The sequence below is a fragment of the Candidatus Accumulibacter sp. ACC012 genome (assembly GCF_907163155.1).
Taxonomy (GTDB): Bacteria; Pseudomonadota; Gammaproteobacteria; order Burkholderiales; family Rhodocyclaceae; genus Accumulibacter; species Accumulibacter delftensis.
The window spans coordinates 343,783-401,453 of sequence record NZ_CAJQUC010000003.1; the positions used below are offsets into that span (position 1 = coordinate 343,783).

At 62.5% G+C, this 57,671-nt stretch carries 48 protein-coding genes and 2 pseudogenes (2 of these 50 only partly in view); 19 read left to right on the forward strand and 31 right to left on the reverse strand.

Annotated features, from left to right (window positions below):
- Together QZ648_RS05000 and QZ648_RS05005 are read right to left on the reverse strand one after the other, a co-directional pair.
- Nucleotides 1–1,535, reverse strand: the 5' portion of a protein-coding gene (locus tag QZ648_RS05000) for a site-specific DNA-methyltransferase (protein WP_291996291.1). The gene continues 1,318 nt to the left of window position 1, outside the view; only the first 1,535 of its 2,853 coding nucleotides appear in the window; the start codon lies at nucleotides 1,533–1,535; the stop codon falls past the left edge of the window.
- Between the two features lie 2 nt (nucleotides 1,536–1,537).
- Nucleotides 1,538–4,615, reverse strand: coding sequence for a BPTD_3080 family restriction endonuclease (locus tag QZ648_RS05005; protein ID WP_291996292.1), 3,078 nt, complete (start codon nucleotides 4,613–4,615; stop codon nucleotides 1,538–1,540).
- Between the two features lie 976 nt (nucleotides 4,616–5,591).
- Here QZ648_RS05005 and QZ648_RS05010 point away from each other — a divergent pair.
- Complete coding sequence (locus QZ648_RS05010; RefSeq protein ID WP_169068002.1) at nucleotides 5,592–6,059, forward strand: hypothetical protein; 468 nt, start codon at nucleotides 5,592–5,594, stop codon at nucleotides 6,057–6,059.
- A 222-nt stretch (nucleotides 6,060–6,281) separates the two neighbouring features.
- Here the strand turns inward: QZ648_RS05010 and QZ648_RS05015 are convergent, their stop codons facing one another.
- Nucleotides 6,282–6,428, reverse strand: a complete 147-nt coding sequence (locus tag QZ648_RS05015) for a hypothetical protein (RefSeq protein ID WP_291996293.1) — start codon at nucleotides 6,426–6,428, stop codon at nucleotides 6,282–6,284.
- 147 nt (nucleotides 6,429–6,575) lie between these two features.
- Here QZ648_RS05015 and QZ648_RS05020 point away from each other — a divergent pair, with 147 nt between their 5' ends.
- Entirely contained in the window at nucleotides 6,576–6,824 is a 249-nt protein-coding gene (locus tag QZ648_RS05020; RefSeq protein WP_291996294.1) for a hypothetical protein, read from the forward strand.
- Between the two features lie 990 nt (nucleotides 6,825–7,814).
- Here the strand turns inward: QZ648_RS05020 and QZ648_RS05025 are convergent.
- The 3 genes from QZ648_RS05025 to QZ648_RS05035 form a co-directional block, all read right to left on the reverse strand.
- Nucleotides 7,815–10,214, reverse strand: coding sequence for a serine protease (locus tag QZ648_RS05025; protein WP_169068004.1), 2,400 nt, complete (start codon nucleotides 10,212–10,214; stop codon nucleotides 7,815–7,817).
- Nucleotides 10,211–12,034 carry a serine protease gene (locus tag QZ648_RS05030; RefSeq protein WP_169068005.1) on the reverse strand — a complete coding sequence of 608 codons (1,824 nt, stop codon included), beginning with the start codon at nucleotides 12,032–12,034 and terminating at the stop codon, nucleotides 10,211–10,213. Before QZ648_RS05030 ends, QZ648_RS05025 begins: the two co-directional genes overlap by 4 nt.
- A gap of 241 nt (nucleotides 12,035–12,275) precedes the next feature.
- A complete protein-coding gene (locus tag QZ648_RS05035; RefSeq protein ID WP_291996295.1) occupies nucleotides 12,276–13,571 on the reverse strand; it encodes an ISL3 family transposase in 1,296 nt (431 codons plus the stop codon).
- A gap of 252 nt (nucleotides 13,572–13,823) precedes the next feature.
- On the opposite strand from QZ648_RS05035, the gene QZ648_RS05040 reads away from it, so the two are divergent.
- Nucleotides 13,824–14,477 (forward strand): PEP-CTERM sorting domain-containing protein, encoded by a 654-nt coding sequence (locus tag QZ648_RS05040; RefSeq protein WP_291996296.1) that lies wholly within the window; start codon nucleotides 13,824–13,826, stop codon nucleotides 14,475–14,477.
- Between the two features lie 536 nt (nucleotides 14,478–15,013).
- Here QZ648_RS05040 and QZ648_RS05045 read toward each other — a convergent pair.
- From QZ648_RS05045 to QZ648_RS05055, 3 genes are read right to left on the reverse strand one after another with little or no spacing between them, the layout of a single operon-like run.
- Entirely contained in the window at nucleotides 15,014–15,214 is a 201-nt protein-coding gene (locus QZ648_RS05045) for a hypothetical protein (protein ID WP_291996561.1), read from the reverse strand.
- A 33-nt stretch (nucleotides 15,215–15,247) separates the two neighbouring features.
- Nucleotides 15,248–15,424 carry a hypothetical protein gene (locus tag QZ648_RS05050; protein ID WP_291996297.1) on the reverse strand — a complete coding sequence of 59 codons (177 nt, stop codon included), beginning with the start codon at nucleotides 15,422–15,424 and terminating at the stop codon, nucleotides 15,248–15,250.
- Nucleotides 15,425–15,455: 31 nt separating this feature from the next.
- Nucleotides 15,456–16,505, reverse strand: a complete 1,050-nt coding sequence (locus QZ648_RS05055; protein ID WP_291996298.1) for a Fic family protein — start codon at nucleotides 16,503–16,505, stop codon at nucleotides 15,456–15,458.
- A 340-nt stretch (nucleotides 16,506–16,845) separates the two neighbouring features.
- Between QZ648_RS05055 and QZ648_RS05060 the strand changes: the two are divergent.
- Nucleotides 16,846–17,103, forward strand: a pseudogene (locus QZ648_RS05060) (ArsA-related P-loop ATPase); the annotation flags it as partial.
- 312 nt (nucleotides 17,104–17,415) lie between these two features.
- Complete coding sequence (locus QZ648_RS05065) at nucleotides 17,416–17,775, forward strand: hypothetical protein (protein ID WP_291996299.1); 360 nt, start codon at nucleotides 17,416–17,418, stop codon at nucleotides 17,773–17,775.
- Between the two features lie 126 nt (nucleotides 17,776–17,901).
- Here the strand turns inward: QZ648_RS05065 and QZ648_RS05070 are convergent, their stop codons facing one another.
- From QZ648_RS05070 to QZ648_RS05110, 9 genes are all read right to left on the reverse strand, one after another.
- The gene (locus QZ648_RS05070) at nucleotides 17,902–18,483 is read right to left on the reverse strand and encodes a TerD family protein (RefSeq protein ID WP_291996300.1); all 582 of its coding nucleotides are present in this window, start codon (nucleotides 18,481–18,483) and stop codon (nucleotides 17,902–17,904) included.
- 26 nt (nucleotides 18,484–18,509) lie between these two features.
- Nucleotides 18,510–18,959, reverse strand: a complete 450-nt coding sequence (locus QZ648_RS05075; RefSeq protein ID WP_291996301.1) for a TerB family tellurite resistance protein — start codon at nucleotides 18,957–18,959, stop codon at nucleotides 18,510–18,512.
- Nucleotides 18,960–19,051: 92 nt separating this feature from the next.
- Nucleotides 19,052–19,627 (reverse strand): TerD family protein, encoded by a 576-nt coding sequence (locus QZ648_RS05080; RefSeq protein ID WP_291996302.1) that lies wholly within the window; start codon nucleotides 19,625–19,627, stop codon nucleotides 19,052–19,054.
- Nucleotides 19,628–19,801: 174 nt separating this feature from the next.
- Nucleotides 19,802–19,990, reverse strand: a complete 189-nt coding sequence (locus QZ648_RS05085; protein ID WP_291996303.1) for a hypothetical protein — start codon at nucleotides 19,988–19,990, stop codon at nucleotides 19,802–19,804.
- Nucleotides 19,991–20,375: 385 nt separating this feature from the next.
- On the reverse strand, nucleotides 20,376–20,885 hold the full coding sequence (locus QZ648_RS05090) for a transposase family protein (RefSeq protein ID WP_291996304.1): 510 nt from the start codon (nucleotides 20,883–20,885) through the stop codon (nucleotides 20,376–20,378).
- On the reverse strand, nucleotides 20,882–21,550 hold the full coding sequence (locus QZ648_RS24810) for a hypothetical protein (protein WP_366144058.1): 669 nt from the start codon (nucleotides 21,548–21,550) through the stop codon (nucleotides 20,882–20,884). Before QZ648_RS24810 ends, QZ648_RS05090 begins: the two co-directional genes overlap by 4 nt.
- 259 nt (nucleotides 21,551–21,809) lie before the next feature.
- Nucleotides 21,810–23,321 (reverse strand): tripartite tricarboxylate transporter permease, encoded by a 1,512-nt coding sequence (locus QZ648_RS05100; RefSeq protein WP_291996306.1) that lies wholly within the window; start codon nucleotides 23,319–23,321, stop codon nucleotides 21,810–21,812.
- A 21-nt stretch (nucleotides 23,322–23,342) separates the two neighbouring features.
- Complete coding sequence (locus QZ648_RS05105) at nucleotides 23,343–23,810, reverse strand: tripartite tricarboxylate transporter TctB family protein (protein WP_169067745.1); 468 nt, start codon at nucleotides 23,808–23,810, stop codon at nucleotides 23,343–23,345.
- A 55-nt stretch (nucleotides 23,811–23,865) separates the two neighbouring features.
- Nucleotides 23,866–24,792, reverse strand: a complete 927-nt coding sequence (locus QZ648_RS05110) for a LysR family transcriptional regulator (RefSeq protein ID WP_169067746.1) — start codon at nucleotides 24,790–24,792, stop codon at nucleotides 23,866–23,868.
- A gap of 123 nt (nucleotides 24,793–24,915) precedes the next feature.
- Between QZ648_RS05110 and QZ648_RS05115 the strand changes: the two genes are divergently transcribed.
- Entirely contained in the window at nucleotides 24,916–25,875 is a 960-nt protein-coding gene (locus QZ648_RS05115) for a tripartite tricarboxylate transporter substrate binding protein (RefSeq protein WP_248595535.1), read from the forward strand.
- Nucleotides 25,876–26,241: 366 nt separating this feature from the next.
- Entirely contained in the window at nucleotides 26,242–26,994 is a 753-nt protein-coding gene (locus QZ648_RS05120; RefSeq protein WP_291996307.1) for a class I SAM-dependent methyltransferase, read from the forward strand.
- 473 nt (nucleotides 26,995–27,467) lie between these two features.
- On the opposite strand, the gene kdpE is transcribed toward QZ648_RS05120, so the two are convergent.
- From kdpE to QZ648_RS05165, 9 genes and pseudogenes are all read right to left on the reverse strand, one after another.
- A complete protein-coding gene (kdpE, locus tag QZ648_RS05125; protein ID WP_169067748.1) occupies nucleotides 27,468–28,163 on the reverse strand; it encodes a two-component system response regulator KdpE in 696 nt (231 codons plus the stop codon).
- On the reverse strand, nucleotides 28,160–30,883 hold the full coding sequence (gene kdpD / locus QZ648_RS05130; protein ID WP_291996308.1) for a two-component system sensor histidine kinase KdpD: 2,724 nt from the start codon (nucleotides 30,881–30,883) through the stop codon (nucleotides 28,160–28,162). Before kdpD ends, kdpE begins: the two co-directional genes overlap by 4 nt.
- Nucleotides 30,880–31,458 (reverse strand): potassium-transporting ATPase subunit KdpC, encoded by a 579-nt coding sequence (gene kdpC, locus QZ648_RS05135; RefSeq protein WP_291996309.1) that lies wholly within the window; start codon nucleotides 31,456–31,458, stop codon nucleotides 30,880–30,882. Before kdpC ends, kdpD begins: the two co-directional genes overlap by 4 nt.
- 14 nt (nucleotides 31,459–31,472) lie before the next feature.
- The gene (gene kdpB / locus QZ648_RS05140) at nucleotides 31,473–33,539 is read right to left on the reverse strand and encodes a potassium-transporting ATPase subunit KdpB (RefSeq protein WP_169067751.1); all 2,067 of its coding nucleotides are present in this window, start codon (nucleotides 33,537–33,539) and stop codon (nucleotides 31,473–31,475) included.
- Nucleotides 33,540–33,555: 16 nt separating this feature from the next.
- Nucleotides 33,556–35,343 (reverse strand): potassium-transporting ATPase subunit KdpA, encoded by a 1,788-nt coding sequence (kdpA, locus tag QZ648_RS05145; protein WP_169067752.1) that lies wholly within the window; start codon nucleotides 35,341–35,343, stop codon nucleotides 33,556–33,558.
- The gene (gene kdpF / locus QZ648_RS05150; protein ID WP_169067753.1) at nucleotides 35,340–35,432 is read right to left on the reverse strand and encodes a K(+)-transporting ATPase subunit F; all 93 of its coding nucleotides are present in this window, start codon (nucleotides 35,430–35,432) and stop codon (nucleotides 35,340–35,342) included. Before kdpF ends, kdpA begins: the two co-directional genes overlap by 4 nt.
- 1,112 nt (nucleotides 35,433–36,544) lie before the next feature.
- Complete coding sequence (locus QZ648_RS05155; protein WP_291996310.1) at nucleotides 36,545–37,390, reverse strand: ATP-binding protein; 846 nt, start codon at nucleotides 37,388–37,390, stop codon at nucleotides 36,545–36,547.
- Nucleotides 37,387–38,827 (reverse strand): annotated as a pseudogene (locus QZ648_RS05160) (DDE-type integrase/transposase/recombinase). The gene QZ648_RS05155 and the pseudogene QZ648_RS05160 overlap by 4 nt, the downstream one beginning before the upstream one ends.
- A 97-nt stretch (nucleotides 38,828–38,924) precedes the next feature.
- Nucleotides 38,925–39,491 (reverse strand): hypothetical protein, encoded by a 567-nt coding sequence (locus QZ648_RS05165; RefSeq protein WP_291996311.1) that lies wholly within the window; start codon nucleotides 39,489–39,491, stop codon nucleotides 38,925–38,927.
- Nucleotides 39,492–39,858: 367 nt separating this feature from the next.
- Here QZ648_RS05165 and QZ648_RS05170 point away from each other — a divergent pair, with 367 nt between their 5' ends.
- A complete protein-coding gene (locus QZ648_RS05170; RefSeq protein WP_291996546.1) occupies nucleotides 39,859–40,029 on the forward strand; it encodes a hypothetical protein in 171 nt (56 codons plus the stop codon).
- A gap of 212 nt (nucleotides 40,030–40,241) precedes the next feature.
- Here QZ648_RS05170 and QZ648_RS05175 read toward each other — a convergent pair whose 3' ends face one another.
- Nucleotides 40,242–40,958: a haloacid dehalogenase type II gene (locus QZ648_RS05175; protein WP_291996312.1), complete on the reverse strand. Its 717-nt coding sequence runs from the start codon at nucleotides 40,956–40,958 to the stop codon at nucleotides 40,242–40,244.
- 571 nt (nucleotides 40,959–41,529) lie between these two features.
- On the opposite strand from QZ648_RS05175, the gene QZ648_RS05180 reads away from it, so the two are divergent.
- Together QZ648_RS05180 and QZ648_RS05185 are read left to right on the forward strand one after the other, a co-directional pair.
- Nucleotides 41,530–41,895 carry a DUF4258 domain-containing protein gene (locus QZ648_RS05180; RefSeq protein ID WP_169067755.1) on the forward strand — a complete coding sequence of 122 codons (366 nt, stop codon included), beginning with the start codon at nucleotides 41,530–41,532 and terminating at the stop codon, nucleotides 41,893–41,895.
- Between the two features lies 1 nt (nucleotide 41,896).
- A complete protein-coding gene (locus tag QZ648_RS05185) occupies nucleotides 41,897–42,349 on the forward strand; it encodes a transcriptional regulator (RefSeq protein ID WP_291996313.1) in 453 nt (150 codons plus the stop codon).
- A 235-nt stretch (nucleotides 42,350–42,584) separates the two neighbouring features.
- On the opposite strand, the gene QZ648_RS05190 is transcribed toward QZ648_RS05185, so the two are convergent.
- Nucleotides 42,585–43,577 (reverse strand): DUF808 domain-containing protein, encoded by a 993-nt coding sequence (locus tag QZ648_RS05190; protein WP_169067757.1) that lies wholly within the window; start codon nucleotides 43,575–43,577, stop codon nucleotides 42,585–42,587.
- A gap of 382 nt (nucleotides 43,578–43,959) precedes the next feature.
- On the opposite strand from QZ648_RS05190, the gene QZ648_RS05195 reads away from it, so the two are divergent.
- From QZ648_RS05195 to QZ648_RS05235, 9 genes are all read left to right on the forward strand, one after another.
- Nucleotides 43,960–45,090 carry an aminotransferase class V-fold PLP-dependent enzyme gene (locus QZ648_RS05195; RefSeq protein WP_169067758.1) on the forward strand — a complete coding sequence of 377 codons (1,131 nt, stop codon included), beginning with the start codon at nucleotides 43,960–43,962 and terminating at the stop codon, nucleotides 45,088–45,090.
- A gap of 116 nt (nucleotides 45,091–45,206) precedes the next feature.
- Entirely contained in the window at nucleotides 45,207–46,088 is an 882-nt protein-coding gene (locus QZ648_RS05200) for a mechanosensitive ion channel domain-containing protein (RefSeq protein ID WP_248595530.1), read from the forward strand.
- A 114-nt stretch (nucleotides 46,089–46,202) separates the two neighbouring features.
- Nucleotides 46,203–47,357, forward strand: coding sequence for a hypothetical protein (locus tag QZ648_RS05205; RefSeq protein ID WP_169067759.1), 1,155 nt, complete (start codon nucleotides 46,203–46,205; stop codon nucleotides 47,355–47,357).
- 175 nt (nucleotides 47,358–47,532) lie between these two features.
- A complete protein-coding gene (locus QZ648_RS05210; protein ID WP_291996314.1) occupies nucleotides 47,533–47,790 on the forward strand; it encodes an antitoxin in 258 nt (85 codons plus the stop codon).
- A complete protein-coding gene (locus QZ648_RS05215; RefSeq protein WP_169067761.1) occupies nucleotides 47,787–48,113 on the forward strand; it encodes a type II toxin-antitoxin system PemK/MazF family toxin in 327 nt (108 codons plus the stop codon). Before QZ648_RS05210 ends, QZ648_RS05215 begins: the two co-directional genes overlap by 4 nt.
- 130 nt (nucleotides 48,114–48,243) lie before the next feature.
- A complete protein-coding gene (locus tag QZ648_RS05220; protein WP_291996315.1) occupies nucleotides 48,244–49,833 on the forward strand; it encodes an AarF/UbiB family protein in 1,590 nt (529 codons plus the stop codon).
- Nucleotide 49,834: 1 nt separating this feature from the next.
- A complete protein-coding gene (locus QZ648_RS05225) occupies nucleotides 49,835–51,058 on the forward strand; it encodes a capsular biosynthesis protein (RefSeq protein ID WP_291996316.1) in 1,224 nt (407 codons plus the stop codon).
- The gene (locus QZ648_RS05230) at nucleotides 51,055–51,831 is read left to right on the forward strand and encodes an SDR family NAD(P)-dependent oxidoreductase (RefSeq protein WP_169067764.1); all 777 of its coding nucleotides are present in this window, start codon (nucleotides 51,055–51,057) and stop codon (nucleotides 51,829–51,831) included. The genes QZ648_RS05225 and QZ648_RS05230 overlap by 4 nt, the downstream gene beginning before the upstream one ends.
- 82 nt (nucleotides 51,832–51,913) lie before the next feature.
- On the forward strand, nucleotides 51,914–53,419 hold the full coding sequence (locus QZ648_RS05235; protein ID WP_291996317.1) for an LTA synthase family protein: 1,506 nt from the start codon (nucleotides 51,914–51,916) through the stop codon (nucleotides 53,417–53,419).
- On the opposite strand, the gene QZ648_RS05240 is transcribed toward QZ648_RS05235, so the two are convergent.
- Nucleotides 53,374–54,723 carry an aminotransferase class I/II-fold pyridoxal phosphate-dependent enzyme gene (locus QZ648_RS05240; RefSeq protein ID WP_169067766.1) on the reverse strand — a complete coding sequence of 450 codons (1,350 nt, stop codon included), beginning with the start codon at nucleotides 54,721–54,723 and terminating at the stop codon, nucleotides 53,374–53,376. The genes QZ648_RS05235 and QZ648_RS05240 overlap by 46 nt on opposite strands.
- A gap of 1 nt (nucleotide 54,724) precedes the next feature.
- Nucleotides 54,725–57,671: the 3' end of a type I polyketide synthase gene (locus QZ648_RS05245; RefSeq protein ID WP_291996318.1), read on the reverse strand. The gene runs 4,772 nt beyond the window's last position; 2,947 of the gene's 7,719 nt are visible here — the last part of the coding sequence; its start codon lies beyond the right edge, outside the window — the gene reads right to left on this strand; it ends in the stop codon at nucleotides 54,725–54,727.

Consider the following 57,671-nt stretch of genomic DNA (forward strand, 5'->3'; position numbering starts at 1 on the left):
TAGAACGGATAGCGCGCGCCCATGATGCGGGCGCGGGCCAGAGCCAGCGCGACGCGCGAGGTGTCGATGGTGATCCAGCGGCGGCCCCATTGTTCGGCGACGGTGGCAGTGGTGCCGGAACCGCAGGTTGGGTCGAGAACGAGGTCGCCGGGGTCGGTGGCCATGAGGAGGCAGCGTTCGACCACTTTCGCGTTTGTTTGGACTACATAAAGCTTGTCCGACGCGAACCCGGCAGTGACGGTGTCATCCCATGAATTGTTCAGTGGATAGACTGGAAAATCTTCAATGTAGCGAATGTAGCTAAGCGTGTTTCCTGCCAGTCCAAGGCGCCGCGCGATATGGAGCCGTTGCATACCAGTAGAGGTTGTCTTCCAACCGCTCTTTCCAACGGGAATCGTTCGGCCCTCGAACCGGACCTCGAAGTACTGCGGGCCTCCTGAGCTTTGGCTTGTTAGGTTGTCGAAGCGGAAGAGTCGCGCGCCGTCAGGAGTATTCACTCTCTCGTGATCGTTGGCTCTCCGCCTGTCGGTGCGATCGCCGAAGTCGAGTTTGTTGTAAGCCGCTGCACCACCGGAGAGATCGCCTTTTGACCTATACGCCTGCCGATACTTAATCAAGGTCCCGTTTTTCCCAAACCAAAGTATGAAGTTGTTCACGGAAGCAAGGGTGTCGGTGCCGCCTGAAGGCGAACCTGCCCCGCCGGTCGTCTTGAAGTTGATTTGGCTTATGAAGTTCTGATCACCAAAGACCTCATCCATCACCGCCCGAACCCGGTGCACATTTTCGTCGCCAATCTGCACATAGATCGACCCCGATTCGGTCAGCAGATCTCGCGCAACAGTCAGCCGATCCCGCAGATAGGTCAGGTAGCTGTGTATCCCATCCCGCCACGTATCCCGAAACGCCTTGACCTGCTCCGGCTCACGCGTGATGTGGTCGGCCTTGCCGTCCTTGACGTCGCGGCTGGTGGTGCTCCACTGGAAGTTGCTGTTGAACTTGATGCCGTAGGGCGGATCGAGGTAGATGCACTGCACCTTGCCGCGTAGACCCTCGCGCTCGGCCAGGCTGGCCATGACCTGCAGCGAGTCGCCGAGGATCATGCGGTTGGTCCAGTTCTGGTCGTGCTGGTAGAACTCGGTCTTGTCGGTTCCAGTCGGGATGCCGTTGAAGTCGGCGAAGAGATCAGGCGTCGTCTGCCCGGCCTCGTGTGCTCGCTCCCTGGTGCTGCGCAGCAGATCGTCGATCAGCACCTTGGGCTGCACCTTCTCCTGGATGTACAGCGGCGGGGCGTGGACGACGAGGTCGCTCCAGTCCTGCTGGTCCTTGCCACGCCAGACGAACTGCGGATCGAGGTCGCGATTTCGGTTGGATTTTTCGTCGCTGTCGCCAGCGACGGTGCGCGGGTAGCGCACCTGCTTCGGCTGCTGCTGTTCCGCGTCGAGCACGGACTGGTATTCCGCCGTCGGGATGTTCTTGCGCTTCGCCTCGTCGTGCTTGAGCGCTTCGACGGTTTTGGTGCTTGAGTTCGTGGCCATGTCTATTGCTTCCCTGTCGCCGCTTGCGCTGCGGCGGACTCGATCATCTTGTTGAACGCGCCTTCTACCTTGGCGGCAAAGTCGGCCTCGATCTGGTACACCTCGGTGAACTCGGCAAAGGCCCAGCGTCCGTAGCTGCCGAGGTGGTTCACGCCGGGGACCCAGTAGCTGTCCATGGTCGATTTCTTCTCGACCGCGTCCTCGCGACGGTAGCCCTTGATCTCGACGACGAGATGCAGCAGGTCGTCGTCACCATGGCCGTCGTCGACCAGTACGATGAAGTCGGGCAGATACTTGCGCATCGCCGACCCGAAACGATACGGCACTTCGAGGCCGAGATTATGGTTCTTGACGTAGGCGCGAACCTTGGCGTGCGCTTCCGCTACGCGGCAGAATTCCCCTTCCCAGTCGCTGTCGAGAACGACCCAGTTGATGTGGCAAGACCGTGAGCTGCTTTCCCAGCGGTCGGTCTTCGAGGTGTTGAAGCGGACGTGCATGGTCGAGCCGGTCGGGTTGTAGGCATCGAGCAGGGCCTTGATCGGGCGCTGGCCGATGAACTGGCGGGTAATCGCGGCGGTGATCTTGTTGCACGCCATGTCGGCGAGTTCCTGGTACATCAGCAGGGCGGGATAGGTGCCGCCCTTGCAGACCAGGTAGCTGTCCAGCCACTGTCGGGTGATCCGTTTGAGCTGGCCGAACAGATGCAGTTTCGGCTCCTCGCCGGGGTCGCGCCACTTGCTGTAGAGAAGCCGCCTGGTCAGCTCGAAGATCAGCGTCGACGTGCGCACATCGCCAAGATGCTGGAGGCTCATGTCGACGCCTTCGCCGATGATGCCGGAGTTGCGGGTGATCGACGGGCCGACGAGGTCGGGGCTCAGCGTCAGGAAGGACTCGTCGTTGAACGCGGCGCTCAGTCGTTCCTGCGGCAACTCGACGCGATAGCCATCGACGCGGGGAAAACGGATTTCGAGGGCGTCGCGCTCGGGGCGCATCGCCTTGACCTGTACGGTTTGCCGCGGCGGCTGTGGTGGCGCGATGACCGGCTTGGCGGTGAAGTCGAAGGGGATGCCGAAAACATCGGCGTACTCGACGTTGAACAGCCCTTCCTCGTTGAGCTCGTAGGATTGTCGGCGCAGCGCGCGACCGATCACCTGCTCGCAGAGAAGCTGTGTGCCAAAGGCACGTATGCCGAGGACGTGGGTGACGGTGTTGGCGTCCCAGCCCTCGGTGAGCATGGACACCGAGACCACGCAGCGGATTGCGCCGCCAAGTTGTCCCGGCTTGCCGACGGTGTTCATCACCTCGCGCAGCAGTTCCTGGTCGCTGATGTTGTCGCCGGCACGGGCGTCGCCCGAGCGCTCGACGATCTCACGGCGAAAACGCTCGATCTCGTCGGCGGCCATGCCGCGGAAACTGGCGTCGAGTGCGTCGCCCGCTTCGAGCTGCTCGCTGTCGATGAGCAGGGTATTCGGGCGTGCGAGAGGATTGCCGGTGCTGTCGTCGAAATTGCGGAACAGGGGCAGGCGGCCGTTCTCGAGAGCGCTGCTGCCGTCCTCGCGCTGGCGGTGGAAACCGGAGACGTAATCGTAGACCAGCTTGGAAATCGCCGTGTTCTGGCAGACGATGATGAAGCAGGGAGGAACCTTGATGCCATGCTCGTCCCAAAGCCCGAAGGTTTTTTCGTAATGACCGTAGAGCGCTTGCAAGGCGGTCTGCAGGCGCGTCGGCAGCTTCAGTGGGTCGAGCTGCCCACCCTGGCCGCGGCCTTTCTTCGGCATTTCCTTGCCGATGTTCTCCCAGAGGTTGCGGAAGACCGGCATTTCGTCGCCGGGGATGTTCTCGGCGACCGGCACGCGTGGCAGTTTGACGATGCCGCATTCGATGGCGTCCATCAGCGAGAAGTCGCTCATCGTCCATGGGAACAGCGTGCCTTCGACGTAACCCGAGCCGCGCAGGAAGAACGGCGTCGCCGAGAGGTCGATGACCCGTGCTGCACCAAGCTTGCGCTTGACCGCCTCGATACCGGAAATCCACAGGCGGGCGGCTTCGTTGTTCTTCTCGGCTTCCTTGCGCTCGTCGCCCTTCAGTTCTTCATCATCAGCGTCTTTCGGTTTCTCGCGGTAGCAGTGGTGCGCTTCGTCGTTGATCACCAGAATGTTCTTCATGCCCATCAACTCGGGCATCACCCGTTGCAGCATCTGGCCTTCGCTTTCGAGCGTCTGCAGTTCTTCGCCGCCGCGGCCCTGCAGCAGCTGCCGTCCGCCCTTGGCCAGCTGGACGCGCTCGCGCAGCTTGAAAGCGTGATAGTTGGTGATGACGATCCTGGCACGGCCCATGTCGTCGAGCATGTCGCCTGGCAACAGTTCGCGGTCCTTGTAGTAACTGTCGGGGTCGTTGGGCTGCAGAACGCGCAGACGGTCCTTGATGGTCAGGCCGGGCGCGCAAATCAGAAAGCCGCGCGTGAAGTTCCTGCTGGCGGGGCGGCGCACCGCGTTGATCGTCTGCCAGGCGAGGAGCATGGCCATCACCGTCGTCTTGCCGGCGCCGGTGGCGAGCTTCAGCGCCAAGCGCAGCAACTCCGGATTGGCGTCCTGGTTGGCCGCCGCGAGATGTTCGAGGATGCCCTTGCCTTGCTTGCTCAGCGGCGCAACTTCGCTGAGCCAGATCGCCGTCTCCGCGGCCTCGACCTGGCAGAAGAATGGCCGAATGCTACTGAAAGTGTGGTGACGCCAATGCTGCAGCAGGCGCGCGGTCTCCGGCGTCACCTGCCACTGGCCGGGATTGGGCAAGGCGCGCCAGGAATCGACATGCCCGCGCACCTGATTGATGATCGAAGTGGGGTCGTACTGTTGCTGCTTGGTTGACAGTCCCTGGCTGTCTTCGAAGACAAACGCTTCCTGCTTTCCCTTGGCGGCGCTCTTGCGCTTCCTGGGCTGGGGAATCGGCGTAATGAACTGCGCCCGCCTGCGTGTTTCGAGAACCTGCTCGGTCGGTTGCCCGTCTTCGTTCAGTTCCCAATGTCTTGCGGGGCACGCGTAGGGCGAGTTGAGAATCGGGTGGTCGAAGAAGGGGTTGGACATGGTCGCTATCGGTTGTCCTGGCCACTGGCCAGACGGTTTTGTTCTGCCGCATCAATGATCTGTGGGCGCGCGTCAAAAAAGTCCCGATAGGCGCAGCCCTCACTGCAGGTAATGCAGGAAAATCTCCCGGCCGGAGGTGGCTGACCATGGCGATGGAGCACCTTCTCACCTGGCTGCGCTACGTCCTCGACCGTAGGCGAATGTACAGTAACATCCGGCATAATCCAAAAGCAAAAGAAAGCCAAACTCGTCTCGGATGAAGGTTCTCGGCGCCACTAACGATCATGACAGTCGAGATACCCCGGATGATGATAGTCATGCCCGTCCGCCGCTCACTTGCAGTGCGCATTCCGGCTTGCACGCCGGAATCGTTCGCCGGGCAGCGAGCATGCTCCCTGAATTCCCCGCTTCACCCCCGGCCCTTCTCCCGCAGGGGGGGAAGGGAGGTTCGTGAGTCGCATACGCGACTTTCACATCAAGAACTGGCTCGATCAGGGGCTGAATTCAGGCTATCTGTGCGGCCCGAGCGCCCAGGCTTTTCACCCCCCGTGACGGTGAACCTGGGTCGATGCTGCTCGTTTGGGGATCTCTTGCAGGGCGGGCGACTGCCCGGCGGCGGCGTGGCGTGAACTTGGGCGGGGGGGCGACCTCCGTGGGGCTCGCGTTGGCGCCGACTGATCCTCGCTGTAGGAGTCACGCTGACCGGGAAATCCAAGACCAGAAGGCCAATCTTTGGCTGTGACCGCGAGCACAGGCGCGCGGCGTCCCGCCGAGCACGAACAAATGGCGCGGCGCGACTCGCGGCAGCGGCGACAACGCGTAGGCCGACACTCGCCTGCGCCGGTGCGCCGATTATCCTTCGCTGCGTGGCGTCGGAACCTTGTGCGCAGAGGGTCTTGACGACGCTCGGTGAACCGGCCTTTAATTCCATTGCCTGCAAAATGTCTTTGCACGCACGACCATTAAGGAGACGGCCATGGGCAGCAATCGCATCGACGCCAGCTTCACTTCCGAGCAACGCGAAAAGGCCAAAGCCGCGCTGGCCAGCCTTGCCGAATCCTTGCCTTTCCTGATTGACCTCGGTACTGACGAGCGGATGACGATGCTCAAGTTCGGCGAGAAGAATCGCTCCTTCGTGGTCAAGGCCCTGGCCATTGCCGAAGCGCAACCGGAAATACTCCCGAGCAGCTTCCCGCTCGGGGAATTTCGCAGCGATGTCGCGCTGGTCGAGAGCCTTTATCCGCTTCGCCACGCCATCGAAACCCTGTCGCGCCAAGTGGACGACACCTATTTCGCTGCCGGGAGCGAGGCCTACGCCGCCGCCCTGCGGGTTTATCAATACGCCAAGGTGCACAACCTTGTTTCCGGTGCGCTGGAGGAAGCGATTGGCGACCTCGGCCAGCGTTTTGCCCGCAAAGCCCGCCCTGGCACGCCGGACGCCTGAGTCGGCGATTCCAACGATTCCGGCGATTCCAACGATTAACGATTCCAACGATTCCAACGATTCCAACGATTCCAACGATTCCGCGCACCGCCAGGCGGCCGCTCGGCCGCTCGGCCTGCGGTCGCCGCTCGCCGGGGGGCGGGTGCCGCGGCGAAGGGTCTCCCGCTGAGCGGGGAATGTCGCCTGCTCGAACTCCTTCCATGGACGATCGCCGCGCGAGAATCAGCCTTCGATCTTGAAATGTCGTGCTTGAATCCTGGCGATAGAAGCCTGGGTGAAAAAGATCCACGCGTCGGTAAAAATAATCCAGGTTTTCATGGTCGCCATCGGCGCATCGATGGCGACGATAGAACGATCGATGATGCGCATCGATCCCTATCGATGCCGCGCACTGGCCGTTCGCTGCCGGCGATGCAAGGATGGTTGCGGAAAGATGAGTCTTGGAGCAAAAAGTATCCGCCCTGGGTCGCCACGGATGAAGCATGGATCAAAAAGATCGAAGCGTGATCCGCGCTCATGCAACTGTCGATCAATCCGCTACAAACTTCGCCGGCGACGCCCGGCGCTTCTATCAAAAAGACGCAGCAATCGCTGTTGCGCAGCGAATGTTTCATCACGGCGATGAAACGATCGGCGCCGACGCTGAACGGCTCGATTGACGGCGCCCAGCCGTCGGTCAACAGCATTCAAATGAACACCGCCCGGCCCGGCGGCAGGCAGTCCCGCCGGGTCGATCGAAAGCCGCCGCTTGGACGCGCCGTTTGAACGCCGAACGAGGTATTCCAACAGTGTGCTCGCCCCTGCGGCTGCCGAGCAGCAGCAGGATCGCAGATGCGTGCGCACGGCAGCTTGAGGCTTCGCCAAGCGACCGTAGCCGTAGCAGACGTCCTCAGGCGGGCATGGGTCGCTTGCTGCCTTAGCTTCACATGAAGAGCAGGGCAGAGAAACCACTGCCAGTGGTCAACAGGCGCAGGGCGACGTCGGTCGGCAGTCGGCTACCAACGGACGTTGCGCCTGAAAAAACAGCCGGCGCGAACGCCAGGTAACTGATCTCGAACCAGCCATCCGGTTGCCTTCGGACTCGGGCAGATCCTCGCCCAGAGCGGTCATTGACGGCACACTATGCGGCCGGCCGGTATGGATCCTTTACCGGCCATCCGGTGGCCAAGCACGCCGAACGGCGGCTTCGATCGTTTCGCTACGCCCGGTTCCGACCCATTGCCGCCGCTCGCCACGGCACAGACTCAACGGCAGGTTTAAGAGCTGACCTGCCGCTCGTCAACCAACTTTGTGCTGCTGTTGGTCGGTTTGCGGAACGAACGCGTTGCGGGACCCAGAAAAATACATGGTACCCAGTTCGGGATTTTCAGTACTAGACCGCAAGTTTTTTTTGTTGTCACGCAGTTAGACTTAAGAGCGTATGACGATGAGCGCGATAGTTAAAACTCAAATCAGACGACCGCAGGAATTTTGTCGAGCTTCTCGGTTGCTTCACCCGCTGCAAAAACCCCAATGGCAGGACTTCCTGGAGATTCGTCTTCATCTACACCACATAATCGAGCGTTCCGCGTAATCGGCGATTGCAGACGTCCGACAGCTGGGCCAAGAGATAGTACAAAGGGCGCGCAACCGTGTCCCCGAATACCCGAAGTTTGGCCTGTTAGTTGATCACTGTTGCTGACCAGCGCTTGCGCGCACCCTTATCCGCCGTATTGTGGCCGGCGGGCCAGCCCGCAGCTTGCCCCCCCCCGTAACTCAATCCGTCAGCTGCGTAGCAGCGCTCAAGCCGGCGCGCTGCGCTTGTGCCTTCATCGCCAGTGCTGCAGTGGGATTGCTCGCCTTGAGACGCGCGTAAGAGCCTGCAGCAGCGGCGGCGTTGCCTTCCAGCAGGTAGCTCATGGTCAGAATGCTCAGGCCGCCCGGCTGATCGGGCAGGCGAGCGAGTACGACGCTCGCCTGCTCACGCGCTTTCGCCGACAGGCGCGCACCGAGGTAGCTCTGGGCGAGATAGAGTCGCCCATCGAGGGCGTCGGGCTTGAGGGCGATGGCTTTTTCCAGCGCTTCGATGGCGCGCGCGAGATTGCCGCTGCGCAGTTGCACCTGGCCAAGATTGATCCAGCCGTTGACCAGCTCGGGCGCGAGGCGCACCGTCGTCTCCAGCGCGTCCCTTGCTTCGGGCAGTCGCCCCAGGCGCATCAGGGCATAGCCCTTGCTACTCCAGGCCTCGGGGCTGCTCGGCTGGGCAGCGATGGCGAGCTCGATGTAAGGCAGCGCCGCGGTGACGTCGCCCGATTCGCCGAGCACCTTAGCCATCGACAGCGGCAGTCGTGGCGGCTGCGGCTTCGCCGCCTCGGCACGGCGCAGCACGCTCAGGCCATCGGCCAGCCGGCCGACCGCGGCCAGGCTTTCACCGAGCGAAACGAGATCGTCGGGGGTCGCTTGCTGCAGCGCGTCCAACTGGCTGAAAGCCGCCACCGCATCCGGGTAGTTCTTTGCGTTCAGGCTGATCGCGCCGAAGATGCGCCAGACGTTGGCGTTCAGCGGCGCTTCGCTGGTTGCTTGCCGAATGTCTTCGAGTGCCGCCGCCTGCTGGCCAAGTGTGCTACGTACGCTGGCCCGATTGGCGCGCGCCTCTGCGTTTTTCGGTGCCCGGCGCAGTGCCTCATCGTAGGCCTGCTCGGCTTCGGCCAGGCGGTTGAGGTGGGTCAGGGCCGTGCCCAGCCCATTCCAGGCGCCCGGGGCGTCCGGCGCTTCCGGCGCCAGCTGTAGCGCCTTGCGGAAAGCGTCCTGTGCCGGCCCGTAGCGCTTGCGCTCAAGCTCGCTGAAGCCGATCGTCCGCCAGGTTGCCGCCTCGGAGTTGGCGTTGGCAGGGGCGTCGCCAGCGTCGGCAGCGCCTGTTCGCGGTGCCGAAACGCCCCGCCTGGCGTCTTCGCTCTTACCTTGTTTGGCCAGCGCCTGCGCTAGCTGCTGGCGGATTTCGTCATTCTGCTGGTCGAGACGCAGCGCGATGCGGTAGGCATGCGCGGCGTCGGCATGTTGACCGAGCGCGTCTTCGATCGCGCCGAGCCGGCTCCAGGCACTTGGCTCGCCGGCCGCGAAGCGGGTCGCCGCCTGTGCTTCAACACGCGCTTCGCCGAAGCGCCTGGCAGCGAACAGCCAGTCCGCACGGATACGCCGCGGCGTCGCATTGCTCGGCCGCAGCTCAATGGCACGGACAAGAGCCGCTTCGGCAGCGTCGTGATCGCCACGCGCCTTGGCCAGCACGGCTTTCTGCGTCCAGCCGGTGGAGGAGTACGGGTCGAGGCGGAGCGACTCTTCGGCGGCTGCTGCGGCTTCCTGGTGGCGGCCGGATTGGTCCAGTGCCTGGGCGAGATAGATATAGGCGAGGGCAGAAGTCGGTTGCGCTTGCAGCCAACGGCGGGCGTGCGCGGCCAACGCCGGCCAGTCGGATTTGCTGACCAGGGCCGTGGCTTCGTCGCGCCAACGTGGCTCGGGCGATGGGATCGCTGGCGCCGCCGGTGGCGGCTGGCCCTGCGCCGACAAGCGATCGACACCATCGGCCGAGAGCACCAGATTGAGGTTCTGGCCGGTGCCGAGGATGGCGGTGGTGAAGCCGATCAACCGACCCTGGCCGTCGAAGAGGCCGCCGCCACTCGAACCGGGCGAGATCGCTGCGCTGGTGAGCAGAGTCTTGTCGCCGTCGTGCTTGCCGACCAGCAAGCCGCTGCTCGCCGCGAGACCGAAACCAAGCGGATTGCCGACTGCCAGCACGCGCTCGCCGACCTGCAGCGAGTCGCTGCTGCGCAGAGCGACGGGCTTGGCCTTAAGCCCGTCGACGGTGAGCAGGCAGACGTCGCGCTGGCCGTCGACCCGTGTCCAACGGCCGACCAGTGCCTGCGTGCCGGCTTCGATGCGAATTTGCATCGCGTCGCGGACGACGTGGCAATTGGTCGCCACCTGTTCCGGGCCGACGACGACGCCGCTGCCTTGAGCCAATTCGCCGCCCTGATCGTCGACGGCGCGCACGCTGACCACAGCCGGCGAGACCATGGCGAAGAGTTGCTCCGGCGACAGATCCGCAGCCGTGGCGGTACTGAACAGGCTGGCGCAGGCGGTAGCGATTAGCGCCGCCGAGGATACTCTTCCCGGAATCATTGCGCCCCCTCCTCATAGGTGACGATCAGCGTGCGATAGGTATCGCGGGCGTATTCGGGGTCGACCGCGCGCAACTGTTCGTAGGCACGGCGGGCGGCGCTTTGCTGCCCGTCGGCGTGGCAGACTTCGGCCAGCGCCGCCCACACCTTGGCCTGTTTTGGATCGAGTTCCAGCGACTTCTCAAGCGCCGTAATGGCTGCTTTGCGCTGGTCCAGAACCGCCAGCGCGAAGCCCTGTTGCCGCCAGGCGGCGGGGTCGGCAGGATGCGCCGCAGTCAGCTCGCGAGCGATCGCCAGCGCCTCGTTCGCCCGGCCACCATCCTTCAGCTCGACCGCCAGCCAGAACTTGGCGGCGTCGCTCTCTGGTGCGACTTTCAAGGCCTGGCGAGAGGCCTCTATGGCCTCAGGGTGGCGGTCCAGTTCGGCCAGAGCGATGGCCAGCGCGATCCACGCTTGCGCCTCGCCCGGCGGCGCTTTGGCGATGCTTCGGCGCAAGGCGGCAACGCCGTCCACCGGCCGGCCCAGTTGGCGTAGCGTCAGTCCTTGCAGGTAGTTGGCGGTGGCAGTGTCGACTTCGCTTGCCGGCAAGCCGGCGAGGCTGATGAAGGCCCGCTCGGGCTTGTTGGCCTGCAAGTACAGGCCGATCAGTTGGTAACGGAAATCGGTGTTGGCAGGGTCGAGACCTGAGAGCCGGCTCCATATCGCCGCCGCCGTCGCGTGATCACCGCGCTGCTGGGCGAGTTCGGCCAGATTGACGTAGGCGCGGATCAACCACGGGTCGAGCTGGGTGGCTTGGCGATACGCCGCTTCCGCATCGCCGGCACGCCGTGCGGCCTGCAGAATACGGCCGTAGAGGAACCAGATCGACGCATCCTGGCGGTCGCGCGCCAGTAGTTTCTCGACCTCGGCCAGGGCGTCGTCGAAACGACCCTCTTTGAGCAGCGCTGCGCCAAGGCCGATGCCACCCTGATTCGAGCCGCGATCGAGCCCCTGCAACCTGCGCCAGGCGCGCTCTTCCTGCGCCACGTCACCAACTTCTCCGGCGGCTAGCGCTGCATAGCGCCAGGCCTGCGGCGACGCCGGCGCCTGACTGGCCCAGCGTCTGGCCAACTTGTCGAGCTCCGCCCAGCGCCGCTCGCTGACCAGCTTGCTGGCCTCGGCGTCGAAGCGATTCGCGTCGCCCTGGGTCGCGGCGCGAGTCTCGATTTCGGCGATCCATGCCGCCGGCGCAGCGAAGTTGACGTTCTGACCGCTGCGCTGCCGGTAGTCGACAATCCCCAGCAGTTTCCCCTCGCTGTCGAGCAAGGCGCCGCCCTGCGCACCGGGCGAGATGGGTGCCGAAAACTGGATGTAGTCGCCGCTGGGGAAGGCCCGCAAGCCGCTGACCAGGCCATCGGAGATGCCGACACCGTAGCCGAGTGCATTGGCCACGGCAAAGACGCGCAGGCCCGGCTGCGCAGCCGTCTGGCGAAGCGCCAGGGCCGGCAGCGCGTGACTGGCAACCGGCGTCGACAGAATGCACAGATTGCGCTCCGCGTCCTGTGCCTCCAGGCGCGCCGCAAAGCGCCCCGACGGCAGGCTGATCTGCAACGATCCGGCTTCCGCGAGTCCATCGCAAACACTGACGAAGCGATCAGGCACCACCAGCAACGCGCTGCGCAGATCGCTCTGGCTACCGTCCGCGCTACGTAGCTCCAGCGTGCCGATCGCCGGTGCAGCGAGCGCATAGACCTCGGCGGGCGACAGCTCCGCCGCCACAGTCGGCGGGCTGGCGAGAGCGATGCAGCCGCAGCCGGAGAGCACGGCAAAGAGAATTTTCATTGGCGACCTCGGGGTTGGGCGGCTGAGAAGCTGTCGGCGAAAGGGCAAGCAGAGCGGGCAAGCGCCCTATCGGCATGCTCGGAGTCGGGCGTGGTTTTTTTTTGGTGAACTTCGGGGACGCAAGGATTGTACACACGCTTTACTTGCCGACGATCAAGAACTCGAAAACGGGCAAACCAGCGACAAAAGTTTATTTTCCAGCTATCGCTGCAAGTGACTCGCCTACCAATATAATCGGGGTTTAGGTCGTTTCCTGTGGAACGGGCAAGAACGGGGCGAAGGGCGAGGTGGGCAAATGAGTGAGCTTCCCAGCGATAAGGTAGGCCATGGCGATGAAGTTTTCGACGCGGCGATAGCCGCGCGCCCGTGCGCGCGCCTCCTGGAGCGATCGATTCATCGCTTCGACGCGGCCGTTGTGTTTGCCGGCGTTAAAACCGTTGAGTACGCCAGGAAGATGCTTGCTGATCGTCCTGCCGAGGCGCTTGAATGGTTCGAGTCGGCAGCGGCTGGCCCAGCTGAGCCAGCGCTTGAGCAGGGGCGTGGCCTCGTCAGGTGTCGTGGCGGTGGCGTAGATGGAGCGCAGCGCCTGCTTGATCCGCCAGGCCCGTGCGGTCTTGAGGTTCGAGCGCTGCAACCAGTGCATGGTCTCGGTTTGTTTGACGGTCCAGTCGGCGGGCTTCTTGTGCAGGCCCCAGCGGGTGCCCTTCAGTTCGGGTTCGCTCTTGACCTCTGCTCGTCGCACCTCGTCCAGCGCCGTGCTGCTCAGAGCAACGACGTGAAAGCGGTCAAAGCAGACCTCGGCTGCTGGAAAGTGCTCGGCGGCGCCGGCCTGGAACGAGCCGCTCATGTCCATGCTGACATGGGTGATCGCGGTCGGCTGACCACCATGCTCGGTAAGGTCGCTGGCGAACTTCCCGAGCGTGGCCTTGTCCCGTCCCGGCGTCGCAAACAGCAAGCGCTGTGCATCAAGATCATAAAAAACAGAGATGTACGTCTGGCCGCGCTTACTGGCGGTCTCATCGACGCCAATCACGCGAACCTCGGCATGACTTTCCTGCGCACGCGCTTGGCCCACATGATGATTGATCACGCGCCACAGTCTGCGACTGCGCACACGCAGCAGTCGGCCGGCCGCCAGGACCGACATGGTCGGCGCCAGCATCAGCGTCAAAGCCTCGAACAGCAGGGTGAAGCGACTGCCTTCTCGCGCCCAAGGCACGGCGATCTGCGTGACCTTGCCGCAACCGGCACAGGCCACTCGCGGCACCTCGGCATGCAGGTGGGCTTCGTACTGAAAGAAATCCATATGGCGCCAGGAACGCGCCAAGCGGTCATGCAGCGGCTGCGCTGCCGCACCGCAAGCCGGGCAAGCATGATTGGCCGCGCCAAATCGGACCTGGAAATCGATCCGTCCCGACTCTGGCTTGAAGATGACTTCAGCTACCTGCCAAGGAGCAACGAGGCCCAGAGCCTGGGTGAACAGCGTTTCAATCATGAGGAAGAGGCCGCGAGAGGAAAGGCCGCTATTGTCCTCCATGCCGAGGGCGGCAGACTGCCTTCCTCGGCCCGGAGGAAGCGTAAGCGAGCGGGCAGCGATGTAAAGGGTTCGGCTGCGCCCGGACTGCGTCCGCCCTTGACATCGCCGCCCCCTCAAACCGCCAAAACCAGCGCCCGTTCCACACGAAACGACATAGAGCCTATAATCGCCTCGCACAGCGACCGACTACGGTCCCATGAATGCATGCAACGCTGACGACAGCTTTACCATCCAAACACGGGAGCAATCATCTTGAACGCGAATAAATTCTTTAAATCCTGGTGTGCGGTTGTGTCTCGGCTCGCGCAAGGCTTGCTGCTGAGTTTGATTGCCAGCAATGCGCATGCGCTGGTCGTAACGATCGATGCCAACCAGAGTATGGTTACTTTTTCCGGGAGCCAACAAATTATCTGCGACGTATCCGGAAACTGCGGCCAGCCGCCACCGCAGACCTTTGCTCTCTCGGGCAGTTTCGATGTCGTTTTTGAATCGCAATCTTTTCCCGTTTCCTTCTTTCCGCTGCAGTTAATCGACGTGGACCTCGTTCGTTTTGACTCCCCGGTCGTTGACGCCGGTGGAGGGGCGGCGCTGGGGTTTTCTTTACCGCGCCATTTCGGCATCGTCAGCGGCCAGAGCTTCGCCTCAAACGGCAATCCCTGCGAATTGCATTTTGCGGGCGGTTGTAGCGCATTTGGCAGCAACGGTGAATTTTCCGGCGAGTTTGACGGCGTCACACTTCTGGTTAGCGGCCACGGGCCAAGCAGCTTTGGCAGTGTCCAATCCTACCGTTACGACATCGTTGCGCATGCAGCAGCGCCGACATCGGTGTCCGAGCCTGGCGTTCTGGCCTGTCTCGCCCTTGGAGTGATTGGCTTGGCAGCTATTCGGCGGCAGCGACTGGCCTGAAAGCCATCCGCCGTATTGTGCGCCGCCTGTGCATCTCATTTTTTTGGCGTGCAGGGTCTCCGCTTTCGGCAATTACGCCACTTAGACAAGCCATCGCGTTTGGTCGCAGGCCCTGCAGCGCGTTCGACGGTGTTGCAGTCCGACCGGTAACTGATCGGCCTTATGTGGAGCTCCACATAAGGCCGGGTTGCACCCACAGGTCTTCCGGCAGCTATCAGAGTAGAGCGGAAGTCTGAATGGCTGCTCTGTCGAAAATGCGAATGGCTGTTCGTGGCCGATACCGCCCAGTGGCCAAGCCAAGTTTACCGCCGTAAAGCAGTCGCTCGGGGTTGGCTCGTCCGGCCTCCGTTGCGCCTCCCAGTCTCGCCGACGCCTATAACGCACGTCGTCAAAAGCAGGGGACCATCGCTCGACGCCAAGGGGCGTGCCCTCCTCGAGGAAGATCTGCGTTCGCCCTGCACCGAGGAAATTACAGACCTCCCGGAATCCCCGGCGAACGTGGTCGAATTTTGGACAGTAGGTCGGCGAAGGCCGTCTCATAGCGGAGACTGGCCGACCTCGATGCGCAGCCATTTTCCGCCGGGAATCCTGGCGCCGAGGCCAGTGAGCTTACGGCACAGCTGTTCTTGGGCATAACGGCGGGCGGGTTGCTGTAGCGGCTCCAGGCGCACGACCACCCAGTGCTCGTCACTGCGTACCCAGCCATGGCAGTTGAAGATCGCATAGAGCAGGTCCACCCGATCGCTCTCCTTGGCATAGCTGTCGTCAAGTCAATCGAGAAGCTGGCGGCGCACGTTCCATACGGAACTCGTAACGAAGTCAAAGAGATTCTTGCCCTCGTTATCGATGGCGTTGAAGGAGCGGTAATCGGACAGCCCCGCGACATTGATGCGCTCGGGCAAGCGAGCCTTGTCGGCCTGGAGTTGTTTGAGTTGCGTTTCGCTCACGGCGATGGCCGCAGCAAGCCGACGATGCCACTTATCGCAACTCGTACCAGACGCCTCTGCCGGCGCCGTGTTGACCAAGGTGGCCTTGCTCCACGAGCGCCCGGAAATGTTGCTTGAGCGTGTTGCGATTGCCTTTGGTCAGCCGAATCGCATCGCCCATGGTGATACGTCCATGCTCGCGTGCGAACTCGACGATTTGTAGCGAAAGCTCCGGTAGCGAGGCCAACACTAGCTTCTCGCGTTCGACCTTGCGATTGAGGCGGCGGACCTGCTCCGCAAGCGCGCGCAGGAAGAACGTCAGCCACGGTTGCCAATTCGGCTCGTTCGTGCGGATCGAGCCTTGCGTTTGCCGCAACGCGAGGTAGTACGCTTCCTTGCTCTGCTCAATCACGCTTTCCAACGAACTATAAGGTACGTAGGCGTACCCCGCCTGCAACAACAATAAGGTAGTGAGAACCCGGCTAAGTCGGCCGTTACCGTCCTGGAATGGGTGAATCTCGAGGAAGACCACGATCCAGATGCCGATCAACAGCAAGGGGTGAAGCCGTGCCGTTTCGCGTTCCGCATTGAACCAGCTGATCAGTTCAGTCATCAGGGATGGCGTATCGAATGGTGTCGCGGTTGCGAAGACAACGCCCAGTTGCTTCCCGTCCTCGTCAACAGCGACCACGCTATTCGTCGAAGTCTTGTAATTGCCCCGATGCCAGGCGTCCTTCTCGCTGTAGGTCAGGAGGTCGCGGTGCAGTTGTTTGAGGTGGTTCTCGGTCAGTTCGATGTCCTGCCAGGACGAAAACACCAGTTCCATAACCTCGGAGTAACCGGCAACCTCCTGTTCGTCCCGGGTTGCAAAAGACTTGATCTGCAGATTGGAGAGCAGGCGCTCGACCTCGCGATCGGACAAGCTGCTGCCCTCAATACGGGTAGATGAACCGATGCTCTCGATGGTGGCAACCCGACGCAGAGCGGATAGCCGATCAGGCGCTAGCGTACCGAGCGCACGCCATGCACCCTTGAACTCATCGATTCCAGCGATGAGAGTCAGGATTTCTGGGGTTATCTGAACGGCATTCGAGGGGATCATGGGCGCCAATACTACATCCATTTGCACCCATTTAAACAGGGAGATTTATCAAATACGGAGCGCGTAACGTTTCGCCATGTAGCGGGTAATCGGTGCATAGCGGACGCAGTTGGCGAAGATCGTCACCGACAGCTTTGGCCGAGTTGGGTGAATTGCCCTTCCGGCAGGTTCGGGGGTGGAGCAGTCGCTCGGATGGCTGCTTACCGGGATCATTGAACGGCGGCACCTGGCCGATACCGCCCAGTGGCCAAGCCAAGTTTGCCGCCGTAAAGCAGTCGCTTGGGGTTGGCTCGTCCGGCCTCCGTTGCGCCTCCCAGTCTCGCCGACGCCGATAACGCACGTCGTCGAAAGCAGGGGAGCATCGCTCGACGCCTAGGGGCGTGCCCCCCTCGAGGAAGATCTGCGTTCGCCCTGCACCGAGGAAATTACCGTCTTTCAGGCGTTTTCCCGGGTCATCCGCGAGGCCGGCAAGAGGTTCGTGGTGATGGATACCGCGCCGACCGGCCATCCGCTGCTGCTCCTCGACGCAAGCGGGGCCTATCACCGCGAGATCGCCCGCCAGATGAGCGGCAAGGACCTGCATTTCACGACGCCGATGATCCTGGATGCCTCTGTTGAACATCGGGCGAAACTGCTGAAAGCTAGTATTGGCAAGCCTTTGCGGGCGATTATTGCTAGCGCGCCACAGTTCCTTTTGGATGCCGGCGAAGGGGGCAAGAACACGTTTATCGACAGCAAGTTAGTCGGCTGCGCCACCCAATGCTCCCAACTTGGCGCACCATTTTTCTAACGTCTTTTTTCTCACGCTTTTTTCGTCAAGTCGCGTCTGACAGAAAAAGCGTTCTCACGAACAGGTGTCCTCAGTTTCCCCCGCCTGATCGCCTGCCTGCTCGGCGGATACACCTCCAAAGTGCAGTCTGAACTGGACGCGTTCTTTGCCAGCCTGGCCAACCGCGCCGATCTGCTGCGAGAAGTCTCGGCGCAGGCCTTTGCCAAAGCCCGAATGCAGGTGTCGGTCGCAGCCTTTGAGGTCCTCAACGATCATTTCCTGGCCCTGGTCGATGCGCAGTTCGGCTTTCCCCTCTGGTACGGCCTGCGCGTCGTCGCCGGTGATGCCACAGTCCTGCGCTTGACCCTCTTCGGGAAGACCCGTGACGGCAAGCGATTCGTCCGCCACATAGTCGACGCCATTGGCTTCGCGCTCTATCTGCCCGGTATCGGCTGGCGCTGGCGCTCCTTGGCTGCTTACCGGGAGAGGGGGCGGAACTGAAGGTCGATGGACAAGAGTCTTGTCAGTTACGCGTGCTCAAGGTCCAGCGGCCAGTGGGATAGGCGGGAATAGGCCGGGACAGGGCGGGGTCCTTGCGAACCCGGGACACGCAGCCCTTCCCTTCGCTCAGAGGTGCGGCGTGATTTGCGGCATCAGGTCGGCGAAGGTTCTCCCGACGCCGTTTTCGCCGATCGCATGCATCTTCCATTCGCTGTTGTGGCGATACACCTTGGTCATGATCTGGGCCGAGTGGTTACCCTGCACGCTCAGGTCGTAGCGGGCAATCTCCTGACCGTTGGTCTTGTCGATCATCCGGCAAAAAGCGTTCTTGACCTGCGAAAAACCCTGCCCGGTAAAGGAGTTGACGGTGAAGACCAGGGACTTCACGTTGGCCGGAACCGCACCCAGGTTGACGATGATCTGCTCGTCATCGCCTCCGCCCTCGCCGGTGCGGTTGTCACCGCTATGCTGGATGCTGCCATCGCGGCTGCGCAACTGGCGAAACCAGACCGTATCGAGAAGGGCGCCGCGCTCATCGAAGAGCAGACAGGAGGCGTCGAGATCAATCTCCTGTTTGCCGCCGCCGAAGCCCAGGAAACCTTTTTTCTCCATCACGTCCCAGCCCAGCCCCATTACCACGGTCGTGAGTGCACCACCGCCTTCCTTGGCAAGACTGATCTTCTGCCCCTTCTGCAAACTGATTGACATATCGACTCCCTGGCTGTGAAAACAAATTAGAGAAAGGTTTTGATGTCGTGGTCGAGCGCCCGGCAAATCTGCTCCAGCGTCTGCTGCTCGGTGCTGGCGAGGTTGCCATCCGCGTTGGCGATGGCCAGGCACACGCTTACGATCAGAGGGGCCTCGGGTTTGCCCTTGAAGACGGCAATCTTCTGCAGCGCCTCGCCACTGGCAATGGTGGCGTCGAACTCGAAGCGCGACAGGTTCTGATTGAAGGCCTCGATCACCTTGTCCGACTCGAACACGCTCAGTTGCTCGGAATTGCGCACATAGCCCATGAGCTTCTGTTTTTCGGCGGAAGACACTTGCCCGTCACTGTAGGCGATCATCGTGGAGCCCGCGACAATGGCCTGGAGCAGCTCCTTCGAGCGAAACTTCTTCATCTCGGAATTGAGCGACTGGGTGACCTCGCGTACGGATTGTTTGAGGGAATCGAGGAAAGACATGGCCGGGTTACCTTTGCATGACGGGATTGAGGGAGAGAAAGGCACGACGCCCGGCGTCGTGCCAGGAAGACAATCAGACCGATTCAGACCGATCAGACGCTGACGCCAAAGTTCTTGGCCAGTGGGCCGAGTCCCCCCTGGAAGCCCTGGCCGATGGCCTTGAACTTCCAGTCACCGGCGTGGCGATAGATTTCGCCAAAGATCATCGCGGTTTCCACCGAAGCGTCTTCCGACAGGTCGTACTTGGCGACTTCGCTGTTGGTTTCGGCATTGACGCAACGAATGTAGGCGGCGGCTACCATGCCGAAATTATGGCGCCGTGCTTCGGCCTCATGGATCGTGACGCACACCGAGATCTTCTCGATGTCCGCCGGTACACGGGAAAGGTCAACCAGGATGGCTTCGTCGTCACCGCTACCGGCGCCTGTCCGGTTGTCTCCGGTATGCTCGACCGAGCCATCGGCTGACTTGGCCTGATTGTAAAAAATGAAATCCGCATCACCGCGCACCTTTCCCGCAATGGTGAGCAGGAAAGCACTCGAATCGAGGTCGAAGGCCTCGCCATCGGTGGCTCGCACATCCCAGCCCAGCCCGACGAGCATTTTTTTCATGCCTGGAGCTTCCTTGCTCAGATTGACGTTGCCGCCTTTTTGCAGACTGATTGCCATGGTATGTAGTTCTCCATCTTGAAGGTGAATGAAAAGCTGATGCGTCGATGTTCATGCCGGGCTGCTGCAGCATGCACAGTGAGTATAATCCGGGTTTAGCGAAGAGGGGAGTATTCGCGGGCAGAGAGATAGCGCAAATCCGCCTGGCGAAGCCTTCGCGCCCGGCCGTCCGCTTCAGGGCGGCCCCTTTTCGCCGGCCTCGCCGAGGGCGCGAAACGCTTCGGCGGGGCTCAGAAATACCTGTCCGCTCAGTTGCCCACAAAGCAGTTCGCTGCGCTGCAGGCGATCCATCACCGGTCCCTTGACCTCGCTCAGGTGACGCCTGACCTGCCGGGCCTGCAGCGGGCGATTGATCTCCTGCAAGGCGTAGAGGCCGGAAGTCGGACCCGTTAATGTGAAAGTCGCGCAAGCGACTCACGAAACTCCCTTCTCCCCTTGCGGGAGAAGGGGCAGGGGAAGAGGGAAACGGTCATGACTTTCATGATTTGGGGTGTCTCCACGTGTCATGACCGTTAATGTGAAAGTCGCGTATGCGACTCACGAACCTCCCTTCTCCCCCTGCGCGAGAAGGGCCGGGGGTGAGACGGGGAATTCGGGGAGCATGCTCCCTGCCCGGCGAACGATTCCGGCGTGTAAGCCGGAATGCGCACTGCAAGTGAGAGGCGGGCGGTCATGGCTTTCATCATCAGGGGTGTCTCGACATGTCATGACCGTTAGCCGGAAGCCCGCGCTTTCGCCGCTGGGGCGGTCAGATCGCGGTGTGCTGGCGGCAAGTGAGCGCTGGCTGCGTGGGTGGTGTAGGGTCCGTGAAGAGGGTGTCGGCGTGTGACAGGGTCTCGATCTCCGGGAACAACAGTTGCAGGTTGGCCAGTAACTGGGGACGGGTCATTTCGCGGTTGGCCTCGCGCCGGGAGGCGAACTGAAAGGCGAACATCAGCAGACCCCAGAGCAGGAGCACGGTCAGCTTGTGCCGGCGCTTCCCGGGGTCTCTCGGGTCGGGAATTTCCGTCAGCTGTGCGAGCAAGGCCGGCAGCTCTTTGCGCAAGAGGCGGACCTGTTTGCTCACAGCGTCCTCGCGGGCCGCTTGTTCCTCGGCGATGGTCGCGAAAGGCGAGCAACTGTTGGGCAGGGGCGCGGGCGAGGTGGGGACGAATCCCAGCGCACGCCGCTTCGCGTTCAGCGCCTTCTCCTGCCGTCTCTTGTGGCTGCGTTGCTCCCGGATGCCGGCACGCGTCGGACGACGGCAGGCTTTGCTCATGGCCGGGAGATCCCGGTCACGGCGCACAGCCGGTCGCGACCATCGCCGCCGAGCGGCTTGACCCACACCTGGCGGGGCGTGCTGTGATAGGACCGGCCAGGACCGGCCAGGGCGGGCCAGGGCGGGCCAGCGCGCGTCCGCTGGTCTCTCCGAGCAACTGCCAACCGGCAGCACGGTAGCAGGTGCCGGCATGGTGTCGCGGGTCGACAAAGCTTTCCAGCAGCAGCGGCTGGTACCCCCAATGTTCGAGCCAGTCCCTGCGGATGCCAGGGCGCCACCAGCGCATCCCAATGCGCCACCACAGCCGGGTCGCGAACGACTTCCAGAGACACCGGTCCGAGTGCCGACAGCGTGCCGTGCACCGGGGGCTCGGCGACTGGCTCGACCGGTGCGGCGACGGCCGCGCCACGACCTGCCGGCGACGGCCGCACCGCCGGCAGTGCCAGCAGTCCGGCGGCCTGCAGACGCTCCAGGAACTCCAGGCAGGCACTGAGCTTCGCCGTCCCCGTCCGCGTGGTCCAGCCTAAATGCTCGCAGACCGTCGCTGCCAACTCCTTGCGCGCCAATCCCGGCAGCCACGCCACCGTCGCGCAGAGGTCGGCAATCTCCGTGGCGCGGAACACGCGACCGCAGTGCACCCAATTTCCGGCACTCGTTGCAACCACCGTCACTCCTCCGGCCAAGACGTGGATCCATGACGCTCCACTTCTCCTGCCAGAAGTCCTCGCGCTCGGCGGTGGTTGATTCTCATTGTGTCGGCGTGCCACGGACCCACCATGGCCATGATATCTCTGCGATACCGGGAGTGAAGTGCTGGGCGAGGAAGGCGCGACGACCGCTTCCGCAGCACCGCGCACGCAGATCAAGAAACACACCGCCCCGCTTGGCCGGGCTTCGTGCTTTCTGGAGCTTGGCCTCGTCGGCTCAGTCCGCTTCCTGGAACGTCTCCTGGCGTTTGGACTTGATCGCCGGAAACGTCGCGATGCCCAATAATGCCAGGGCCGCAAGCAGCAGGCCGAGCGAGAGCGGGCTTGTGACGAACGTGGTCGGGTCACCGCGCGACAGCAGCATCGCCCGCCGCAAGTTCTCCTCCATCATCGGGCCGAGGATGAAGCCCAGGATCAGCGGTGCGGGCTCGCAGTGCAGCTTGTAGAACAGATAACCCAACGCGCCGAAGAAGACGGTCACTAACACGTCGAAGGTCGTGTTATTGATCGAGTACACGCCGATACAGCAGAACGCCAGGATTGCCGGATACAGCATCCGGTACGGCACCTTGAGCAACTGGATCCACAGCCCGATCAGCGGTAGGTTCAGGATCACCAGCATCAGGTTGCCGATCCACATCGATGCGATCAGGCCCCAGAAGAGCGTCGGATTGCTCGTCATCACCTGTGGGCCGGGCTGGATGTTGTGGATCGTCATCGCGCCGATCATCAACGCCATCACTGCGTTGGACGGTATGCCGAGCGTCAGCATCGGGATGAACGAGGTCTGCGCGCCCGCGTTATTGGCCGACTCCGGGCCGGCGACGCCGCGGATGTTGCCCTTGCCGAATGGCGGATCGGCATTCGGACCCGCGAGTTTCTTTTCGACCGCGTACGCCGCAAAGGCCGCGAGCAGCGCGCCGCCGCCAGGCAGTATGCCGAGAATCGAACCGAGGAGCGTGCCGCGCGCGACCGCCGGCGCCGCCTCCTTCATCTCCTTGACGTTCGGCATGACCGAGCCGACGTTGCTGGTCAACACCTCGCGCTGGCCTTTCTTCTCCACATTGGCGATGATCTCGGCAAACCCGAACACGCCCATCGCCACCGCGACGAAGCCGATTCCGTCGGTCAGCTCTGGAATGCCGAAGCTGAAGCGTGACACGCCCGAGTTCACGTCGGTGCCGACCAATCCGAGCAGCAGCCCGAGCACGATCATCCCGACCGCCTTGATCAGTGAACCCGACGCGAGTACGACGGCGCCGATCAGGCCCAGCAGCATCAGCGAGACGTATTCGGCAGGACCGAACTTGAACGCGAGTTCGGTCAGCGGCGGCGCAAACGCCGCGACCAGAACCGTTGCGAAGGTTCCGGCAATGAATGAGCCGATTGCCGCTGTACCGAGCGCCGCCCCCGCGCGACCCTGGCGCGCCATCTGGTAGCCGTCGAGACAGGTCACGACGGAAGACGATTCACCGGGCAGATTGACCAGAATCGCCGTCGTCGAGCCGCCGTACTGCGCGCCGTAGTAGATCCCGGCCAGCATGATCAGTGCCGAGGTCGGTTCCAGCGCGTAGGTGGTCGGCAGCAGCATCGCCAGGGTGGCGACCGGTCCGACGCCGGGCAGCACGCCGATCAGCGTGCCGATCAGGCAGCCGGCAAACGCATAAAAAAGGTTCTGCAGCGTCAGCGCAGTGTCGAAGCCGATCGCGAGGTTGTCCAACAGTTCCAAAGCCGTCTCCGCTGAGTCCGTCTAGTTCCTGAGGAACGCCGGCAGGACCGGGATCGTGAGCTTTAGGCCCATGATGAAGACGAGGTACGTGATCACGGCCATAACGATCGACAGGATGATCGCTTCCTTCCAGCGGAACTCGTGGCTCGCGAAGCTGGAGATCACGATCAGTGCGAGCATGGACACCAGCAGGCCCGCCCAGCGCAGTATCGCTGCATATATGAGCACCGCACCGAGCACCCATGCCAGCTCGGCGAAATGGAACCTCTCGAGCTTGCCGCCTTCTCCCTCACGCCCCAGTCCGGCCAAGGCCACCAGCACGCCGACAAGCGCGAGCAGCCCGCCCAGCACGGTCGGGAAATACGCCGGCCCCATGACCTGTGCGGTACCAAAGTCATAGCGGGTCGCGAACGCCGCGAAAAACAGCCCGAACGCGATGAACATCACGCCCGACCAGAAGTCGGTTTCGTTTCTGATTCTCAGTTTCATCTCCTCGCGGTTGCTGCGCGTTTGGCAAGGCTGTTGGGACGACTTCGTGGTCAGTCTATGGTTCGGACGGTCGGGAAATTGGGAACACTTCGCGTACGTACTCCGCCAGCATATCGCAAAAGGCCGTTGCGTAGGACGGCAGGGAGCGCCGCTTGTCCCAGAAGACGGCCAGGTGCTCGCGCAACGGTTTGCCCCCGTCGGTGATCCGAACGATGTGCAGCGGATACCGATCGATACGTACTGCAGAGGGAACGATGGCTACACCGTGCCCACTCTCAGCCATTGCCAGCAGCGTATGCGGTGTCCGGCTCTCAAAAACGATATTGGCCTCGATGCCTGCCAGGCGGCAGGTGGCGTCGAAGGTGCGGCGGGATAAAAAGCTGGTATCCAGCACAAGGAGCGGCTGGCTGGCGAGGTGCGCGATCTCGATCGCTCCGCTCTTTCCAAGCATCAACGGCGCATGCGAAGCGGCAAGCAGGTCTACCGCCTCCAGCGGGTGGCTCGCAAAGTGCGGATCGTCGGGCTGAACCACACGAAGCAGATTCTGACCAAGGTGAATCTCGCCACGCTCGAGCATTCCGAGGGTGTCGGACCACGCAATTGCCTCGATCACCTTGACCTGCACGTTGGGGTAACGCTGCGTGAATCGGTCCAGGAACCCGGAAAGGGTGCCTTCGATGAACTGAGGGGAGGCCGCTACCTTCAGTATGCCCCCGTCGCCGCGCCGAAGCTGTTGCGCGCGCTCGCCGATCGAGCTGGCGCAGTTCAACAAACTACGGCAGTCGCCAAGCAACTGCTCGCCCTCGCCAGTCAGCACGAGACGGCGTCCTACACGATCGAAGAGTTTAAGACCGAGCTCCTGCTCAAGATCGCGGATCTGCCGGGACAGGGCAGGCTGAGCAATGTGCAGACGTGCCGCTGCCTTGGAGACGGTGCCCAGGTCTGCAACGGTGACGAAGGTTCGCGCGTGTCGAAGGTCCATACCAGCAGTTATGCCTGATCGGCATAAGTAACGAGAGGAATTCTATATTGGATTGCTAAACTGCATTGCGCCATAGTTGATGTGCAAATTGCGTTCCTCTAAAAGGAGAAAGCCGTGAAATCGATGCTCTTGATGCGCGTCCTTGCGCTCGGCCTGACCGTCACGACATTCGCCGCCGAAGCACAGACCTGGCCGTCGAAACCGCTGAGGGCGATCGTGCCGATCGCGCCCGGCAGCATGGCCGATATTGCCGCGCGTGTCGTCTTCGAACAGGTGTCGACGCAACTCGGGCAGCCCGTCATCGTCGAGAACCGTCCCGGCGCAGGGCAAACGATCGGTGCAAGCGTCGTTGCCAAGTCGGAACCCGATGGCTACACCCTGCTGGTCAACTCGTCCGCACACGCCATAGCGCCGTCGCTTCATCTGAACCTGAACTACCACCCGGCGCGGGACTTCGCTGCAGTCATCCCGCTCGGCATCCTGCCCAATGTCCTGGTCGTCCCGCCAGCCAAAGGGTGGACGACAGTGGGCGAACTCGTTGCCGCAGCCAAGGCGACGCCTGGCGCGATGAATTACGCGTCAGCCGGTGTCGGGACTGCGACTCATCTCAGCGCGGAACGTTTTCGGTCGAGCGCGGGAATCGAGGCCGTGCATGTTCCACTCAAGGGCGGGTCGGAAGTTCTCACCGAGGTGATGACCGGACGGGTCGATTTCTTCTTCGGGCCCGTTGGCGTCGTGGCGCCTCGGGTTCGGGAGGGCAAGCTCACTGCGCTCTTGGTGAATGGCGCCCAACGTTCTTCCTTGCTGCCGGACGTGCCGACTACACTGGAGGCCGGCTTCGCCAATGCCGAGTATCCGCTCTGGTTGGGCGTGTTTCTGCCGGCGAAGACGCCGCGCGGTATCGTCGAGAAGCTTCACCACGAGACGCTCAAAGCGCTGCAAGAGCCCAAGGTGAAGAACAAGCTGGCGACACTGGGCATCGATCCGATGGTCATGACCCCGACCGAGTTCGACGCGCATGTCGAGAAGGAGATTGCCGTCAACGCAGCGCTTGTCAATGCGATTGGCTTGAAGCCGCAGTGACAGTCGACCAAGCCTGAGGCCGAGCGCTCGGTTAATGTGAAAGTCGCGTATGCGACTCACGAACCTCCCTTCTCCCCTTGCGGGAGAAGGGGCAGGGGAAGAGGGAAACGGTCATGACTTTCATGATTTGGGGTGTCTCCACGTGTCATGACCGTTAATGTGAAAGTCGCGTATGCGACTCACGAACCTCCCTTCTCCCCTTGCGGGAGAAGGGCCGGGGGAAGAGGGGGGACGGTCATGACTTTCATCATCCGGGGTATCTCGACTGTCATGATCGTTAGCGGCCAAACCAATGCATCTGTCGCAGAACACATGGCGATTTCATCAACATTCGTTGCCTCGGACGGGGACGGTTACGAGGTCCAGATGGGCCGATGGAGCCGTCGTCTCGCGCCCCTGTTCATTGACTTCGCGGGGATTGCCGCAGCAGAGCGCGTCCTCGATGTCGGGTGCGGCACGGGCAATCTGAGTTTCAGCATTGCCCGGAACCCGGCCATTGGCAGCGTGCGTGGCATTGATTTTTCGGCCGCTTACGTCGACCACGCCAAGCGACGGAATCGCGATGCGCGCGTCGACTTCGAAGTGGGAGACGCTTGTGCTCTGCCATTTCCGGACGCTTCGTTTGACCACACCCTCTCGCTGCTGGTCCTGCAATTCATTCCCCAGGCCGATCTCGCTGTGCGCGAGATGCGGCGTGTCACGCGTCCGGGCGGAATTGTCGCCGCCGCGACGTGGGACACACGCGGAGGGCTCGTCTGCGTTCGTCTGATCTTCGATACGGCAGCCATGCTCGATGAACACGGAAATGAGGACAGAGCGCGAGCGTACACCAAGCCCATGAGTCGCCCCGGAGACTTGGCGCGCGCGTGGCGTGAGGCCGGTCTGGTTGGTGTCGTGGACGGCATGCTGACCATCCGCATGGATTTCGCATCCTTTGCCGACTTCTGGGCACCCGCAGAAGGCAAGGATGGACCGATCGCGGCCTACGTCGGCACCCTTGGCATGCAAGCGCGGGGAAAGCTTCGAGGCATGGTCAAGCTGGCGTATCTAGACGGAGAGGTCGATGGTCCACGGTCCTACGCCGCAACGGCCTGGGTCGTGAAAGGCAAAGTGCCATAGTCGCTGGAGCCCCTGTGGCGTGGGTCGGCACCGAACCTGTTCAGCGCCAGATACCCATCGTAGTGTTGGCAGGGCCGACCTGCCGCCAACCCCGGAGAAGCCCCCTCAAGACAGCCAGCATTCCGCGATTGTTCCGAATGGCTGGATTGGCCCGAGATGCTGGCAGTCGCAGAGATGTGCGAGCGTCAGCAGGCGATGGGCGTTGCTGACGCTCATCGCCTCAATTGAGGGGCTGGCCGCTGGTCCGCTTGTGGTCGTTATGGATAGATGTTCATAACGGCCACAAACAGCCGTAGCGGCTTCGAAAATGGAGCTACGCGAACGGCAGGTAACTCATCAGATACCGGTCCCTCGGCGTTGTAGTACATTGGCCAGATCCTCGGCCATTCCAGAGATAGCAGGAGTGCTCTATGTTGCGGTCTCGACCCATCACCCACGCCCACGAACCCGCCGCTGAGGACGGCAGCAACTCGTCATACGGAAATAAACCGATAACCTACGCCTGCTTCTGTAATGATGTGTCTTGGCTGCGACGGATCATCTTCGATTTTCTTCCGTAGCAGCCCCATATAGACCCGAACGTAATGACTGTCGTCGGCATGGGATGGCCCCCACACGGTCTTGAGCAGTTGGCGATGCGTCAGAACGCTGTCTGGATGGGTGATAAGGTAGGCCAGCAACCGATACTCGATAGGAGTAAGGTGCAGTGGCTTGCCCGAGAGCTCGACAATCCGCTTGCCGAGGTCGACACGTATCTTGCCGAACTCGAAGACCGTAGAGCCGCTACCGACCGTGCTCGATCGGCGTCTCAATTGAGCACGAACGCGAGCCAGCAGTTCTCCGGCCCCAAAGGGTTTGGTGAGGTAGTCGTCGGCGCCAGCGTCCAGAGCCCCCACCTTGTCGGCTTCGGTCGTTCGTGCCGACAGCACGATGATAGGGATATCGGACCACGCGCGCAGGTCGCGGATGAAATCGACGCCGTCGCCATCAGGTAGGCCGAGGTCGAGTACTACCATGTCCGGCTTGCGGGTACCGGCCTCGATAAGGCCGCGCTGAATGGAGTCAGTTTCGTAGACCTGGCAGCCTTCTGCTTCCAGGGACATCCTGATGAAACGCCTGATCTTCGGCTCGTCCTCGATGACGATGACTACGGGCAGCGGTTCGCTCACTTCTGGCTCTCCTCCTTCAGAACATCCTCCTCGGCTGTATCAACGGAAGGAGGATTACCGCGCGGCAGCGAGAATACGAAACGCGCTCCGCTACCGCGGCGGTTCTCGGCCCGAATGGTGCCGCCATGCGCTTCGACAATGGCGCGACAGATGGCGAGCCCCAGGCCCACTCCTGTCGTAGCGCTTTCCTTCTGGCCACGCTCGAATTTTTTGAAGATTTCCTCTTCCTTTCCAGCCGGCAAACCGGGTCCATCATCCTCGACCGATATGTCTTCATAATCGCGGGCCCCCAGTGTTGCGCCGATTCCGATCATGCTTCCGGGGGGGGTGTATTTGGCGGCATTCTCCAGTAGATTCGACAGCACACGTTCGATCAGTACGGCGTCGAATTGCAGCAGAGGCAAATCGTCCGGCAGGTTGACGCTCACGCGGTGGCGAGCGAGGGTCGCTCCCGTCGCCTTGATGGCGCTGCCAACTACTTCCTCGAGCGGTTGCCACTGCCTGTTGAGCTTGACTGCACCGGCTTGCAGACGGGCCATATCGAGCAGGTTGTCGACCAGCGAGTTCATGCGTAACGACTCTTCGCGCATCGACATAGAGATTTCGCACTGCTGTCCTGTCAGCGGTGGCTGCGTCATGGACATCGAGTCGGCCAAGCCGACCAACGCCGCGAGAGGCGTGCGCAGGTCATGCGAGATGGCCGATAGCAGCGAATTGCGCAGCCGCTCTGACTCCATCTGCACTGTGGTCATCTGCGCCACATCGACGTAATGAACTCGTTCGAGAGAAATGGCGGTCAGCCGCGCGAAGGTGTCGAGGAGACGACGCTGCTCGGGAGCCATCAGCCGCCTCTGATGGCGCGGCTCCAGTACCAGCACGCCGCGCGTGCGCATCGGCGCCTTGAGTGGAATATAGAGGAGCGGGCTTCCCGCCAGGGTGTCTGTGCCGCAGCCGGCCTCGGCACCGTGGTCGAAGGCCCACTGGCTGATACCCATGTCCACCGCCGGCACGCCGCCGGGGATCTGGATCGGCTCCTGCAACCGGCCTTTTTCGTCGGCCAGGACGATGGCGGTTCGGGCGCCGAATCCGGTCTCGGCAAAACGCTGGCTGATTTCGGCGATCTGTTCCGGCACTAGCGCTCCCGACAAGTCACGCGACATTTCATAGAGTGCCCTAACCCGTTGTTCGCGGCGGCTGGCGACGCGGGCCTGGAACTTGAGACCCGCGGTGAGCTTGGCGGTAACCAGGCCGACGGCCAGCATGACGGCGAAAGTCATCAGGTACTGGACGTCGCTGACTGCGAATGAAAATCGCGGCGGCACGAAGAAAAAATCGAAAGCCGCAACGTTAAGGAAGGCTGCCGCGACCGCCGGGCCGAGACCGTAGCGAACTGCGGACAGAACGACCGCCATCAGGAAAAGCATGGCGATGTTGGCAAGATCGAACACCGAATGCAGCGGCATGGCGATGAGTGTCGCCAGCGCGCAGAAGACAACGCTCATCGCGAACGACTGCCAGGGTGCATTCAGCCGATCGAGCAGCGACTCGTCAGTTGGCTCCTCCTGGCGCTTGTCTGGCCGCGCCTCCTCGCGCGCAACCTGAATAACGTCGAGATCGGGTGCATGCTTGCCCACACGGTCGGCGAAGGAGCGGTACCACGGCCGCCAATCGCGCACATGATCTCGGCCGACGACAATGTTCGAAAGGTTGTGGTCTCGGGCATAGGCGACGATTGTCTCGATGGCGTCGCTGCCGGCCAGGCTTGCCGTTTCTGCCCCAGTCTCCTGCGCCAGTTTAAGGTTCTTGAGGATAGGCAGGCGCCGCTTCTCTGAGAGGTGCCGCAGTTCCGGCGTCTCGACATAGATCACGTGCCACGGTACGTCAAGCCTGGTGGCGATGCGGGCGGCGCTGCGGATGATGCGGTCGCTGCCGTCTCCCGGGCCGATACAGGCCAGAAGCGATTCACGGGTCTGCCAGGCGCGAGCGACAGATTGGTCGCGCCGATACTGGATCATCTCGCCGTCAACGCGGTCGGCGGTGCGGCGAAGGGCGAGTTCGCGTAGCGCGATCAGATTGCCCTTGCGAAAGAAATTCTGGATCGCACGCTCGGCCTGGTGCGGAAGATAGACCTTTCCTTCCTTCAGTCGCTGCAGCAGTTCGTCGGGCGTCAGATCGACGAGCACGACTTGATCAGCGGCGTCGAAGACATGATCAGGAACTGTTTCCCAGACACGGATACCGGTAATGCCACCGACAACGTCATTGAGGGTTTCCAGGTGCTGGACGTTAACTGTCGAATAGACATCTATACCCGACGACTGAAGTTCCTCGACATCCTGCCAGCGCTTGGGATGGCGCGAACCTGGCACGTTGGAGTGAGCAAGCTCGTCCATCAGAATAAGTTCGGGCTTGCGCGCCAGAGCGCCGTCGATGTCGAATTCCTTCAGCACCTTGTCACGGTAGGCGACCTCCTTCAGTGGCAGACGTGCCAGTCCGGTCAGCAAGGCTTCGGTTTCCTTGCGACCATGGGTTTCCACGACACCGATGACGACGTCCGTACCTTGCTCGGTCTGCTGGCGCGCGGCCGACAGCATGGCGTAGGTCTTGCCGACACCCGCCGAAGCGCCGAAGAAGAGCTTCAGCTTACCGCGGGTGGCACGAATCTCCTCTTCCTTGATCCGGCCGAGGAGTTCGTCGGGATCGGGACGGGCGTCGTTCATTTTCCTTGCTGGTCATCCAGCGTCAAGTTCAGCAGCAATACGTTAACACGAGGCTCGCCGAAGAGGCCCCATTGCCGTCCTTCGGTATGTACATCGATCAGGGCCGCTACCTGTTCCGGTGGTAGCTTGCGCGCTGCGGCAACGCGCGCGACCTGGTAGCGGGCCGCTGCCGGGCTGATATGCGGATCAAGGCCGCTGGCGGATGCGGTGACCAGATCGGCCGGGATGGGTAACTGGTTGCCGGGATCGACCGCCTTGAGAGTCTCGATGCGCTCTCTGGCGGCAGCCACCAGCGCCGGGTTCAACGGCCCCTGGTTTGATCCACCCGAAGTGATGCCGTTGTAGGGCTGCGGTGACGTGGCTGACGGTCGCCCCCAAAAGTACCTTTGCTCAGCGAAGTTCTGACCAATCAGTGTTGAGCCGACCGGCTTGCCACCCCTGACGAGCAGGCTGCCGGCAGCAGTACCTGGAAAGACCGCCTGGGCAATGCTGGTTACCGTCAAGGGATAGACAATGCCGGTAATGGCGGACAGCAGCACGAACAGAGTGATGGCTGGACGTAACAGTGTTTTCATGACGACTTCCTTTCTCAGGCGAGGCTGACGGCGGCGATCAGCATGTCGATCAGTTTGATGCCAACAAAGGGCGCAACGAGGCCGCCGAGACCATAGACGGTGAGGTTGCGGCGCAACAGCGCGGCGGCGCCCAGGGCCCGGTACTTCACGCCTCTCAACGCCAGCGGGATCAGGAACATGATGATCAATGCATTGAAGATCACTGCGGATAGGATGGCCGAGTTCGGGCTGGCGAGCCCCATGACGTTGAGGGCCGCAAGCTGCGGATAGACGGTGACGAAGGCCGCTGGGATAATGGCGAAGTACTTGGCGACATCGTTGGCGACGCTGAAGGTCGTCAGCGAGCCGCGCGTCATCAGCATTTGCTTGCCGGTCTCAACAACCTCGATCAACTTGGTCGGGTTAGAGTCGAGATCGACCATGTTGCCGGCTTCCTTGGCAGCCTGGGTACCCGTATTCATGGCTACAGCCACGTCGGCCTGGGCCAGTGCTGGCGCGTCGTTGGTGCCGTCGCCGGTCATGGCGACGAGGCGGCCTTCGGTCTGGTGTTGGCGGATCAGGGCCAACTTCGCTTCCGGCGTGGCTTCGGCAAGGAAGTCGTCGACCCCGGCTTCTGCGGCGATGGCGGCAGCCGTGAGTCGATTGTCGCCGGTAATCATGATGGTGCGGATACCCATGCGACGCAGTTCGGCGAAGCGCTCCTTGATTCCACCCTTGACGATGTCCTTGAGCTCGACGACGCCGAGAACGCGGGTACCCTCGGCTACTACGAGGGGCGTGCTGCCGCGTCGGGATACCTCCTCGACGGCAACGAGCACTGAGGGCGGGAAGTGGCCGCCGAATTCTTCCACATGCTTGCTGATCGCTTCGGCAGCGCCCTTGCGAATCTGCGTGCCATGGACATCGACCCCGCTCATACGCGTGTGAGCCGAGAAATGGACGAACTGGGCTTCAAGCGAATGGATGTCGCGCTCGCGCAGATTGAATTTCTGCTTGGCCAGGACCATGATGCTGCGGCCTTCCGGGGTTTCATCGGCGAGCGACGCCAGTTGGGCGGCGCTCGCCAGTTCTGCTTCAGTGACACCGTCGGCGGGCAGAAACGCAGAAGCCTGTCGGTTACCGAGAGTGATCGTGCCAGTCTTGTCGAGCAACAGGACATCGACATCGCCCGCAGCCTCGACGGCGCGACCGGACGTGGCAATGACGTTGGCTTGCATCATGCGGCTCATGCCGGCCACACCAATCGCCGAGAGCAGGCCGGCGATCGTCGTCGGGATAACGCAGACCAGCAAGGCGATGAGCACCGTGATGGTCACGGGGGTACCGGCCTTCGCTACATTAACGCTGAATATCGAGTACGGCAGCAGCGTGACGGTGACGCCGAGAAAGACGATGGTCAGCGCCACCAGCAGGATGGTGAGCGCGATCTCGTTGGGCGTCTTCTGGCGCTTGGCACTCTCGACCATGGCGATCATGCGGTCGACAAAGGTTTCGCCGGGATTGACGCTGACCTTTATGACGAGCCAGTCGGACAGCACGCGCGTGCCGCCGGTCACGGCCGAGAAATCGCCGCCCGACTCACGAATGACCGGCGCCGATTCGCCGGTGATGGCGGACTCGTCCACCGAAGCTACGCCTTCGATGACTTCGCCATCGGCCGGGATGGTCTCAGAGGCATGCACCAGGACGATGTCGCCCTTGCGCAGATCGGCGGACGGCACCGTATGCCACTCGGCGGTGGCATGCGGTCCCTTGAGCTTCTTGGCCCATGTCTCTTTCTTCAGACCACGCAACGAGGCCGCCTGAGCCTTGCTGCGGCCTTCCGCGAGCCCTTCGGCGAAGTTGGCGAACAGCACCGTGAACCACAGCCAGAGGGCCACGGAGAGGATGAATCCGGCCGATGCCTCACCCTGCCCGGCAAGCGCCTGTCCCCAGAGCACCGTAGTCAGGATACTGCCGACATACACCACGAACATCACCGGGTTGCGCCACTGGGTGGCGGGATTCAGTTTTCTGAACGAATCGACGATGGCCGGTTTCACCAGCACCGGGTCGAACATCGCAAGTTTCTTGTGAATCATGATTGTCTCCTTCGGCTCAGTGGGCGGGGTAGAGCATTAGATGCTCGACCACCGGCCCCAGCGCGAGCGCGGGAACGTAGTTCAGGGCGCCAACCAGCACGACGGTGCCAATCAACAGCACGACGAACAGGGGGCCATGGGTCGGCATGGTGCCGGCACTGGCGGTAATGCGCTTCTTGGCGGCGAGGCCGCCGGCCAGGGCCAGTACCGGCACGATGACGCCGAAGCGGCCGAACCACATGGCAACGGCCAGCAAGCCGTTGTAGAAGGGCGTATTGGCTGAGAGTCCGGCGAAGGCACTGCCGTTGTTATTGGCGGCCGATGTGAAGGCGTAGAGAATTTCCGAGAAGCCGTGGGCGCCAGGGTTGGCGATACCGGCGATACCGTCTGTGGTCATCACGGCGATGGCGGTGCCGGCCAGCACCAAGAACGGCGTGACGAGGATGGTGATCGACACCATCTTTATTTCATGCGCCTCGATCTTCTTGCCCAAGTATTCGGGCGTGCGGCCGATCATCAGCCCAGCGATGAATACCGCCATGACGGCGAACACCAACATGCCATAGAGGCCGGTGCCGACGCCGCCGAACACCACTTCGCCGAGCATCATGTCCCACAGCGGCACGAAGCCGCCCAGTGGAGTGAAGGAGTCGTGCATGGCGTTGACGGCTCCACAGGACGCCAGCGTGGTGATGGTAGCGAACAGACCCGATTCGGCGATGCCGAAACGCGTTTCCTTGCCTTCCATGTTGCCGGCCGCCATGTCGACGCCGAGATTGGCCAGCAGCGGGTTGCCCTGTTGCTCGAAGCTGATGGCCGCGATGGCCACGACCACGAACATCAACGTCATGGCAGCCAGCACGGCCCAGCCTTGGCGCATGTCGCCAACCATACGGCCGAAGGTCAGGCACAGGGCCGCCGGGATCAGGAAGATCGACAGCATCTGAATGAAGTTGGAAAGCGGCGTCGGGTTTTCGTAGGGGTGCGCCGAGTTGGCGTTGAAGAAGCCGCCGCCATTCGTGCCGAGGGTCTTGATGGCTTCCTGCGAGGCGACCGGGCCCATCGGCAAGGTCTGCGTCTGCGTAGTGGCGGGTTCGGTGATGGCGACGCCCTTATCGTCCTTGAGCGGCTGGCCGGCGGCGTCGAGCTTGGGATTGTCGTATTCTGTCACTTGCAGCGTTGTCACGTCCTTGTAAGGGTCGAAGTTCTGGATCGCGCCTTGGCTGACCAGAAACAACGCGTAGACCAGCGCTATCGGCAGCAGCACATAGAGCGTAATGCGGGTCAGATCGACCCAGGCGTTGCCGATGGTCCTGGCCGTATGACGGGCAAAGCTGCGGATCAGCGCGATGACGACGACGATGCCGGTGGCTGCCGAGAAAAAGTTCTGCACCGTGAGACCTAGCATCTGCGTCAAGTAGCTCATCGTCGATTCACCTGAATAGCCTTGCCAGTTGGTGTTGGTAGCAAAGCTGACAGCGCTGTTGAACGATGAATCCGGGCTGACGTTGGCCATCCCCTGGGGATTGAGCGGCAGCCAGAGTTGCAGCCGTTGCAGGGTATACACCGCCAGCGCGCCGAGGACGTTGAACAGCAGGATCGCCAGCGCGTAGTGCAGCCAGCCCATTTCCTCGTCGCGGCGCACGCCGCACAGGCGATACAGCAAAGATTCAATGCCACCACCAAAGCGGAGGGCGAGGCCGCGGCCTTCCATCACAGCAGCAATGTAGCTGCCGAGCGGCTTCGCTGCGAGCAGCAGCAGCGCCAGGTAAACCCCGAGGAGAAGCCAGGCATGAATGGTCATGAAAAATCCTCCGGGTTGAGCAGGGCCGCGATCAGGTAGATAAGCAGCGCGACCGCGGCGACGGCGCTGACGATATGAAGCCAGGTCATTTGGCACCTCCAAGTTTGGCGCAGCCGATGGCCATGAAAGCCACCAGACCAAAGAACAGACCTATGCCTGCGAGATAGACGATATCCATGTTTGCCTCCGTAATGGTCTTGCAGCGACCCCATTACTATGGGCAAGGGGATTTCAAGATGCTCAAAAGGTTTGCGGCGGCGATATAAAAATCGTGACAAAACCGCAGGGAAGTCAGTCCTGCAAAGACGCGCAACCATTAGCTTCAGAAGACACTCTCTTGCCTTGCAGCCGTCGCTGTTGATGGACTGTTTTGGGGCGCGCGTCCCGTTGATCATCGCTGACCCGATGGACCGCTTGGGCCGATGATGCAGACCGACGTCAGACTCCCGGCACCGGTAGCTTCATGATCTGTGAGCGGTCATTGCCAATGAACAGGTCATCGGGCAGGTAGGGGTCGAAAGGGTGAGTAGCGCTTTCGGGTAAGCAGCCGCTCGGATTGGTCTGCCCCGGCTTTTCCGCCGGACCTCCTCGAACGTCGGCAATGCGGAGTACAGCAGCCGTTCAAGGCGCATGGCCCCAATGACCGCAGCGGCCGAGGACCAGTCCGACATCAGATTCCCGTGACCGCCAGCTTTCGCATCTGTAAGCCGCCGTCGAACATGATGAATTCATCAGGTAGCTGAGGGTCGGACGCGGTCGTTAACAAGCCAAGTAGACATCAGTTCAGCCGTCCTCGCTGAGTGCGGTCAGCCAATTTGATGTTCCGATGTTCACGTACGGTGATGGTTGCGGCGATATGCTAAACGCACTAAGTGTCGCCCGATCATGGACGACAGTCGGGCAAGAGCGGCCCAGGCGAGTCGATCCTGGGGCTCTGCCCCAGACCCCGCACTCGCCGTGAGGCAGCCGTCGGGGATGTAAAACCCCCATCCCCGACAACTGCCTTGAGCGTCGGCGCCCTCTAGGGCGTCAAGGGGCTTTCGCGGCATAAACGCGGCGATGAAACATGCCGCATTTATTCCACGGTCCCCGTGACCCCCTTCCGAGCGCGGTTCGAGGGATTTGCCAACATCTCAAGAAGCCATCGATTGGCGCACCAGCGCGGGATTCGAAGCAGCGAAGGACATCGTCAGCCTCGAAATCAGCGACCCGCCACCGCACGCCGTGGCGCCGGCCTCTCGGGTTGGGCAAAGACCTCCAGATAAAGCTTCTCGTCGAGTTGGGGAAGGTCACGCTGCGCCGCGGCGGCGAGCAGTTCGGCGGCGAGCGTCGTCAGGATGCGGTAATTTCCTGCGGCGTGATCGCACAGCGTGTGTTGCAGCGCCGGTGTCATCAGACTGGCGTTACCGGCGCCGGCGAGCAGATGGCTCAGGCAGGCGAGCAACTCCTCGCGGCTGGCGTGTTCGGTGGCGAGCCGGGTGCGAATCCGCGAGCCCAGCGGGATCAGTTCCTCGCGCCGCAGCTTCTCGATCAGGCGCGCATCGCCCGCCAGTACCACACACAAAAGCGGCTGTGAATCGAACCGCGCACTGGCCAGAAGACGTAGTTCGCAGAGCACCGGCGGACTCATCTCCTGCGCCTCGTCGACCAACAGCACCGCGCGTCTTCGCGTCGTCTCCAGATGCGCGAACCAGACCTCGCGCAAGGCCTTGAAGCCACCCCAGCGGTTATGCGGGCGCAGGGGCACAGCAAAGATATCGCCCATCTCGCGATAGAAGTCGGCGAGGTTGCTCTGCGGGTGATTGATCGCGCCCACCGTGATATCGGGCAAGCGCGCGAGACGCTCCGCCAGGAGGCGCAAAGCAACGCTCTTGCCGGTACCCGGGTCGCCATGGATCATCGCAAAGCCCCCCTCGCGGATCTGGGCCTGCTCGATCCGCCAACAGAAATTCTCGATCCGGGGCGGCACGTAGATCGCCTCGGTCGGCAAATCCGGGGAGAAGGGATTCCACTTCAGCCCACACAGGGCAAGGAGTTTCTGGTTCATGCGGGGTCCTGGTCGAGGGGTGGCAAGTACGCAGGCGGCAGGCCGGTGGCGGCGTAATCGGCGAGCAACTGGCGGAGCAAGGGCGCCAGGCCCGACGACGGTAGCGGCGACAGATCGGGGGTCACCGGCGTCAGGCGCCGGCGCTGGCCATCGGCGTTGGCCGACTTGTCGAGTGGCTTGACCGGGCAAAGAAGCCCACCGCTACGCGGATCGACCAGATCGACCCGTGTCAGATCCCAGCGGGCGTAACGCAGGTGAAGCACGGTGAGATGGCGATAACGGGCGGGAATCTCGAAGCGTGCTCCGGCCAGACTCACCGTGCCATCGGAGCGTCGTTGCCGGCGCGCCACTTCGATACGGAATGCGGCAGATAGCACTTCCGTCGTCGGGCAATCGCGACGGACATTCGGGCCGGCAAGATAACGCGTCAGCGGCGTTGTCTCGATCTCGGCATGGCGCGTGCGGTGATATTCCTGTTCGACCCAGGCTTGGGTCGCCTGATTGAGGAGATCGAGCGTCAGCGAGTCCTCGCCTTCCAGCATGGCCATCAGGCGCCCTTCGACACGGCCCCAGAAGGACTCTTGCTTGGCGTTTTGGTAAGGGGAATATGGCAGCGTCGTCTGATGGACAATGCCCAGACAAGCCAGGCCGGAGACGGTTTCATCGGCCAGCATGGCGGCGCCATTGTCGGTCATCAGGGCACGGGGCAGCCCTCGCTTCATGAACGCTTGCGACAGTCCGTGTATCAGGCTCTCGGCCGTTTCGTCGAGATACCACTGCAAGTGGCAGACGAGCCGCGAGCGGTCGTCGATCACCCCGAGCAGCAGCGGCTTGACCCAGTTCCCCGCACGTGTCAGCACCTTGCGTTTGGCGTGATGGAAATCGAGGTGCCAGAGGGCCGACACTTGATCGACTTCGAAGCTCCGGACCTCCAGCCGTTCGAGGCGGTCACGGGCCAGTAACGCCCCTTCGGTGGCGCGCTTGGGATGGGCTTGTCGGAACATGCCCTGCGCCTTGAGGTAGCGTCGAACGGTGGGGTAGGACGGCAAGGGTGAGTCGCTGCCCGCCAGTGCGACGCGCAGGTTGTCGAAGTGCAGTTGTGCGGTCCAGCCGGGATGTTCGCGGTACTGGGCGGTCAGCACCTCGACGGTTCGTGGACTCATGCTGGGGAAACGGCCGATGTTGCCGCGCAGTTGGTTTCTGAGCGTGGCGACCGGGTCGGCAGCGCGCCGTGCTCGGTAGTACCAGCGCTCCAGCGTCGACTTACCGAAACACACTTCGAGTCCCGAGAGGGGGTGTCGCCAGCGCTTGACGGCGAGCAGGGTCAAGGCGGCCTAATTCGCCGGCGGCCGGCGGTGCGGCCAGCAAGGGGCCGATGATCGAGAAGCGCAAACGCGCCCAGCGATCGCGTTTCAGCGGATCGATAGTGGAACTCAAGAAGGTCTCCCAATGTGGCGGCGCCGACGGCGCTCAAACCAGGAGCGAAGGCTACAAAGCCTCGATCAGGATGACTATCAACATCTTCTGCGGGCGATCAGCGACCCTCAGGCAAGTCGATCGGCCTGACCGTGAGGGGCGACAGGAAAACCAGGAGTCGCATCAGGGCTTCTTCGGCGTTTCCCGAAAACCGTTCGAGCAGGCTGGCGGGGAAGAGATCGCTGACCACAGGGGGCATGAAGTGGGCGCAGGTGGCTTGCCAGAGCGAGGTCTGCGGAAACTCACCCTGCCACCAGTGGCGCCAGCGTCGCAGGGTCAGCAACGGGACGTTGAGGGTTCCGGACAGTCGCGTCGCCGCTGGGTTCTGCCCGGCATGCCGGGCAGAACCCAGCACCACCGCCAGCGCGAGATATACGCGCCGACCGAGGAAACGCACCGACATCGAGGTCGTGCGCCGCCGGCAGCGATGGCAGCAGAAGCTGAAGCGCGACTCGAAATCGCCGCGAACCTCGCTCAGGCAGGCGCGCGGCTTGCGTGGATAATTCGCGCGGTGCAGAACACCGCCGCACCGGCAACCGGCGGCGTGTGTCTCGCTGGCCAGTTCTTCATCGATGCGCAGCAGCAAGCGGAAAAAGTTGGGCGATTGCAGGAGGGCGTGGCACACTTGAATGGTCTCTTGGCTTGGTAACCAGAGACTCCCCCAAAGGGTTCGTTTGTTCAAGTTCCCCGAGGGGGGTCACCTGCTCTCCATCACGCTGCGTGACCAGAAAACCACCAAACACCATCACGAGCGGTGACCGTACTCACCTCGCCCGAACCCCTGATCGCGTTTGCATCATTATCGGCAGCGGCTTTCCGCCGCTTTGACGAGTCGCTTCGGGATGAAGTAGGCAATGAGGGTTCATCAGTGATTAGTCCGCAGCGGTGAGCCGAGATCAGCGCGGCCTTGAGGTGAGGAACTGTGCCCGAGTCTGGCCTGGAGGCGCTGGCCGTGGGCTGATGGCCGCCTTCCGGGAACGCTCGACGGAGAGCTGGACGCCGCGGCTTGCGGACGCGGTGCCGGCAAGGCTAGCGGTGGCGAATACGGTTCGGGCAAGACGTTTTTGGCCGTTGGCTGCAAGAACGAGTTCGGGCGGGCGGGCGGTCTCGCGACTCAGCAATCCCGTTCCATCCTCTCACTCTTTCCCTGCGCATTGACATAGCGAACACTGGACACGCGAAAAGCCGAAGCTCTGGATTGCCGCGTCGGCTTCGCCTCCTCGCCATGACGGCGGGTAGGAGAGGCTTGCCGAAAGTCTCCTCAAGAATGCAAGCCTCCACTCGGTCGCTCGTTCGAGGAAGGGCGAGGCGAAAACAGCGCAGATCAGGAGCGGTGGCGCGGTCGCCGCGGCGATGATGATCGTCAAGGAAGGTCTTACCCTGACGAAGGCTGCTGCGGCGATTTCCAGCGCTGGACGATCTGCTCAGCGAGGTCGGTGAGTTCCGCTGCCACCACGTCCGGGACAGGTACTTCTGCGGCGGGCAGGATCGCGTTGTGCGGACGTGTGACGAGTGCGCCGCGGCAGCCGGCAGCCTGGGCACCAATCGTATCCCATAAGTGACAGGCGACAAGGCACAGCGCCGACGTCTCAACGCGCAGTTCTTCGGCTACTTGACGGTAGGTCTCGGGGGCGGGCTTGAATTTGCGAACCGACTCGACACTGAAGGAGCGTTCGAAGAATTCGCCAATGCCGGCGCGTTCAAGCGGCGTCGGCGAAGAGGCGCTCGCCGAGTTGGTCAGGGTCACGAGCCTGAATCCCGCAGCGCGTAAGCGGCTGAGCGCGGGAACGACGTCGGCATGGGCCGGCATGGTGTTCATGCGCGTCTTCAGTTCCTCGATGTCGCCGTCGGCGATGCTGACGCCGTGGATTGACGCCAGCATGCGCAGGCTCCCGACGCCCAGTTCTCCGAACGGTGCGTACAGGCCCGAGAGGGTCATCGTTTGGGAGTAGAGAATCAATTGCGCAAACCACTCGCGCAACACGGACGGATCGCCAAAGACGCGCTCAAACAAGGGTTCGAGCGTGGTGATGTCGAGCAGCGTCTCATTGACGTCGAAAACGATGATCGAAGCAGCGGTGTCGTGGGCCATGGGGCATCCTTTTTTCGGTGTTGCTGTCGCATCATCGGCAATGCCAGCTTCCTGACAGAGCATTTCGACAGCGCAGATTGAAAAGTGGGAGGAGTCAGAACGGTAGATGGCTACTCGCCCCGAGCGATGGACGAATCAGGCCCCCTGGCGCCACGCAAACTGGCGCAGCGGCGCATCAACGGGGGTTCGCGCCAGGGGGTCAGTATAGTTCGACATCCTCTTCTGGGAGACACCCCGCATCGCCTCGAGAATCCGGCGATCGCGTCGCTTCGTCAACAACCGCCTGGCAGCGAAGCGAAAGAGCTTCACAGCTGCTGACTTTTCGGCCAGAATCTTGGCCTGCCACGGGCCGCATCACCGCTCTGGGGCTTGATTTGGGGCCATCGATCAAAGCAGGAGCTTGTAATCTTCGCGATGGCACGGGGTTTCCTGGCCGGGTTCGATGCCCTTCCCGGCAGCACAAGAAGACGTCGAAGGTGACGGAGAGAAGCGCAGGAGTGGCACGTCGAGCCGCGTTCTGCCTGGGCCATTATTCAAAACGGTCGACTGTTGCGACCTAGGATGGATCGCCATGAGCAAGATCACCGGCATCAAACCGACCCCCAGGCAGGCCATGGAATGGGTCAAGGAAGTCGGCAACGGCAAGCGCCGCCTGGTTTTCAGCGAGAATGCCGAGGCGCGGATGAAGCTCCGCCACATCGGTCGCCGACAGGTGCTGGAAACCTTGAAGAACGGCCTGGTCAGCGAGCCGCTGCACAAGGATGCGCGGGACGATTGGTGCTGTAACCTGAGCTGGTTCCATGCTGGCGCTCGCTTGACCGTCGGCGTGATCTTCAAGCTTGGCGAGGCCAGAGGAGAAAGCGCAGACGGCCAAAACGGCCCAGGCCGTGTTGAGGGTGGCGAGTTGGCCGTGGTGGCGACGGTAGTCGAGGGCTGAAATGAGCGACATGCTGAAATATGAAGACTGCGGCCTGAAAAACATCTGGCTGGCGAGTGGTTTCGGCTACGAGGAGGTCGACGGGCTGGGGGCATGCCTCGAGATTTACGATATCGACGGCTTGCACCGGAGCATCGGTCATCACCTGGTCGACTACAAGCGGCGCCTGACCGGCGTCGAAATTCGCTTCCTTCGCCTCGAAATGGGCATGTCGCAGAAGCGGCTGGGTGACTGCCTGGGTGTCGACGAACAGAGCACTGCGCTCTGGGAGCGCGGCAAGCGCCGGCCAACAGTGGCTGCCGAGCGGATGCTGCGCCTGATGTACCTCGAGCATATCCACGGCACGACCCGCGTGACCGAGCTGATCGCCCAGTGGAATGACACCGATCGCCAGAAAGACGAAGCGCGCCAGGTGTTCGAAGAAACCGAAGCCGGCTGGCGACTGGCAGCGTAGGCGCCTGGCCGGCGAGTAGTCCCGGCGCCGAGGGTTCAGTGAGCGCGGCTCCGCCCCTGACAGTTGGCCTCAGCCTTAGGCGATTTCTGTCAAAGAACATACCATCTTGCTTGTCTTTTCGCCCGTCTTCTGTGTTACGACAACAGTCACGTAGTTCGACTATGCGCCTGTTGTCGCGCCTTGAAGCCGACCGAAAATCCGGCGCAATCTGGTACGTTCTTTTCCGGCAATCGCCTTACTTGTTTTCGTCCGCATCTGCCTGCTTTTCCGGCTTTCTCCGGACAGTACTGCGGACGGCGCCAAACGCCTGCACGGCGAGCAAGGCCAGGCTGCCGCCAACGACCCCCAGCAGCATTTCCAGGGACAGTGAGCTCAGTGCCGTGAGCACGCCGCCAACGCTGCTCACCGGGGTGGCGAGTTGAATGAGCTCGGCGACGTTTTCGATGAAGTGATGGACGGGCGGGATGCCGTGGCTGAGGATGCTTCCGCCGACCATGAACATCGCTGCCGTGCCGATCACGGTGAGCGCTTTCATCAGGCGCGGCGCCGCCAGCACGAGGCCTTTGCCGACCGCTTGCGCCAGCGCGCCGCTCTTCTTCAGCAGGTACAGCCCGAGGTCGTCCAGCTTGACGATGCCGGCGACGAGGCCATAAACGCCGACCGTCATCAGCACGCCGATTCCCGAAAGAACCGCCACCTGCGTCGTAAACGATGCGCCAGCGACGGTGCCCAGCGCGATGACCACGATCTCGGCCGAAAGCACGAAGTCGGTGCGGATCGCGCCCTTGATCTTCTCGGCTTCCAGGGCCGCCAGATCGATGTGTTCATCGCTTTGTGCCGCCGTTTGGTCGGCCTCTTGTGCCGGCTCCTCGCCCGTCGCAGCGCTTTTGCCGTGCAGCCACTTGTGGGCGATTTTCTCGACCCCTTCGAGGCACAGATAAAGGCCGCCGATCATCAGTAGCGGTGTCACTGCCCACGGAATGAAGCGGCTGATCGCCAGCGCCGCTGGCACCAGGATCAGCTTGTTCTTGAAGGAGCCGACGGCGACCGCCCAGACCACGGGCAACTCACGCTCGGCGCGCACGCCGGACACCTGCTGCGCATTCAGCGCCAGGTCGTCGCCGAGCACGCCAGCGGTTTTCTTGGCCGCCACCTTGGTCATTAGTGCGATGTCGTCGAGGACGCTGGCAATGTCATCGATCAGGGCAAGCAGGCTGGCTCCGGCCATCGTGGTCTCCAAGTACCGTGAAAGTCGCGTCCGCGACGGGTGAGCGCTGCCACGCCGCTGGCAGCCAGGAGTGCTGCGCATGATCCTCTACCGGCGGCGATAGCCAGGCGAGGCCGCTGGCTCAAGGTTCGCAAGTGTAGCTGCTCTGCAGGCTCATGCGGAGGCGGGGCGTTCGTCGGCAAGGGGGAAGCCTGGCCCGCGATCGCCAACGATTGTTCATTGCGACGATCGATCGGCCAGCATGCCGGCGCCGCTACGCTGCCTGGCTTGACTAGCGCGGCGTCCGGACTTGGCGTTATCCTGCATGCCTTGTGGCGCACGGACGCGCCGTGTACTCACTTTCACTCAACTCCGCTTGCCCAATCACCGCATGGAGACAATCGTGCCCGCACTCCTTCCCCAACCCGATCCCGACGGTCTGCTCGAATACTCGGTGGTCTATACCGACCGCGCCCTCAACCACATGTCGCGGCGCTTCCAGGGCGTGATGAACGACATCTCGCGGATCGTCAAGACGGTCTACAACGCCAAGGCTGCCATCGTCGTTCCCGGCAGCGGCACTTTCGGCATGGAAGCCGTCGCCCGCCAGTTTGCCACCAACAAGAAATGCCTGATCATCCGCAACGGCTGGTTCAGCTTTCGCTGGACGCAGATCCTCGACATGGGGCGGATAGCTTCCGAAAGCGTGGCCATGGTCGCGCGGCCGGTCGATCAGCAGCCGCAGGCAGCGTTCGCGCCGCCGCCGATCGAAGACGTCGTGGCCAGCATCCACGCCGAGAAGCCGGAAATCGTCTTCGCCCCGCACGTCGAAACCGCCTCCGGCTTGATGCTCCCCGACGATTACCTGCGTGCCATCGGCGCCGCCGTTCGTGCCGTTGATGGCCTCTTCATTCTTGATTGCATCGCCTCCGGAACCGTCTGGGTCGATATGGTCGCCAACGACGTCGACGTACTGATCAGCGCACCGCAGAAAGGCTGGAGCGGCTCCCCATGCTGCGCGCTGGTGGCGCTTGGCGAGCGCGCGCGTGCGTGCATCGACGCAAGCACCAGCAGCAGTTTTGCCTGCGACCTCAAAAAGTGGCTGCAGATCATGGAGGCCTACGAGAAAGGCGGTTTTGCCTATCACGCGACGCTGCCTACCGACGCCCTGGCAGGCTTGCGTGACGTAATGCTCGAAACCGAGGAATACGGTTTTGAGCGCGTCTGCAAGGAGCAGCAGCAACTCGGTCGCCGGGTTCGCGAGTTGCTCAGCAGCAAGGGCTTCAAGAGCGTCGCCGCGGAAGGATTCCAGGCGCCCGGCGTCGTCGTCAGCTATACCGACGATGCGGATATCCAGTCCGGCAAGAAGTTCGCCGCCAGCGGCGTGCAGATCGCCGCCGGGGTGCCCATGCAATGCGACGAGCCGGCGGATTTTCGCAGTTTCCGCATCGGACTGTTCGGCCTCGATAAACTGCACAACCCAGACCGGACCGTCAGCAGCCTGGCCGCTGCGCTCGAAGCGCTTGGCAGTTGAAACAAGGCAGGGAAAGGCTTTCCACTTGCCCTGCCGTGGTCGCCACACAGCGGGAAAAGGTAGCGGACGAGCGCAGGTTGATTAGTTAAAACTCAAGAAGAGCAGAGGAAACAAGTATGGAAGGAAGCACGCTCGCCGCGGTCGAGAAAGCCGCTACGCAAGTCCTCGATTACAGCAACATCGATCAGTTGATCGTGCTGGCGACGGAACAGGGGATGTCGATCGCCATGAAAGTCGTCGCCGCCATCCTGATTTTCGTTGTCGGCCGATGGCTGGCCCAACTGGTGACGAATCTTGCGCGCAAGGGTTTCCAGAAGACGGGCATGGAAGACACGCTCGAAAAATTCCTCGGCAACATGCTCAGTGCCGTGCTGCTGGTGGTGGTGATCATCGCCGCGATTGGCGCTCTCGGCGTGCAGACGACCTCGTTGCTCGCCGTGCTCGGTGCTGCCGGCCTGGCGGTCGGTCTGGCGCTGCAAGGCTCGCTGTCCAACTTCGCGTCTGGCGTGCTGATCGTCGCCTTCCGCCCGTACAAGGTCGGCGACTTCATCGAAGCCGCGGGAGTCGCCGGTACGGTCAAGGAAGTGCAGATTCTCACGACCATCATTCACTCCCCTGACAACAAGAAGATCCTGGTTCCCAACAGCCAGATCATGGCCGGGACGATCATCAACTATTCGGCCAACGACACGCGGCGCCTGGACATGATTGTCGGTTGCAGCTATGGCGACGATCTGGACGCGGTTCGCAAGCTGCTCAATGAGCTCGTCGCCAGCGACGAGCGCATCCTCAAGGAGCCCGCGCCGACGGTCGAAGTGGTCGCGCTCGCTGACCACAGCGTCAATTTTGTGGTCCGCCCCTGGGTCCATTCAGGCGACTACTGGGCGGTGCACTTCCATCTGCACGAACAGGTCAAGAAACGCTTCGATGCTGCCGGGCTGAACATCCCCTTCCCGCAGCGGGATGTGCACGTTTATCAGCAGCGGGCTGGCAGCTGATCCTTGGGCGGGAACGCGGCACAACGCTGGTGATCACGCCAGCGCGCCGACCGACGGGCAATTTCACCGTTCATAGCGTCTAGCGCTCGTCTAGCGCTCGTCGAGGACTTCGCCATGGCCGACTTCAAGAAGATCCGCATCATGATCTCCAGCCGTTGCTCATCGCTGGTCGCCGACGGCGAGCAGCAAGTGAGCATGACCGTTGTCCGCAAGCGCCTGCACGACAAGCTGTGCGCGGAGCCCCTGCTCGGCGAAGCCTTGTTCGAAGTCTGGATCTCGGACAATGCCCCGGACCAGTCGCAGGGCGACCTCGATACTGCCTGGAACCGCTCGCTCGAAGAGGTGCGCAAGGCCGACGTCGTTCTTGCCCTGTACACGGGCGAAGCCGGCTGGGCACCGAAAAGCGGCGAGATCGGCATCTGCCACGCCGAGTTTCAGGAGGTCTGGAACAACGGGCCGGCCCGGCTAAAAGTCGTGCGCGTCCTGGACGTCAAGTTTCCCGCCAGAAAATCGGCCGCCGAGAAGAAGGCCGACAAGATCTTCCAGGAGTACTTCCTGACCCTCAACCCGACTTCGCCGGAAGCGCGCAATGCCGAAGACATCGTCGCGCGCAGCCTGGAAGCCCTGCGCGAGGGGGTTGCCAGTCTGGTCAAACTGGGCGGTCGCGAAGCACGCAAGGGGCGCTTCGCCTACGGCACCGCCCTGGACTGGAGCCGGCTCGATTTCAGCAGCCGCAAGCAGGCCATGCAAGAAGCGCTCGGCGAAGCACTAAGCGACCTCGGCGCGAATGCGCTGTCCTCCGTCGCCGGCGGCTGGGACTGGCCGCTGGCGGGCGAATCGCTGCTCACCATCGTGCACGGCCTGCCGGCCGCTTTTGGCGTCGCCGCCGCGCGCGAACTGGTCGGGCAGCCTTTCCTGAAGGATCACAGCTACGTCCCGGGTGGTGCTACCCCGTCGCTGGCCGGGCCGGTGCACCTGGTCGCCTGCCTGAAAACGGTCAGCGAGTCACAGGCCATGCGGCAACTGGGCTTCCCCGATGCGACCATCGTCGCCGCGCCTTTCGGCGTCTACGTGACCGACAAAGTACAGAAGATCCAGATGGTCTTCCTGGCCAACTGCCGCGACGCCACCACCACCCGTCATGCCCTGACGCGCCTGGTCGAATGGCTCGACTCGACCGGCGAGGAGGCCAATCTGGTCAGCCGCGCGCGCGGCAGGCGACGCATCGTCGATGCGGTGAAGCTCGCGCTGGATGAAGGGGTTCACTAGTGGCGGGTGGATTTCGGCTGGCGATCTGGAGACTGTAGTGAGGAGGGCGTAGGTTTGGTGACGGCCCTGGCCTGTACGATCTGTCGCGAAACAGGTGTTTTCCGCCAGATCGAGGCCCGCACCGCTATCGATTACGGTTATACTTCAATATAACTTGACTCGATAGAGGTGCACCATGCATACAACGAATCTGCGCAAGGTCGGCGGCTCAGTGATGCTGGCAGTTCCGCCAGCGTTCCTCGATCAACTTCAGCTGCAAGCAGGCGCCACGGTAGGAGTGGCCGTCGCTGATGGCCGCTTGGTGATTGATCCTAAGCCCAGGCCGCGTTACACGCTGGCGGAACTGCTGGCCGCTTCGGATTATTCACAGCAGCAAGCGGCGGAAGAACGCGAATGGATCGATGCGCCCGCGGTCGGTGGGGAACTGATATGAGACGTGGTGACATCTACCTGGTCTCGCTTGATCCGACCGAAGGGCGCGAGCAACGCGGTAGCCGTCCAGTTCTGATCGTGTCGCCTGCCGCGTTCAACGAGGCAACCAGGTTGCCGGTGGTCTGCCCGATCACCAGCGGCGGTGGCTTCGCCAGGCGAATTGCCTTCGCTGTCCCCGTGACTGGCATCAGAACGACCGGCGTAGTTCGCTGCGATCAGCCGCGTGTGCTCGATCTTGGGGCGCGCAATGGGCGCAAGGTGGACACCTTGCCAGCATCGACCATGGAAGAGGTGCTGGCGAAACTTGCCCCGATTTTTGAGTGAGCAATAACGAGGCAGGCGGGCGGGCAGGTGGGCAAGCGGACGCTCTGCTCCATCCGGTCTACAATGCGCTCATCCCCTTGCTCATCAGTCCCTGTTTCGCCAGTGCGCTGGCTATCGACCATTCCCTCTCATGACCCTCCACTCGAACATCGACCAGCATAGCGGCGCGCTGGCACTCCTGCTGCCGCTCACCGAGCTGTTGCCCGAGAATTACGCGCCCTATCGTCCACTGCTCGCCGACGGCCTGGCTTTCTTCCTGCAGCGCCTTTCGCCAGACCGTCAGCAAGCCATTGTTGCCGCACAAATTGAACTGCCGAGATCTGCCAGTCGTGAGCGGCGTGTAATCAGCCTGTTTCGTCTCTGCCCGACCCTGCACAAGCTGGGGCAGGTGGTGGCCCACGACCGGCGCCTGTCGGCCGATTTGCGCCAGCGTTTGCAGGAACTCGAAACGCTGGCGCCGACCGATTCGCTGGCGGCGGTGCAGCCGCTGCTCGATCGCGAAGTGGGTCCTGTCGCCGGTCTGCAGTTGGGGCAGGAGACAATCGCCGAGGGCAGCGTCGCCGTGGTCGTGCCTTTCGTCTGGCAGCAGGCGCAGGATGCAGCGCCGCAGCGCGGCGTCTTCAAAGTGCTGCGGCCGGGTGTGCAGGAGCGGCTGGAGGAAGAACTCGCCATCTGGCCCTTGCTCGGCACATTCCTGGAAGAACGCTGCGCCCACCACGGCCTGCCGGTACTCGACTACGCTAATACCCTGGAAACGGTTGCCCGCCTGCTCGCCAACGAAGTTCGTCTGGACCAGGAACAGGAGCACCTGCGGCAGGCGGCGGATTTCTATGCCGCTTCACCGGATATCCTTATCCCCCGCCTGTTTCCCTTCTGTACGCCCTTGGTGACGGCGATGGAAAGGGTTGATGGCTGCAAGGTGACCCACCAGGACTTGCCGGCCGCAGAAATGCGCCAGCGTGCCGAGCGGGTGATCAGGGCTTTGCTGGCCCAGCCCTTCTGGGGCAGTGGCGAGACGGGAGCGATGTTTCATGCCGACCCGCACGCTGGCAACCTCTTGGCGACGCCAGATGGACGTCTGGCGATTATCGACTGGGCACTCACCACACGCTTGACCAAGGCCCAGTGCGAAGCGGTCGTGCAACTCGGTCTGGGGGCAGTGACGCTCAACGAGACGCGGGTGTGCAGGGCCATCGCGGCGCTCGGCCAGGTGGTCGACGAAGCCCGCGTGCGACTCGCGGTAGGTGCAGCGATTGAGCAGGTGCGTGCTGGTCGCTTTCCCGGCTTCGACTGGATGACGTCGCTGCTGGATAGTCTGGCAGCAAGCTCGGCGGTGCGTTTTCCGGAGGAGATCGCGCTTTTTCGCAAGGCCTTGCTGACGCTGTCGGGGGTTGCCGCCGATGTTTCCGAGCACATGGCGATCGATCGCGTGCTCGTCCGCCACGGCGCGGGCAGCTTCCTGCAAGGCCTCCTGCGGCGCCCATGGGCCTGGGCGGATTCCCGCGCTGTCGGCGGCCATCTGTCGACCGTCGACCTGGTGGGGCTCTGCGTCGACCTGCCGGCGACCACGCTGCGTTTTCTGGCGGGAGATCGCAGCGGGTCTGGTGGCCTGGCAGGACGGCACGCCGTGCATCCCGGCGCGGAGCCGAGCAAGCGGTCAGTGGAGGGCGTGTCGTGCGAGAGAGGGCTTTGGCTGTGCAAAGCAGAGGGGTTGCAGTAGCTTGAGACGTTCTTTTTTGTTTCTGCAGGGTGTTTGTTCGCCATTTTTTGGACGGCTCGCTGATCAGTTGGTCGCTGACGGACACCGCGTTTTCAAAATCAATTTCAATGCTGGCGACGTCGCCTATTGGGGTTTTCGGCCGGCGTGGAATTTTCGCGGCGAGTTGTCCGGCCTGCGCGACTTTCTCGACGACAAATACCGCCGCTTCGGAATCACCGACCAGGTTCTGTTTGGTGACCGGCGTCCAGTGCATAGACCCGCCGTCGATCATGGCTCGGCTCTGGGCATGCGCACGCACGTTTTCGAAGAAGGCTACTTGCGGCCTTACTGGGTGACTCTCGAGCGCGAGGGGGTCAATGGTCACTCGCTGCTGCCGCGTGATCCCGACTGGTTTCGCCGCGTTGGCGCGAAGTTGCCGGATTACGGTGACGGCGAGCCGTTTCATTCGCCGTTCCGAGTACGTGCGGCACATGATGTGGCCTACCATCTCGCCGGATCCGTCAATGCCGTCGCCTTTCCGCGCTACCAAAGGCATGCGCCGCTCAACGCGGCGCTCGAGTACGCCGGCTACGCCGGGCGCTTTTCGATGCTGCACTTTCGCAAGTCGAAAGACCAGGCCTTGATCGACAAACTCGTCAGCAGCGGCGTGCCGTACTACCTTTTGCCACTGCAACTGAACAGCGACGCACAGATTCGCGATCATTGCCGATTCGACGACATGAGCGGCGTCATGGAATTCGTGCTGGAGTCCTTCGCTACGCACGCGGCTGGCGACGCACGCCTGGTGATCAAGAACCATCCGCTCGACGCCGGCCTGGTGAACTTCCGTCGCGTGATCGCCGCTCTGGAAAAGCGCTTCGGACTGGCCGGACGCATCGCCTACCTGGAGAGCGGCGATCTAGGCCCCTTGCTGCAGCACGCGCAAGGCGTGGTCACCGTGAATAGCACCGTCGGTCTCCTCTCGCTGGCCGCGGGATGTCCGACCGTGACCCTGAGCGACCCCATCTACAATCTTCCCGGGCTCACTTTTCAGGGGCCTGTCGACGATTTCTGGACCCATGCCGGCAAGCCCGAACGCGAGCTTTTCCGCTGTTTCCGCAATACGGTGATTCACGCCACCCAGGTCAATGGCGGCTTCTATTCCGCCCAGGCAATCCGCATGGCCGTCGCCAACTGCCGCCGCTTTCTTGAACCACAGCGCTCACCGCTGGACGAGTTGTTGTGAGCCTCGCTACACGACCGCAAACGGTGCTCATCACGGGTGCCACCGGCGGTATCGGCGGCGCGCTGGCGATGGCCTATGCCGAGGCGGGCAGTACGCTGATCCTGCAGGGGCGCAATGCTGCGCGGCTGGCAGAGTTGGCGGCGGCTTGTCAGGCGCGCGGCGCGCGGGTGCTGATCCAGGTGCTCGACCTGCGTGATCGCCGGGCACTGGCGAACTGGCTGAACGACCTTTGCGGATCAGAACGGCTCGATCTGGTGATCGTCAACGCGGGCGTAAACACGAATATCGGGCCAGCCGGCGCGGGCGAACACTGGCCGGATGTCGAGGAACTCATCGAGGTGAACGTCCTGGCAGTAATGGCCACGGTCGATGCGGTGCTGCCGGCGATGCGCGCCCGCGGGCAAGGTCAGATTGCCCTGATCAGTTCGCTGGCCGCGTATTACGGGCTGCCGGTGACGCCCAGCTACTGCGCCAGCAAGGCGGCGATCAAGACTTACGGTGAAGCGATACGTGGCTGGCTGGCAGGCGAAGGGGTGCAGGTGAGCGTGGTCATGCCGGGCTATGTCGAATCGAAGATGTGCCGCGAGATGCCGGGGCCGAAGCCTTTCCTGTGGACTCCGGAACGAGCGGCGCGTACCATCCGGCGCGGTCTGGCGCGCAATCAGGCGCGCATCAGCTTTCCGTTTCCCCTCAACTTCGGGACCTGGTGGCTGTCGGTCCTGCCGTCGGCGGTCTCGCAACGCATTCTGCGCCTGCTCGATTACGGTGGCTGATTCCTTCTGGTCGGCGGTTGCCCCGTCTGCGCTCGCTGGCGCCGGCCTTTGCCTGCTACTTGAACGCTTGCTGAGACCAGCTGTGCGGCCCTTCTGGAAGCGGCCTCTGGCGGCGCTGGCGATTCATCTTGGCGTCTGGCTGGGCTTGTTTACTTGCCTATTGCTGGTTCTTCAGCGGCCGCTCTTTGCCGCCAGCGCGCTGCTCGCCGGGATGCTGTTTCTGGTGCTGGTCAGCAACGCCAAATACCACGCCTTGCGCGAACCCTTCATTTTTCAGGATTTCGAGTACTTCAGCGACGTCTTCAAGCACCCGCGCCTGTACCTGCCCTTTCTCGGCGCGGGGAAGGCGGCGCTTGCCGTGCTGGCGTTTGGTGGCGCAGTCTATGCGGGGCTGGCCCTGGAGGAATCCTTGTTGCTGGTCCTGTCGGTCGGCGACTTTCTGACCGGGTCGGCAATGCTCGCGCTGGCAGCGGGCCTTGTGCTGTGGTGGGCGGCGCGGAGCAAGCTGGCGGTGACATTCGAAGCGGCAAGCGACCTGTGCCGGCTGGGCCTGCTTTGCGCCATGTGGCGCTATGGCGAGGAGGAGTTGCTGCCTTGCCCCTTGCATTCGCCGTTTGACGGCGGGAGCGCAGGCGCCACGAATGTCACGAATGCCGCGCACCCAAGCCGAGACAAACCCGCGCATCTGGTCGTCGTGCAGAGCGAGTCCTTCTTCGATCCGCGGCGGCTCGACGCGGGAATCCGTAGCGAGGTCCTGCGGGAGTTTGACGCTTTGCAGGCTGAGGCAGCTTGCAGCGGACAACTCGAGGTCGCTGCCTGGGGCGCCAATACCGTGCGCACCGAGTTTGCTTTCCTGTCTGGACTCGCCGGCGAGTCACTGCGGGTGCATCGCTTCAATCCTTATCGTCGGCTGGCGCGGCAGGGGGTGGCGACCCTGGCCAGTTTCCTGCAAGTCCGCGGTTACCGGACCCTCTGCGTCCATCCCTACGCGGCGAGCTTCTACGACCGCCACAAGGTCTTTCCACGCCTTGGCTTCGATGAGTTCATTGATATCCGCAGCTTCATGGACGCAGCAAGGAGTGGGCCTTACGTCGGGGACCTGGCCGTCGCCGAGAAAGTCTGCTCCCTGCTGAAGGGCGCTAGCGAGCAGCCACTCTTCGTCTTTGTCATCAGCATGGAGAACCATGGGCCCCTGCATCTCGAGAAAGTGCGCTCCGATGAGGCGGAGCGCTTCTACTCAAGGCCGCCACCGGCTGGCTGCGACGAGCTGACCATCTACCTGCGTCATTTGCGCAATGCGGACCGCATGGCGGGCATGCTGCGCGCCGGGCTCGCGGCTTTGCCGGGCCGCAGTGGCCTGTGCTGGTACGGCGATCACGTGCCGATCATGCCGGATGTCTACCGGACCCTGGGCGCGCCCGCGGGGCAGACCGATTACTTCATCTGGCGGAAGAACGGTCAGCCGAAGCCGGGGATACGGCGCGATTTGAAGGTCGAGGACCTGGGCAGCCTGTTTCTGCAGGAAATGGGCTTGCTTACTGCTCAGAGCCTGCCGAGTTCCTCCGCCAAGGCCTCGACGGTTTGCTGAATCTGCAGTTCGCTATGCTCGCAGGAGATGAAAAAGCGTAAGCGGGCGGATTTCTCCGGCACTGCCGGGTAAAGGATCGGCTGCACATTGATGCCGCGCTCGAAGAGGGCGGCAGCCAGGCGTGCCGCCTTGATCGAGCTGCCGGTAATTGCCGGAATTACCGCGAAGCCGGCGCAAGTCCCGGTATCAACGCCGGCCGCTTTGGCTTGCGCCAGGAAGAATCGGCCGCGTGCCTGCAGTGCGGCGACGCGCTCGGGCTCGCGTTGCATTACTTGCAGCGCGGCAAGCGAGGCCGCGGCAACCGGCGGTGGCATGCCGACGCTATAGAGAAAGCCGGGCGCCAGGAATTTGAGGTGTTCGACCAGCGCGGCTTCGCCGGCGATATAGCCGCCGCATCCCGCCAGGGCCTTGCTCAGGGTGCCCATCCAGATGTCGACCTCGGCGCTGTGCAGGCCGAAGTGCTCCCTGATGCCGAGTCCTGTGGCGCCCATGACGCCGAAGGAGTGGGCTTCGTCGACCATCAGGAAGGCGCGATGCTTGTTCTTGATGGCCACGAAGCGGGGCAGGTCGGGATAGTCGCCATCCATGCTGTAGATCCCTTCCAGAACGATCAGCACTCTCTGGAAGTGCTGGCGCTGCTGGTTGAGAATGGTATCCAGTGCCTCCGGGTTATTGTGCGGAAACGACAGGCGGCGGGCGCCAGAGAGGCTGATTCCCTGCACGACGCTGTTATGGATCAGCTCGTCGTGAACCACCAGATCCTGGGCGGCGAAGAGATGGCCGATGGTGGTGACGTTGGCGGCGTGGCCGCTGACGAAGGTGATCGCATCGTCGGTCCCGTAGGCACGGGCGATGGCATCTTCCAGCTCGCGGTGCAGCGCTCGCTCACCAGAGACCAGGCGGCTGGCTGAAACCGAGGTCCCGTAACGATCAATGGCCTGCTTGGCGGCCTCGGAGATCTCGGCATGTCCCGAGAGCGCGAGATAGTTGTAGCTCGCGAAGTTGATGTAGTCGCGGCCGTCGATGCGCGTGCTGGCGCCAGCGATACCTTCGTGGAGCTTGAAGAAGGGGCTGTCGATGCCGAGGCGAGTCGCGCCTTCGCTGATGATGCGAATCTGCTGGTAGCCGGGATGCAGGTGAAAGCGGTAGTGCTGCTCGGGAGTGGTGGCGGCACCGCTGGGCGTCCGCGCCGGGGCGTCGTAGTTCTTCCCTTGATCGGCCTGGCGGAGCCGGCGCTCGAGCGCCTGCTGGATGAGCTTGTCCTTGATCTGGGCGGTGAGCCCTGGCAATCCTTTGCGTACCATCCTAGTCGATCACCTTGGCAGTCGCCGCGGCCCGTGCGGTCCGTAGGTCCTTGACCACTCCGGCGATCACTTCTGGCGAAGCGTCGGCGCCCTGCTGCCTGGCCACCTCTTGCGTCTGCGCCAGCAGCAGCGCTTGCTGATCCGACTCGCCAGCGTCGTCGGCTCCGCGCAACTGCTGGATCACTCGCGCCGCCAGTTTCCTAATCGTCGGACTCTGGCTCAAGGCCATTACCGGCAGGCGAATACCGAAACGAGATTCGAGGGCGATCATCAGTTCGACGCCCATCAGCGAGTCCAGGCCCATGTCGTAGAGCGAACGCTCGGGGTCGATCTTGTCTGCGCCAACGCGCAGGATCTCGCCGATTTCGTTGCGCAGGATGTCCGAGAAGGTGGCCAGAAGCTCGTCATCGGAGAGTTCGGCGAGCAGTCGCTGAATGTCTTCCGAGTGATCCTCCTGCCCGTCGCGGTCTTCGGCATGCCAGGCCAGTTCCTGGAATTTTGGACTGCTGGCGCTCGGCAGCAGGCGGCTGAGCGCATGCCAGTCAAATTCGAGCACCGCCAGTCCGGAGCGATCGGCGAGCAGCATGCCTTCCAGGGCGTCGAGAGCGGTTGCCGAGTTGAGAGCGCCGCCACCCATGCGGCTTTGCAGGGCGTCCTTGATTTTTTCATTGCGGGCCAGGAAGCCGACGTCGTCGATCGGGCCCCAGCCGACACTGGTGGCGCACAGACCGAGTGCGCGGCGATGTTCTGCAAGCGCTTCGAGGAAGGCGTTCGCCGCTACGTAGCTGGCTTGTCCAGGATTGCCGAAGACGGTGGTCGCCGACGAAAAGAGAATGAAGAGGTCGAGCGGGCAGTCGCGCGTCAGCTCATCGAGGTTGCGGGCACCGAGGATCTTGGGGGCGAGCACGCGGCGCATCTGCGCGGCGTCGAGATTGCGCACCAGACCGTCATCGATGACCGCCGCCGCGTGTACCACTCCTTTCAGCGGCGGCAGGCTGCGCGCCGTTTCCGCCAGCAAGGCCGCCAGTTCGGCGCGCTTGCTGACGTCGCAGGCAGCGGCGTGCACGCGTACCCCTTGCCTTTCAAGGCGTGCAATGGCGCTGCGGGCTTCGTCGGATTGTTCGGATTGCGGACCGCTACGGCTGATCAGGATCAGCTGGCGGGCGCCTTTGCTGGCCAGCCACTCGGCAGTTCGCAGACCGAAACCCTGCAGGCCACCGGAAACCAGATACGAGCCGTCAGCCGCCAGCTGCAGGTGCCGACGCGTTGGCGCTTTCGGTAGATACACGTCGTTGATGCCGTGACGATAGGTGATGACGATCTTGCCGATCTGGCGTGCCTGTTGCATATAGCGGAAAGCGTCGACCACGTCCTCGGCTTCGAAGGCGCGATAGGGGAGGGGGTGGAGAACACCATCGGCAAACAGCGCCATGATCTCGGCGAAAAGGCGGCGCGTCAGATCGGGGCGGACCAGCATCAACTGGTCGGCATCGATGCCGAAGTAGCTGACGTTGTTACGGAAGGGGCGCAGGCCGATCCTGGTGTTTTCGTAGAAGTCGCGTTTGCCGAGTTCAAGAAAACGACCGAAAGGTTTCAGGACCTGAAAATTTCGGTTGATCGCTTCGCCGGCCAGTGAGTTGAGGACGACATCGACGCCTTGCCCACCGGTTTGGGCCATGATCTGGTCGGCAAAAGTAAGCGAACGCGAGTCGAAAATATGATCGACGCCGAGCAGGCGCAGGAAATCACGCTTCTCGTCGGAGCCGGCGGTGGCGTAGATTTCGGCGCCGAGCCACTTGGCGACCTGGACCGCAGCAATCCCGACGCCGCCGGCGGCTCCGTGGATCAGCACCTTTTCGTCGGCTTGCAGCTGTGCCAGATGATGCAGCGCGTAATAGACGGTGAAGAAGGTGCTGGGGATCGTCGCCGCGGCTTCGAAGGAGATGTCGGGTGGCAGATGGGCAATGGCTGCGGCTTGGGTGATCACCCGGTTGCCGAAGCTGGACGGGCCGAAGCCGACGACTTCATCGCCGGCATTGAAAATGCTGTCCTCGCTGCCGCTGCGGCTGACGACGCCGGCAAATTCGAAACCAAGCGTTGGCCCGGCAAAGCCGTTTTCGATGGCTTCGTCGGAAAGCAGCCCGAGCGCATACATGACGTCGCGGAAGTTCAGACCGGTGGCGCGCACATCGACTTCGATCTCGCCGGGTGCAAGTTCGCGGCGTGGGTGCGCTTCCCAGCGCAGATTCCGCAGTTGTCCGGGAAGCTGGAAGCCGAGCGACAGGGTGGGCTGCTCCAGGGCTACGTGTACCTGCCCGTCGGGGCGCTCTTCGCTACACAGGCGCAAGGCGTAGCGCTCACCGCCGGACGTCAGCACCACCTCCTGCTCGTCATCCGGCTGCTCGAATTCCTTGTCCAGCGCCGTTGCTGCCGTTTCAACGCTCAGCGGCGTTTGCAGGTCAATCAGGCGGATGGCACAGTGGTCGGCCTCGTTGAGCATCGTCCGGCCAAATCCCCACAGCGCGCTGTCCGCAGCGAGGCTTGCCGCGGGCGTCGCGCCGGTGTGCTTGGGCAGCAGGCTGCCGGCAGCATTGGCGGTAATCAGCCAGCAGGTGGTTTTCGTTTGCGTGCTTGTACAGGCCTGGAAGATGTCCGCAGCTGTCGCACAGCGGGCAAGCTGGCGATCGAAAACCTTGTCGGTGGCGTCGGCAAGCGCGTCGTCCGGCTCGGCAACGATGCCGGTGAGATGGACGATGCCGTCGAGTTCGCCGTAGTTGGCCGTGGTTTCACGGAGCAGCGCTTCGATCTGCGTGCTTCCGCCGGCGCGGGCCTCGATGACCAGATCGCCGCGCGCTTGCAGCTTCTTGCTCAGCTGGTCGGAAAGTTGCGCCGAAAAACCATCCGCATCGGCGAACAGGATCCAGCTACGCAGCGTCGACCGTGGCGTG

Coding starts and splice junctions, on each gene's coding strand:
- QZ648_RS05005 (WP_291996292.1), bottom strand. CDS start 4,615: ATGTCCAACCCCTTCTTCGACCACCCGATTCTCAACTCGCCCTACGCG.
- QZ648_RS05120 (WP_291996307.1), top strand. CDS start 26,242: ATGGGCCGATGGAGCCGTCGTCTCGCGCCCCTGTTCATTGACTTCGCG.
- QZ648_RS05035 (WP_291996295.1), bottom strand. CDS start 13,571: ATGGAGGACAATAGCGGCCTTTCCTCTCGCGGCCTCTTCCTCATGATT.
- QZ648_RS05220 (WP_291996315.1), top strand. CDS start 48,244: ATGACCCTCCACTCGAACATCGACCAGCATAGCGGCGCGCTGGCACTC.
- QZ648_RS05055 (WP_291996298.1), bottom strand. CDS start 16,505: ATGATCCCCTCGAATGCCGTTCAGATAACCCCAGAAATCCTGACTCTC.
- QZ648_RS05200 (WP_248595530.1), top strand. CDS start 45,207: ATGGAAGGAAGCACGCTCGCCGCGGTCGAGAAAGCCGCTACGCAAGTC.
- QZ648_RS05030 (WP_169068005.1), bottom strand. CDS start 12,034: ATGAAAATTCTCTTTGCCGTGCTCTCCGGCTGCGGCTGCATCGCTCTC.
- QZ648_RS05105 (WP_169067745.1), bottom strand. CDS start 23,810: ATGAAACTGAGAATCAGAAACGAAACCGACTTCTGGTCGGGCGTGATG.
- QZ648_RS05115 (WP_248595535.1), top strand. CDS start 24,916: ATGCTCTTGATGCGCGTCCTTGCGCTCGGCCTGACCGTCACGACATTC.
- kdpA (WP_169067752.1), bottom strand. CDS start 35,343: ATGACCATTCATGCCTGGCTTCTCCTCGGGGTTTACCTGGCGCTGCTG.
- QZ648_RS05190 (WP_169067757.1), bottom strand. CDS start 43,577: ATGGCCGGAGCCAGCCTGCTTGCCCTGATCGATGACATTGCCAGCGTC.
- QZ648_RS05210 (WP_291996314.1), top strand. CDS start 47,533: ATGCATACAACGAATCTGCGCAAGGTCGGCGGCTCAGTGATGCTGGCA.
- QZ648_RS05180 (WP_169067755.1), top strand. CDS start 41,530: ATGAGCAAGATCACCGGCATCAAACCGACCCCCAGGCAGGCCATGGAA.
- QZ648_RS05240 (WP_169067766.1), bottom strand. CDS start 54,723: ATGGTACGCAAAGGATTGCCAGGGCTCACCGCCCAGATCAAGGACAAG.
- QZ648_RS05025 (WP_169068004.1), bottom strand. CDS start 10,214: ATGATTCCGGGAAGAGTATCCTCGGCGGCGCTAATCGCTACCGCCTGC.
- QZ648_RS05090 (WP_291996304.1), bottom strand. CDS start 20,885: ATGAGCAAAGCCTGCCGTCGTCCGACGCGTGCCGGCATCCGGGAGCAA.
- QZ648_RS05110 (WP_169067746.1), bottom strand. CDS start 24,792: ATGGACCTTCGACACGCGCGAACCTTCGTCACCGTTGCAGACCTGGGC.
- kdpC (WP_291996309.1), bottom strand. CDS start 31,458: ATGAAAACACTGTTACGTCCAGCCATCACTCTGTTCGTGCTGCTGTCC.
- QZ648_RS05080 (WP_291996302.1), bottom strand. CDS start 19,627: ATGGCAATCAGTCTGCAAAAAGGCGGCAACGTCAATCTGAGCAAGGAA.
- QZ648_RS05205 (WP_169067759.1), top strand. CDS start 46,203: ATGGCCGACTTCAAGAAGATCCGCATCATGATCTCCAGCCGTTGCTCA.
- kdpD (WP_291996308.1), bottom strand. CDS start 30,883: ATGAACGACGCCCGTCCCGATCCCGACGAACTCCTCGGCCGGATCAAG.
- QZ648_RS05185 (WP_291996313.1), top strand. CDS start 41,897: ATGAGCGACATGCTGAAATATGAAGACTGCGGCCTGAAAAACATCTGG.
- kdpB (WP_169067751.1), bottom strand. CDS start 33,539: ATGATTCACAAGAAACTTGCGATGTTCGACCCGGTGCTGGTGAAACCG.
- QZ648_RS05175 (WP_291996312.1), bottom strand. CDS start 40,958: ATGGCCCACGACACCGCTGCTTCGATCATCGTTTTCGACGTCAATGAG.
- QZ648_RS05015 (WP_291996293.1), bottom strand. CDS start 6,428: ATGCGCATCATCGATCGTTCTATCGTCGCCATCGATGCGCCGATGGCG.
- QZ648_RS05010 (WP_169068002.1), top strand. CDS start 5,592: ATGGGCAGCAATCGCATCGACGCCAGCTTCACTTCCGAGCAACGCGAA.
- kdpF (WP_169067753.1), bottom strand. CDS start 35,432: ATGACCTGGCTTCATATCGTCAGCGCCGTCGCCGCGGTCGCGCTGCTT.
- QZ648_RS05020 (WP_291996294.1), top strand. CDS start 6,576: ATGCAACTGTCGATCAATCCGCTACAAACTTCGCCGGCGACGCCCGGC.
- QZ648_RS05075 (WP_291996301.1), bottom strand. CDS start 18,959: ATGTCTTTCCTCGATTCCCTCAAACAATCCGTACGCGAGGTCACCCAG.
- QZ648_RS05070 (WP_291996300.1), bottom strand. CDS start 18,483: ATGTCAATCAGTTTGCAGAAGGGGCAGAAGATCAGTCTTGCCAAGGAA.
- QZ648_RS05155 (WP_291996310.1), bottom strand. CDS start 37,390: ATGAACCAGAAACTCCTTGCCCTGTGTGGGCTGAAGTGGAATCCCTTC.
- QZ648_RS05215 (WP_169067761.1), top strand. CDS start 47,787: ATGAGACGTGGTGACATCTACCTGGTCTCGCTTGATCCGACCGAAGGG.